Genomic DNA, 54,129 nt, shown 5'->3' on the forward strand with positions numbered 1-54,129 from the left:
TCGATGGGACCTCTTTTGGAAAGAATACTTGGCCCTACAGCACGCCGCTTGAGCGGTAGTATTAAAACTGCACCCTATCTTTTCCCGGTCAACTCACTTCTATGGACCACGGAAAGGCACGGAATTTCACGGAAACGAACTTGTTCCACACCCCGTGGGTCGGTAATTGCTTATCAAAGGCAATCTTAGAGCCATCGTCATTTGCGCCAATTTGCGTAGATTTTCGGTCTAGAATTCCTGTTTTTGCCATGGTGGTGCGAGGCGACGGCCCGCCAAAGGAAGTTGGATAGAATATGATTGTTTTTTCAGTATTGCGGGAAAAATGAATTCATGCTAGGGTAGCGAAATGAGGCAGTAACGCGGCGGGGTACCGCAATAAGGGAGTGGCAGCATGGATCGGCGGCTTTTCGTGGCAAGCGTGGTGTTAACGCAAGCCTTCTTGTTTCACATCAATTCACCCGCAAGGGCTGAGCAGCCATCCGCCGAAGAGGCCACGCTGCTCGAATCCATCATCGCGCAACACGAAGCCACGATTCAGAAGATCGAATCGAGTCCGCTTTTTGTGGAGTACTCGTGGCGTACCACCAGGACCGTGGGCCCTGGTCCGGGGCCAAACGGGGAGGATCTGAGCGGTCCTATGGTCACCGAGGGGCACGCCCGATACTGGAAGGATGGGTCCTCATACTGTGAGGATCGCGACCTGAAAAATACATGGACCGAGACAGGCAAAGTCACTGATGGCGGCAATATATTCTTGCGCAATGAAAGCTACGCGATAGAATACCGCAAGATCAATCCTGTGCTGAACTTCTTTCCCTTCGATGTGCAAGGTAATCCGCCCCAGACCGTCAAAGACCAGAGTGAACTCCACCCGAATCCAGACATCCTTCGCGAGGCCATTCGATACAGCGGCCGCGAGACACTCCGGGAAGCCTGCGAAAAAGAAAGGGGCAAGTATTCCTGGACGCCGTCCGAGGTCGATGTGGATGGTAAGCGCTACTATAAAATAACGGTCGAAAAACCTGGCGCGGATAAAAAGTCGGTGCAGAGAGAGCTTCTGTTCGATCCGCAATGTGGATACCTGATCAAAGAATCCCGCACCTACAACAAGGCTGGTGTCCCGTTTTATGTCGTCCAGGCCACCTTCGAAGCGGCCGGAGATGGGCTGTGGTTTCCCAAAACAGTTACCAGAAACATCTCAGAGGGCCAGCATGTATCCGACTATCAAATAGAGAAAATTTCCCTCGGCGATCCCGAGATTGGGAAAAGCCTCACGCTTGAGGCCCTGGAAATCGACCGTGCGTCGATACTCATGATCGAACACGCCAAAGGGGGAGCAATGAACAGGAAAGGCTACCTGGACGGCAAGTGGGTTCCCTACGATTCGCTACCGCAGGAACGGAAAGACGCCATCGGCGACGCACGCCGCAAGGCGAATGCTCAAAGGGGACATGTGCAACCTGTGACAGGCAAGGCGAGCGAACCATGAGTATCAAAAAGTCGGGTCGCCGCCAATGGCGCGCATAACCGAGTGCGAAGAATGATCGAACGCATTTCAAGCGCGGATTCAATGACATCAGTTAAATAACCCCGCGCCGCGAACTATTCAGTGGGTGTCCCGAATTGAGAATCCGCGATACGCTTTCCGCAGGAATTCGAGCTTTTTCAACATTCATCCCGGCCTTGAGTCCGTGAAGCGCGCCGCCCAGAAATTTATCTTGACAGGTGTACTCGTTTTGTGTAAGGTGAATTTAGCGGCACCGTGTCGCGGCAGTAGTAGCAGTAAAATATGAGTGCATTACACTAAGGAAGAGGGCTTCTGGAATGTGCCTGTTTTCTCACCGAGTTTCGTTTCTCTGTGGATCCTCCCTTCTGCCCACCCTCTTCCACTCCCCCTATAGCGTAACAATTATTTCTGCGGTGTTTGCGGGGGTGGGGGCAGTGCGGGCTCAGTTGAATTGCAGGCCCCGCAGGGTATGGAGTCTTCTCTGCGAATGGCCCCTTCCCCCCGCGTCCCCGATAGCCCGGTCTCCCCGCTCCGCCTGGCCGAAGGCTCGCTGGGGCTGGCCAACCCCCTTTCTTCGACTCCGCCCGTTCCCCTCCGCCCCGACGCGCAGTCGTTGCCTGTGGAGGATTCTGTCATTCCCGCGAAAGTGGGAATCCAGGGACCTGACACAGCGAACTCCGCTATCGCGCTGGATCCCCGCCTTCGCGGGGATGACAGTTCTTCAAGCCCACATTCTGGTCACACCCGACCGCCTGGTAATATAAGCACGCCCGGGCCGGGGGGGGACGTAAATGCGAACCTCGATATCGAACTCACCGAAGGCGAAGGTCAAGAGCGCCGCGCCAGGCGTCAAAACCGGGTTGTAAAGTTAATGTGTGGGAAATTCAATCCCTGGCGGTATGACTACAATAGGAGTAGTGGGATGTTGTGGAAAGTATGCACCCTCAGTTTCAGTGCCGGGTTTCTCCTTGTTGCTCCGGTCCATGCTGATCCCGACTCGGCGATTCAAGCCGATAGCGCGCTCCTAGAGAGTCTCGTCGCTCAAAATGAGGCAACGGTTCGAAAACTCGAGTCAAGCCCGCTCTACGCGGAGTACACCTGGCGGACCACGAAGACTATGAGCCCCATACCCTCGCCGGATGGGGCCGATCTGAGCGGCCCGATGGTCATTGAAGGGCGCGCCCGCTACTGGCGCGATGGTGCTTCGTTTTGTGAGGATAAAGATGTAAGGAATACCTGGACGGCCAGTGGCGAAGTTCGGGATGTCAGCAATATCTTCATGATCAATGATCGCTACGCTGTCAACTATTACAAGGAATTCCATGAACTTCATCTCTACCAATTGGATGACAGGAACAATCTGTACCAGGCGGTCAAGTCCAAGGTAGAGATCAACCCATACCCAGACATACTTCGATTTGGCACCCGCTACAGTACGCGTCGAACGCTCAAGGAAGCCTACGAGGGGGAACTGGGCGGCGGGCAGGCGGATTACCGCTGGACGCCCTCCGAGATTGACCTAGACGGCAAGCCTTACTACAAAATAGTTGTTGAACGGATTGAAGGGGCTAAGATGCTACATCAAAAGGAAATATTGCTCGATCCCCGTAGCGGATTCCTTATTGCCGAATCCAGCACATACAACAAGACTGGCGATCCCTTTTACATTGTCCAGGCGCGCTTCCAGCAACTCGCAGACGGAATGTGTTTTCCAAAATCGGCCTCCCGGAAACTTACTCAGGACAATGAGATAATGAATATTGAAGTCGAGAAAGTGACGTTGGGGGATCCCGAGATCGGAAAAATGATCACACTCGAGGCATTGGATATCGACCGAGAATCCACGATCATGTACGAATACTCAAACAGGGGCACGCAGCGGACACTGAAAGGTTACTGGGGCGATAAGTGGGTTCTATTAGATCTGTTGCCGCCTGAGGTCAGGAAGGCGATCGGTGAAGCACAGCGTAAGGCAAATGTTGCGTCGCAACATTTGCAAGGTCTACCAAACAAGGAGAATGAACGATGAAAGCCAATATTCGGAGATGCGTTGCTATAGTGCTGGGTGGAGTTGCGGTTTTGAGCGGGCTAATTTTGATCACGATCGAAGTGAGGGCGTCTTGTTATGACGAGTGGAGTTGTTCGATATTTACCACTACCGGGACTTGCGAAGAGAGATGTGCATCTGCTCCTCTTCTATGCACTTGGAAAACGGAAGGCGTATCGCAACAACCTGTTGTGCACCCCGTTGCCGAGGGCTACGAAGAACCCGTACCATCCGATGAGCCGCCGTATATGGGCGTCTGCTATTACCAAATTGGATGCAACCTATCGGAAGAGCCTTGCACTTGGCCTACGGGCGATCCGGCTGAAGAGTTTTTTTGTGAGACAGGAGATGTGATAGGAAATCATCAAACGGTTACGTTTATGGATTATCTTGAAGAGTGTTCGTGATATGGTCGAATCCAACTCTTACCGTTGAACGGAATTCTTTTGCGGGGGGGGCTGTCAACCTCCCCGCAAAACACAATTCGTTTGCTAAGGAGTTTGGGGCGTGGCCGGTGGAGATAGCTTCTGCGAGTCCGAGTCGTTCAGAGGCAGGAAACTCGATCTTTTGAAGCTGACTAAAGTAAGTGCGAACAAGCGAGGAGGGTGGGCAGTTGGAAGGGTTGCGTAGACATATGTGGACGTGGCTTGCGGCGGTGCTACCTGGATTCTTCTTTGTTGCGGCTTGCTCAGGCGGATCGAATGACCGAGCACAAAAGAGTTTATTCGAGTTCGGCAATGTAGTGGAAGGGGAGCGAATTAGACATATCTTTGAGCTGAAAAATAATACGGACGTGGAACTGGCCATTAACGAAATGGCAGCATCGTGCGGATGCACCGCCGTAAAACCATCAAGTCGCACGCTTGCGCCTCACTCAACAATTGAATTCGCGGTGGAGTTGGATACGCGGGGCAAATCGGGAAGGACCTCCGCAAAGGTTCTAGTTGCCCTATCGGATAATTCCACACGGGAATTCAATCTTTCTGGATACGTGTACAACAAGGTGCTCCCTCCGCTGGACTTCAAATCCGTGACCAATTCGGAGTCCGTTGTCCGGTCTTTTGATTTAAATTGGCCAGTTAAGTCTGAATTCGCTATTGCGGAAATTATATACGACAGGGAGTTGTTTGATGTCCGTACGGAAGATCATTCCAGAGAGAAGACGAGCACCATCAGCGTATCTCTCGTTCCGGGAGTCCCGTACGGCGTTTTCAATTCGGTCGTGGAGATTCGGACGAACAGCCCGGAGCAGCCAAGCTACACGCTTTCGGTGATGGGTTATGTCGAGCATCCCATCGAGATCATCAGCGACCGATTGGCGGCGGGTATGCTTGATCCGGGAAGGACGACAGTGCTTACTGCGGAATTCAAAGCACCGTACGGAGGCGTTCTTACGGTGAAAAATGCCAAGTACGTGACGGGTATATCGGGCGCGTGGAGGTTTCTGGGAGAGAGGGATGACATTTACTTGCTGGAGTTCGAGCTGATTCCTCCGGAAAGTCCTGAGGAGAAGGTCGCAATAGCGACATTGCAGGTTGAAGCGTCCGTGGGGGAGTACACGCGTACTTTTGAAATCGAGGGGATGGGTATCGTAACCCGAACGACGCCTGTGGCAGAGAAGACTCCGTAGGGCCGCTTTTTTTGCTATACCGAACAGACAAGGAGGGCGTCATGAATCGATGGCTAGTTAGACTGGCGCTGAGTATAACCGTTGTCGCACTAGTCTTCGCTGTGTATGTCTTTACGCGGCTGGATCGGGATAGTATTCAAATCTCATCCAACGAAAGTGCGCTTTCCTCCGCGCCGCCGCCGGTGGGGCTATCCCCCGCAGTCACTGAACCGGTTCGAAGTAAACCAGTGAGCGCGTCCCAGTCCGACGTAATTCACCCAGGTGCCATTGGCGGTCGCCTGTTCAACGAGGACGGTTCTCCGGGCACCGGCATTGAGATCTCGGCACAGCCCCTTCCCATGAATACGTCCGACTTCGGAAACGAAGCCCTCTCCCCGCCCGTGGTCGCCCAGCCGGATGAGCGCGGAGTCTTCCACATCAACAATCTACCTTTCGGCAACTATGCCGTGCAGGCCCAGGCGGAAGGGCGAATCGCCCGAGCCTCCTGCCGACTCAATCGCGAAACACCGGTGGCGGATGTCTTGCTGGTCCTTCAGGAATCCGCCGGGATCGCGGGGCGCGTCGTGGACCCTGCGGGTGCGGGTGTGCCCGGCGCGACGATCTACCCCTTGCTCCTGGATGGCAAGGAGCGACAATCGTCAGCACTGCTGGCGGACGTAACCCTCGCGGATGGCGAGGGAAACTTCGCCCTGCCCTGGCTCGAGGCGGGAGTCTGGACCCTGCAGGCGCGCGCACCAGGATTCGCGCCGACCATGTCTATTCCAATTGCTACGGGTACGCTGGATGCGGTAATACAACTGGAGCCCGGCGTGCCCGTGTCAGGCCGCACGGTGGAGGGGGGGGCGCCTGCGGCGGAGGTGAAGGTGACCCTTGCTACCGTGGGTATCGACGCGCCTGATTTGACGGTGACATCGGATGTGCAGGGTTCCTTCATCTTTGACGCCGTAGGGCCGGGCAATTATGAACTCCGTGGGGCAAAGGTGGGCCAGATCGTCAAGAACGCCCCGATCCAGCTTGCCGTGGCGAATTTGCCCCAGGAGGGCCTCGTGCTCGAATTGGTTCCAGGCGGCGTGGCGCGCGGTCGCGTGACCGACGGGGACACCGGCATCGGAATATCAGGCGTCACGGTGAAGGCCTCATTCGAAGGGAACAATCGGCTCAGTCAGGTTTCTCAACCATCGGATTTGGAAGGCCGCTTTGAAGTTACCGGACTCAATACCGGTGCCCACGAGTTCTTCGCCTCTGAGGCCCCCGGCTACTCCCGATTCGGTCGGGGCCAGAGCACCGTTAAGGCGACCGTTACCTCGGGCGAAACCTTGGAGGACATAGCCATCGTGTTGTCGCGGGGCATCGTGGTGACGGGACACGTCGTTGACACCGAAGGCAAACCGGTTGGGGGTGCGTTCGTAAATGGGCGGGTACAGGGTTGGCAGGATCAGCAGACCACCGGGCAGGACGGGGCTTTTACCCTGAGCCGTCTGAAAGGGGGAGAACTTATCCGCGTGTTGGCCCGCACCTCGAGCGCAATCTCGCCCGAATACGTACTCGACATTCCCCCTGCGGGCCTGAAGGATGTAGACCTGGTCCTGGAGCTTGCCACTGACGGACTGATCGCGGGCGTGGTGGTGGACCGGCGGAGCCAGCCCTTTCACGGTCGTGTTTCCCTCGCCCTGGCGGATGAAGCGGCCCATCGCACCACGAATCGCACGAACACCGATGCCGAAGGGCGCTTTCTCTTTGCCAACGTGGCTGCGGGCAGCTACAAAATCGGTGCGAGTCCGGCGGACGGTGTCGGGCGGGAACTGCTTCGTCTTACGATGAAACCCGGACAGCAGGTGCGCGATCTACGGTTGGTCTTCGATGAAGAGGCCTCCCTGGAAATCTCGGGCAAGGTATCCGACGAATCGGGCGCGCCCGTCGCGGCCAACCTGCGCCTGGAACGGCTGGAGGAGAGAAGTCACATCGCCCAGTCCATGGGAACTGCCGTGGTCGATGGCACGTTCAAATTTCAAGGGCTGTCCGAGGGGATGTTCAGTATCACCGCGTCCGCACCGGACTATTCCAATGCCACGGTCGACGATATCGCCTCGGGGAGCAAGGATGTTTCCATCGTGCTCTCCAGTCGCTTGAGCATTAGCGGAATCGTGGTTTCCGGCGAAAATGTTCCGATCACCGATTTTGAAGTGGCAGCTATCCCCGCGGGCGCACCCGTCGAATCGTCGTACTTCTTCCTCGTACCGTTTAAGCGTGTTTCGGACCCCGAAGGGGCCTACAGCCTCTCTGTGGATGAAGGGCGTTACGACGTGGTCGCGCGGGCGCCCGGCTTTGCCATGGGCCGGGCCAACGCAGGCCCCGTCACCTCCGAAGGCGTCGGGGGTGTGGACATCGTGCTGTGGGCGCAAGCCTCGGTTCAGGGGCGTATAGTCGACCAGGCGGGACAACCCGTCGTCGGCGCCGCGATTTTCCTGGGCACGCTTCCGAATGGCGCGGCAAACCTCACGGATTTCGCGGCCGCCCGATCCGGCCCGGAGGGCCAATTTGAGATCGGTGCGCCCGAGGCCGACCGGGGGCTGCACCTCAGTGCGTTCCACCGCGACGCTGGCGCGGGGGAAGTTGTCGGAGACAGCAACACGTCGGAGCCGATAGAGATCCAGCTACAGCCTGTCGCGTCCGAAACCGAGACGGAGGCCGCCGAAAGGGAGCCCAACTGAGTGGCAGCCGCGTGTGAATCGCCACGCGCAGAAAACACCACGCCAGTAATTGAAACTTACTCCACCCGCGGCACCTGCATCCGGCTGCCGCCGCGCTTGCTCAGCACCTGATCCGCCCGCATCACTTCCGGGCGCTCTTCGAAGATCGCCTCGAAGCTGGGGAAGCGCTCGACGGCCTGGTTCCGCTCCGCATAGCATTTGATCAGGTGCATGGTGAAGAGCAGGCGCGCGATCTGGTACTGGGTCATGTCGCCGCAGAGAATGCCGAAGCCGTGGGTGCAGGCATGGGCCAGCACGTCCGCGCAGGCATCGGGCCGGGCGGAATCCACCACGGACCACGCGAAGAGGTCCAGGCCATCCGCCTCCGCCGGCGTGTCCTGTTGCTGGGATTCAAACACCGAGGTGAGCCGCTCATAGACCGAAACCACCCGGTCAAACCAGAAGAACAGCGCCCGGTAACCCTCCTCCTGCAAATCCACCACCACGCGCGCATCGTCCACCGAGCTGAGCGACTGCGTGGCCAGGTAATGCTCCCGGTCCTCGTTCGCATCCGGCACCATCCGCACGCGCAGCTTCTCCTGCGGATCGCCATAGTTGAAGCTCTCCAGGATCGTCGCCGTGTCCAGCTTGCCCTGGGAGAGGAGGCTGGCGTCCACCAGCATCCGCGACACCAGCTCATGCTGGCTAAGCGCCCGCTCCAGATCCGTGTCCGGTTCGAAGAGGTCGATGCGCCAGTCAAACCACATGTCGTGAAACAGCGTCGAAAGCTGATCGCCCGCCCGATCCGCCTGGCCGCCCCAGCAGGCCCGCGTCAGATCGGAAAAGCGCTTCTGAAAGTGCCCCCGCGTCCTGCGAAATACCTTATGCGCCAGAATATAGCGCACCACAAAAATCCGGTCGATCACCAGATGCGCGCTCGCGGGCGTGCACTGCGTCCGCGTCACGAATTGCTTTACCCAGAACAGGCGCCACTCCCGCAACTGGCGCGACATGACGCTTCGCGGCGGACGGCGCAACTCCGTCAGCGAACCCCGGTCCATCGACTCCTTGCGCAGCGCCACCGCCAACTCCTCGCGAAATTCCTGGGGCGTATCGGCGAAGAGGAGGAGGGTGTCTTCCGTCAGGTCATAGAGGTAGGCGCTGTTCATATCGCTGATGAGCAGATAGCGGATATTCAGCGTGCGGACGCTGTTCACCAGCAGCCGCGTCATCTTGCAGAAGTCCAGGCCCCGATCGGTCAGGCCCGAAGGCGGCTCCAGCTTGCCGGGGCGCAGGAACAGCGTCGCCAGCGTATCGCCCGACTGAGCGCGCAGCAGAAAAGGCACCGCGCCCGTCGAAGCCACGCCGTCCCCCGGCGAAAAAGGCAGGGGAAACTCCCACCCCAGAATCGCCAGAAATCGCCGCGCACAGGCTTGCAGATCCAGGCCCGTCGCCTGCCACGCTTCGCACACGGCTTTCAATTCAAGACCGGTGTCCCTCATGGTATGCCATCTCCCTTCAAAACGCTGTAACCGTTCGCTTCGATTCGCCGCCAGATGACATCGTCACGGCGGCCCAGAAGATCCACCCCTTCCACCAGAAACGGTCGAAGGGTTTCTTTTTTTTCACCCAACCAGCGCAGAAACGTCTCGCTGTCCACCGCCTCCACCGCATAGGGCGCCGCCTCCACCGAAGGTTGCTGTCCCGACTTCGCCACCACCATCACCCGCGACTCCGCCTCATTCAAAAAAGCCAGCCGCACGCCCGGCTCCATCGCCAGGCGACTCCGCAGTACGTCGTAGGCGCTGCTCGCCTTGAGGATAATATTGCGCAAATCCGAAAAAAAAGGGAAGTCCGTGTCCACCTGGTGGTAGGTGCGGTTCCCCTCCGCATGGCGAAACAACAGCCCGATGCTCACCAGCCGGTCCAACTCCCGCTGGACAGCGCGAATCGCCAGGCCGGTGGCCTGTTCCAGTTGCCGCTGATAATATGAGCGGTAGGGGTCCAGCATGAACACGCGCAAGATCGACACCCGGGCCGACGACGCAAAGAGCGTCGCCAGGACCTTATTTGTATCCGGATGACTATAGATTGTAGTCATTAATAGCGCAATCAAGTCAACTAAGCCATCAAATGTTTCTGTAGCTCCACAAGAGAGTGATTTAAAGCATACATTATTTGTTCAAAAAACACAATAGGTTGACGATAAGAATCAAAAAAATATTTTATTGTATACAGATAGTAGTCAAATGGTGGCGATGGGCGTATTCTGCTCGGTGAGCAGAGGAGGGGGGAGTTGGAACCGCAAATTTACGCAGATTTGCGCAAATGAAAACCGACGTGGGAGCGGAAACCCATGCGCACGCAAAAGAATGTGAAATGATCGGTATGGGGGAGCGGTAATTAAAGGGGTATCGACCACGGAAGGGCACGGAACTTCACGGAAGGAGCTTATTCGAGTTCAACATTACCAACGCCCCGAACCCTGCAAACAAAAATCGACCTTTTACAGTCTGAATGAAATTTGCGAAAATTTGCGGTTCAACGCTTTTGGTTGTGTCCCAAGGTTGCCCCCCTTCCGTGGTCCCAATCTCCCCGTCCCGTGAATGCAATATAATGAATCAGAACCTTTGAACCCGTACCCGACCCCATCGGATGCCGCCACTATGAAGTTCCCAATGACCCCCGTGCTCCTTGCCCTCATCCTCACCGGCGCCCTTGGACTCACTGGCTGCTCCAGCCCGAAGCCCTGGCCGGAGAGTCCCCTCTACGACGCCCCGGAAAACGATCCCGCCTGGGTGGCGCCCGCCACCGAGCAGGAGGCCATGGAGGCGATGGTCGGGCACTATGCCCACTACGACGTGGTGGCCTACGAGGGCGACACGCCCAACGGCCCCCTGTCCACCTTCATCATCTCCTACGGATTCACCGACCTCGTCATTGAAGACGGGGAGCTCGTCGAATACGATTCCTTCTGCCACGCCGAGCACAAGGCCAATCAGAATTTCACCACCGAATTCCCCGATGCGGCCACCCAGGCCATCGTGCCCCGCCGGGCCGTCGTCGAGGTCTATCAGGAAAATGGCGCCTGGAAGCTTCACCGGCCCGCCACGCCCACCCTCATCGGCATAGACGGCGACCCCGACCTGCCCCTGTCCATGGACCCCGCCGATCCGCTGATCAATGACGCCGACAACGACGGGAAGCCCGGCGTCACGGTTTTCATCAAGCTCTTCGGTCTTATCGACGGCGAACTCTACATCGCCCGCCGCGAAATCTTTCAGAACGATCTCACGCTCTATTCCGACGGCACCCTCCAGGGCACCGTGACGGATGATTCGGAGCAGCTCGTCGTCGGCGCATCACGCCGCATTCTCAACGTCCCCAACAACCCCGATCAGTCGGAAGATCTTGGATTGAGCCCCCTTATTCTCGTCCCCATTCCGGATGATATCGACACCTGCGAAGAGCTCATGGCCAATCGAGACGCGTACTTCCCCGCCGAGCCGGAATTCTGAAAATGCGGGAGCGCGGGTTTTCTTACCCGCGTATCGTGCGACGAAGCCGCACGAGAAACAAGGACTGGAAAGTCCGTGCTCCCGCAGACTGATGCATTCACCAGCGCTCAGTTCATCCGCCAGATGGTGAAGTTCAGGCAGGCCGCAAAAGAGCTCCACGCCAGGTAAGGCGCCAGCAGCGCGGTCGCCACCTTCGAGTGCCGCCAGAACGCCACCATGGTGGCCACCAGCGCGCACCACAGCAGCAGGATCTCGCCAAAAGCGAGGCCTGGATTCCGCGCCCCGAAGAAGATGATCGACCAGACCGCGTTCAGCGCCAACTGTGCCAGAAACAGCGTCACCGCGCCCCGCGTCTCCGTCCACTTGCCCGACCGCCACACCAGCCAAAGCGCCAGGCCCATCATCGCATACAGCGTCGTCCACACCGGCCCAAACACCCAGGGCGGTGGCGTCCATGTGGGTTTCGCAATCTCCGGATACCACGTGCGAACAGAGGTCGCCGTAAAGGCTCCGCCAATCCCCGCAGCCGAGAAACAAAGCACCTGCGCGAGGATAAATGAGAACGTATTTTTCAGTGCGGTCTTGATCATAGTGTGAAGAGTATAGATCAACGCCGCGCAAGTTGTGCAATACGCAATATGAACCGAAATCCGCCGCGGTGGATTGACCATTTTCGTTGAGGCAAGAAGTTATTGCGGCTCCAGCACTGCAATAAGTTTGTAGAATCACCCGGAGCGCATTCACCACACGAATCTGGAGTGCCTGCATTGCACTTGGTCATGCCCTGCCTCAACCTGAAAGGTTAAGCCACTTTCGGTGCACGTTGATGATGGTAATCGCGCAGTGATAATCGGCGAGCGCCTTGCTATACTCACCACGCAAGGAGACCTAGACCGATGGAAAGTTCTTCTGAAAACGAGGAGCTCAACGAGGTTCCGCATTCGCACTTCCTTCAGCGCGATTCGCCGGTTCAGATTGATCGGCGAAATCTTCCCCACTGGCGCCTCTCTGGAGTATTCAACTACGTCACCTGGCGCCTTTTTGATTCGTTGCCACAGGAAAAGCTCAACGCATGGCGCACTGAAAAGCATGCGTGGCTTATGCAGCACCCGAAACCCTGGAATGCCTCCACTTCCAGCCAATACCGCGATCTGTTTCCAAAGCGACTGGATGGCTGGCTGGATGCGGGCTACGGTGGATGCTATTTGCGCAGAGCGGAGTGCGCTCAAATCGTCTCGAACGCTTTTCACTTCTTCGATGGCGTTCGCTACGACCTGGCATCTTACGTGGTCATGCCGAACCACGTGCATGCGCTATTCCTGCTTCGCGACGGAATGGAACTGGAAAGGGTGACAGGGTCCATCAAGGGATTCACCGCCAGGGAAATCAATAAGGTGCTTGGGCGTAGCGGCACCCTGTGGCAACACGAAGGATTTGATCATCTCCTGCGTGGCGTACAGCAGCTTGAAGGTTGCCTTACTTACATTCGTAGAAATCCGGAGGATGCCGGGCTCAAAGCCGGAGAGTTTATCCACTACGAATCTCCCGGCTTCAAGGATTTTGAAAAGTGGCTTTGACCATCGAGTGAGCCTTTTTGCACACTCAATGTGCACCGAAAGTGGCTTAACCTTTCAGGTTGAGGCAAGAATCGCTTCAATCGCCCAAGGCTCGTTGCTCCTTTGTTCGAGTTTCTGCATGCCGAGAAATATCAGGGCACCGCGGAACCAGCGTTCGCTGTGATATATGAGTTCCCGATAGGCGACACGAAATTTCCCACACCGACCCCGGTCCCCGTCCCTACCCCTTCCGCAGCGGCACGAGGCGCACGGGGCCCAGCAGCCCCGAGTCCATCAGGGGCCAGCCGCCGGCGTCGAAAGTCTTGTACTGGATGTTCACGAAGTTGATCTCCTCGAAGATCTTCCAGTTCACCTTCCTGCGGTCCATATCGGCGATGCGGTTGGCGGCGAGATTGCTCACGTCGATTTCCAGGCAGTTCGCCTTCAGTCTCAGGGGCTGTGTGAAGGTGAGCGTGGCGGGCAGGCTCCAGGCGCAGCCGAGAAACTCCCCGTTCAGCGTGACGCGGGCACTTTCACAAACTTTCCCCAGCTCCAGGCGCCAGGCCTCCGGCTTCGCGCCGGGAGCGTCGAAATTGATGGTGTAGCGCGCGGCGCCGCCGAATCGCTTTGCCTCCTCGTCGGGTGCGTTGGTCCACGATTCCAGCGTGACCGTGCGGTAGGTCTCGGGAAGTTCCGGCCCGCCCTTGAAGAAGGTCACATCCCACTCGCCTTCGACCGCAACCGCCTCGCCCGCGGGCTGCCAATAGGGCCAGGCCGCACCGGCGATCTCGCGTTCGGCGTAGGTCCGCAGGAAGCATGATTCCCCTGGCTCCAGCGCAATGCGCACCGCCGTGGCGCGGTCGCGGGTCTCCGTCTGCGCAAGTCCCCGGCGTTCATTCAAGGCATCGAGCAACACGACGCTCCTCGCGGGTGTTGCGAGGGTCCAGAAATCATCCACCGGCTGCGCGGTCAGGTTGGCGACAAAGTAGAGCCAGCCTTCCGCATGCTTCAGGCGGATCATGGACAGGCCCGAGGTAGCCAATGCTTCCGGCGCAACGCCCGCGCCCGACAAAACTGTCTCCAGCGCCTGCGCTTCAAAGATCTGGCCCGCGCCCGGTCGGCTATCCCGCACCGCCTTCAGCGCGGCGCGGCGCGCCTCCAGATTGCCGAAGCCGGGCACGTCCTCGGGCACCTTGCCGAGGAAGGCCACCGTCGCGCCGGCCTCCGCCAGTTTGAATAATTGCCCCAGGGTCTCGGGCGCCATGCGCGGCGTCTCGGGAATGACCAGCACCGCGTAGGGGTTGCCGCCGAGCAGCACCCGGCCCCGCTCCACCGTCGCGCCCTGCAGGATCGTGTCGGAAACATAGTCGAAAGAGTGGCCCATCGCCGCGAGGGCCTTCGCGGTATCATAAAAAGGCGTGCCGATGAGCCATTGATCGATGTTGTGCACCGTGAGCTGCTTCCGCAATCCCTTCGGGTCGTGCCACACATCGTTAATCGGAAAATAAAGCAGTACATCGTTGGCCGGCGTGCATTCCTGCAGCAGCGCCTGACACCGGGCGACATAAGCATTCAAGAATTTAAAATCATCCCACCAGGGATTCGACGGCGCAAAGTGGACCGACGCATAAAAGAGCCAGCCGGGCCAGGGCGCATCCGCCGGAGAGTAAGGCGTGCCGTGGTAGGCGATGTTATTGATACCCGCCGCCAGAAGCTGGTCAATCTCCGGCTTGCACTGGGACAGCGCCACCTGGAAGTGCTCGCCAAGCCAGGTGCAGGTCTCCGCCGAAATCAGCGGCTTGCCCGTCGTGTGCGCGGCGGAAGACGAGAACTTCAGCATCAACAGGTCGGGTGGTTCGTTGTCGAAGTTCGGATCCTTGCGCAGCCCCGGAATGGGAAAGCCGGAGGGGCCGAAAATCTCCGTCTCTGGAATGTCCGACGCCGCATAAAGATCGAGCAGGTTGCCCGGCGAGCCGTGGGCCTGATTTCGTGAGCGAGAGCCCTGCGCGTGGGTCCACTCGGTCCATTGGGCAATATAATCCTTCAGCAACAGATCGCCCAGCGTCGTGCGGTAGTCCGCCTTGATCCGCGCCACGCGGTCCTCATCTCCTTCCCCCGCGAGTTCGGGCAGATGGCGCCGCAGATCATAGCCGTGCTGCTTTTCGAAAGCAGACCAGAAGCCCGGGGTCCAGTCGCCGCCATATTCAAACGAGTCGTGGGAAAAGGCCCGGAGAGGCGCACCCTCGAAATGATCCCAGCCCGCGCTGAAATGGGCCAGGTAGCGCTGGAGCGCCTCGCCGGAATAAGAATTCAACACCCGCCCCGCGCCCCCCGGACCCGCCCGCTCCACCAGGCTTCCGGAGAATCGATAGTAGGCCGCGTAAAACGCAGGCGCGCCTTCCGGCAGCGTTCCGATGAATTTCCCATCCTCCACCTGATCCGTCAGGTCAAGAACGGCCCCATCCGCGCCATAGGCCATGAAGGCGTGGAGCGTGCCGCCTTCGGGCAGTCCCACGGCGTCGCCGGTTTTTGTGAGTTCCACTTTCGCCACCGTGAGCTTCGCGTCGGCATCCTCCAGCGTCACCGTGGGCCCGCCGAAGGGCCAGCCCGTGCCCGTGGGCATGTCCACCCCCATGCCGAGCCGCGCGGCCTCGTTCGTCGTGTGGGCCATCATCGCGAGCCATTCCGGCGAGAGGTGTTGGAGATTGTTATTTTCATTCCCTTTCACGCCATAAATGGGCACGATTTCCACGCCACCCAGCCCGGCGGCGGAGAGGGACTCCAGCCACGTCGTGAGGTTCGCCTTGTCCACGGCGCTCCCGAGCCACCAGGCCCGGGTCCACGGCTTCGCCATCGTGCCCTGCTTGGGAAAGGTAAAAGGATCCGACTCAGCGGGTGCGGGGAGGCAGGCCCCGACAAGCAACACAGTGGCAAGCAGCAGGCGCATGGGTGTCATAGCCCTTCGGTAAATGGACGGTTTATACAGCGTAATGATCGCCCCACCATCCTATCGCAAATGATTCCACAGGCGGAAGCTAACACAATCCTGCTTTGACATTTTCCGCCGGATGTGCCACGGTATAGCCGTGTATCGGGAAAGGCGAATCATCGCCCACAGATCGGGAACCCCATGAAATACCTTGCGATTGCCCTGCTCCTCTTTGCCGTATTTCAATCCGCCCCGGTGCCTGCCGCCGAGCTGCCCGGCCCCACGGAATCCGGCTATCGCCTGCCCAACGGCTGGCAGATCACGCCCGTCGGCACCGCCGTGCCCGTAAATGATCTCGTGACCAACCTGCTGCCCTCCCCCGATGGAAAATTCATGCTGGCCCTCAGCAGCGGCTACAATCCCCACGAGCTGGTGCTCATCAACATCGCAAGTGGCGAGCGCAGCCAGGTCATTGCTCTCCCTACGTCCTTCATGGGCCTCGCCTGGTCGCCCGACGGCACGACGCTCTATGTCTCCGGCGGAAACAACAAATCGAAGGAGGGTGTTCGCGCGCCCGTCTATGCCTTTGCCTACGACGGCAATCGATTGTCGGACAAGCCCATCCGCGAGCTCGCGGAAAGCGTCGCCCCCGATGACATCTATTGGAGCGGTCTGGCCCACCATCCTTCCCAGCCCCTGCTGTATGCGGCGAATCGCACGGCCGGCAACATCGTCGTTTTCGATACGGCAAAGGGCGAAATCGTCACCCGCGTTGCTACCGGGGTAAATCCCTATGATCTCGTGCTGTCTCCCGACGGCGCCCGGCTCTACTGCTCCAACTGGGCCAGCGACAGCGTTTCCGTCATCGACACCGCGAGCGACACCATCGTGGCCACCATCGAGGTGGGGGACAACCCCAATGACATGATCCTCGCGAAGGACGGACGCCTCTTCGTCTGCTGTGCTAACGACAATTCCGTGGTGGTCATCGACACCGCCCGGGGACGCGCCGTGGGCACCATCATCACCTCCCTTCACGAGCGCGCGCCGGAAGGCTCCACGCCCAATGCTCTCGCCCTCGATCCCGAATCGGAAACGCTCTATGTGGCCAACGCGGACAACAACAATGTCTGCGTGGTGGATGTGGAAGACGCCGCGGAAAGTGCCGTCCTCGGCTTTCTGCCCGCAGGCTGGTATCCCTCCGCCCTGGGCATGAGCCCCGATGGCGCAACACTTTACATCGGCAATGCCAAGGGCCTCGCCTCCTCGGCCAACATCCGCGGTCCCCACAGCCCCCTGCCCGAGGGCGAAGAGGGGAAGGGCACCACCAAGTCCACCGTGAAAGGCTCGGTGAATATTGTCTCCGTGGCCGACTACAAGGCGCGCCTGCGCGAATTGACCAAACAGGCCTATGCAAACTGCCCCTATAACGACGACTTGCTTGCAAAGGCAAAGCCCCGGGGCGCCGAACCCAGCGTCATTCCCGAGACCGTGGGCGCAGGCTCCGCCATCAAGCACGTGATCTACATCATCAAGGAAAACCGCACCTACGACCAGGTCTTCGGCGATCTGCCCCAGGGCAACGGGGACCCGCGCCTCGCCATCTTTGGCCGGGAAATTACGCCCAATCATCACGCTCTCGCCGAGCAGTTTGTCCTCCTCGACAACCTCTACTGCGATGCCGAAGTGAGTGTGGACGGCCACCAATGGTCCAACGCGGCCTATGCCACGGACTTTGCGGAAAAACTGTGGCCCGCGGCCTACAGCGGTCTCGGCGGTGCCCCCATGACCGACGCTTCCATTCCCGCATCGGGCTACATGTGGGACCTGTGCAAGCGCAAGGGCCTGACCTACCGCAGTTACGGCGAGTTCGCCGAGCGTGTGAGCGAGGGCGAAGCCATGGGTAGCCGCGCCCAGGGACTTAATGGCCACGTAGCGCCCCACTACCTCAACTGGGGCGCGCGCGACACGGAGAACGCCAAGGAATTCATCAAAGAGTTCGACGTCTATGAGGCCAACTTCGACAATCCCGATCCCGAGAAGCGGCTGCCGAACTACATCGTCATGGGCCTGCCCGAAGATCATACCGTGGGCAGCAGCCCCGGCAAGCCCACCATCCAGGCCGCGGTCGGCAGCAATGACTACGCCCTGGGCCTCATTGTCGAGCGCCTCACCCACAGCAGGTACTGGCCGGAAATGGCCATCTTCGTCATTGAAGACGACGCCCAGGACGGCCCCGACCACGTGGACGCGCGCCGCACCATCGGTTTCGCCATCAGCCCCTATATCCGCCGCCAGACCGTGGACAGCACCTTCTATACGACCTCATCGCTGCTGCGCACCATGCAGTTGCTCCTCGGCCTGCCGCCCATGAGCCAGTTCGACGCCTCGGCGAATCCCATGTATCGAAGCTTCTCCGACGTGGCCGATCTCGCGCCCTACACCCACCTCGAACCGACCACCGACATCAACGCGCTCAACGAAAAGACCGCCTGGGGTGCGAAGGAATCCATGGAGATGGACTTCTCCGAGTTCGACCGCATGCCCATGGCCCAGTTCAACGAGATCATCTGGAAAAACGCCAAGGGTCCCGACAGCGAGATGCCCCTGCCGGTTCATCGCTTCGTGGCCGCCAGCCTGGTGGAGGAATAAGGGAACGGCGTGTCCTCAGTCCGTCTGCGGACCCGCGATGAGATTAAGCAACTTGTCCAGGCGCGCCACGTTCATCTTGCGGAATTCCACCGCATCCTCGTGGGTGAAGAGGTGCAGATAGCGAAGCGCCAGCAGATAGAGGCCAACAAAGACGACACCGAGGATCACGATGGTCGGCAGGCTCGCGTAGGCACCCAGCCAGGGCGCGAAAATGCGATCGAAGCGCGGCGCAAGCAGGGAAAGGCCCCAGGCGCCGCCAAAGAGCACCGCCGAATGGCGCAGAAAGAAACTCATGGGGAAGTAGATGCCCCCGATGATCCGGCGCGCCACATACAACCGGATGGGAATGGTCAGGGCAAAGGTCAGCACCACGGCGGCCGTCGCGCCCAGGATCTGGTACTTCGGGATCAGCACGTAATCCAGCACCAGATTGACCACAATCGTCATATAAAGCAGGGGGGTCATGGCCAGCACCTTCTCCTTGGCAATGATGGCCATGGACAGGGGGACGGACATGAAACCGAGAAGGTGGATTACAAAGAACCAGCTCGCCACCTGTCCCGCCTGATTGTTCTCGCTGGGGAAGAAGAGTCCAAAGATCTCCGGCGAGAAAAAGGCGCCAAAGGCCGACATGGGCAGCAGGACCAGGATGAGGACTTTGTAATACGTGCGGATCAGGCGTCCCAGGCAATCGGGGTCGCGGGCATAGGACTCGGAAACGGCCGAAGTAAAGAGGCCATGCACCGCGAAGGGGAGGAGGGTGAGGAACATCTGGGTCTGGCCCACGCCGAGATCATAGATGCCCACCACGGCCGCCGGGGCCGACGCGGAAAGGAAAACCACCTCGGAATAGCGCTGCATGATCAACTGGCCCGACTGGTTCAGCAGGCTGGCCCATCCCAGCGAGAAAAGCCGGCGTGAGCCGATGGCCTCGTCGTCTTCGCCGTTCCAGTCCAGCTTCCCGAGGTAGCGAAAGAGCCACCAGGCTCCGTAGACCGAGATGATCGCCAGCGCCACCGTCTGGGCGCTCAGGGCCATGCCCGCGATCCGGTACGCCTCGGGGGAAAGCGCCACAAGGAGCAGCCCCACCAGCAGGAGTCCCTGCACCGCCGACTGCACCGCCGTCGCCGCCACGCAGTACAGCGAGGTCATGACGACGTCGAGGTAGTTGCGAAAGGCGCGCGCCGCCACAAACAGGAGTACCGCCCAGAGCAGCGGCGTGGTGCTGCCGGTGAACTCGCCGGAGCCCACACCGAAAAAATAGCGATCCAGCGCCGGTTTTGCCGCAAAGAGCAGCGCGCCGCAAACCACCAGGGAGGCGGCCTCCCAACCGCAGGTCGTGCGAATCAGGCGGAGGAGGCCGGATTTGTTCTGCTGTACTTGAAGCTCGGGGATAAATCGCGCGAGGGACGTGCTCAGGCCGAGTCCGCAGAAGACGATAAGCACCTCCGCCAGGGTTCGGCATTTCGTGAGCACGCCGTACTCGGACTGCCCCAGGTAGTTCCAGGTGATCCAGGAAACCACGGCATAGACAAACAGGAGCACGATCTTGCTGGCGATCGCCCAGGGAATCCCACGGAGCACCTCCCGCGACACAATGGCGCTTTCCGCCGCGGGGGTGACTTCTTCATCAATACTCATGGGCCAGATACACTTCCTGTTATTACTTCAGGGGAGGCGCTGCCGCCTGCTCGACGGGATTATACGTGCCACGGACCGCCAGAAGCCAACCGGAAGGTGGGATCGGGATATTCAGGCGAGATCGTGACTCCGGGCCGCACCCAGGCTGGGATCGCGCTCCCGGCGCGATACATCGGGCGATCCACACCGCAGGAGATCCGCCAGTGCCGTGTTCAGATCGGCGAATCTGAATGCATAGCCCGATGCCAGAAGCCGTCCCGGCGCCACCCGACGGCTCTTCAGCACCAGTTCGGGCTCGGTGCGGATGAGCAGCGCACCCAGCGCCAGCAGCCACCTCGGCGTGGGCAGGCCAAAGGGCGCGCCCGCGGCCCGGCGCACAGCCTCCATAAAGGCCCGGTTGCTCAGCGGGTTGGGCGCCGTGACATTAACCGCGCCGCCCAGCTCCTCATGGGCGATGATGTGTTCCACGATGCCGGCGAAGTCCGCCTCATGGAGCCAGCTTACGTATTGCCGCCCGCTGCCCTGGCATCCGCCCAGCCCCAGGCGGGCGAGGGTGCGCAGGGGTACCAGCGCTCCGCCGCCGCGTCCCAACACGATGGACGTGCGCAGCGCCACCCGCCGAACCGAGGGGGGAGTCTGTGCCTCGAAGAAGGTCTTCTCCCATTGCCGGCACACATCCACCGAAAAGCCCTCGCCCACGTCGCCCGTCGCTTCGTCCATCGCGCGATCTTCCGCGTGGCGATAGATGGTCGCGGAGGCGGCATTGATCCACAGGCGCGGCGGGCGCGCGGATGCCGCAACGGCCTCGCCCAATACTCGGGTGGAGTCGAGCCGCGACGCGTAAATGGTCCGCCGGTTGGCCGCCGTGTAGCGGCAGTCCACCGAGCGACCGCTGAGGTTGATGAGAACGTCTGCGTCGTCCAGCAAGGCGGTCCAGGGGCCCAGCGTCTTGCCGTCCCACACCTCCGAAGGGCTCCAGATCTCGCGGGAGGCCCGGCCGCGCGTCAGCACCACCACGCTGTGGCCCTAGTTGGAAAAGTGCCGATCCAGTACCTGTCCGAGGAAACCGCCACCGCCCGCGATCAGGATGTTCATGGCTGCGTGTCCTTTCTGGGGTGAGCTGCCTGTTATTTTGAACGCGTTCAAAGTTTACCACGGGCCTGCGAAAAGGTCAAGTATCGGACGGATCGGACGGATCAAGCGAGAAAGCTCCGATCCGTCCGACGCCCGACCACCGTTCGCAGCGGCCACCGCAGACCCAAAAAGTGCAACGCCCGCTCCCTATCTATAGAGGGACTTCCAAATCGCGCAGGAGCAGCAGCATGAAACGTGAAGATTCAAATCCAGGGTCCACGCCACAGGTGGCCCCCACAGTCGCCTGGGAATTCCGCAGGAAGGACATCTTCGCCCGTATCGACGATGGCCCGGAATTCTTCGTTGCCCGGCGCACGACCTACGGTAGCCGCGTGGGTCTGGCCCAGATCGGCCGACTTAGCGGACCGGTCTACGACCCGGCGGCGTACCTGGCCGAGTTCGGGCCCTGGGCCCAGTTGGTCTATGCCATCGGCGCGTCGGAGAGCGCGAACCGCTTCAACCGCATCAATAGCTATGACCGGGCCGCGTTCACCTTCGGCTTCTTTCAGCTTGGGGCCCACACCCCCAAGGACAATCTCGTGCTGCTGCTGCGAGAGGCCACGGCGCTACCCGCCTTCCAGCGCCACTTTCCCGAACTGCGAATGAAGGATGGACGACTTCACCGCGTTACTGAAGGAAGGGTCACCGATCTTGAAGCTGAGGTTTTCAATGCGCGCCACAACGAAATCCAGCTCGCCAACCTCATGGGCTACCTCAACCCCGACGAGACGCAACTGGACGAAGCCGAGATCATCCACGCGGCCCGGCTGGTGGATCTCTGCGAGACCTCGCCGGAATTCTGCGCGCTCCAGGTGCGCACCGCCATCCAGATCACTTCCCGCAAGTTTCGCGAGCGCTATCAGCGATGGTACGACCTGAACGGCCTGTCCGATTCCATTGGCGTGGCCATCGCGGACATCCACCACCAGGGCCGGGCGAAGAAGTCCCAGGTGCGGGCGGCCCTGGCCTCAACCACGCCCCTGGCCAACCTCACCCAACTCGGGGAGGACACGTATCCCGAGCGATGCCAGTCGCTGCGCAGCATGTTAGCCACGATGGAACAAAGGGGCCAGCTCGGACAGTATAGATATGATAGCGCCCAGGGGTTGTTCGTCCCGGTGTGAGAATTCGGCAGTGGGGACCGGTTTGCGCCCCGAAGAAGAATTTGCGCTAATTTGCGTAAATTTGCGGTTCAACTCTCTTCGTCGCGACCCTATCCCACGCCAGGACGGTCGGGTCGCCCCTGAAGCCGGGAATTGACAAGCCCCTTCGGCGCCATGCATCATTTTCAGGTCAGCAAGCCGCAGTACCCGGGGATGTGAGAGCAGATGCCACAGGATCGGAAGACCATTGCCGAGGCGCGCGCGCTTCAGGCATGTATCCAGGTGACCACGGATCCCGTAGAGCAGAACCGGCTCTGGAATCGGTATTACGCCCTTTCCGACGAAGTATTCCCCGAGGCGGCTGTGCTGCACAAGCGCTACAAGACCCTGGAGGGGGCCGAACGCAGCCGTTTCAAGACCGAGTATATGGAATTGGTGCGGCGGCTCTGGGCCGCCACCGATCCCCAGGCGGCCTATCCCGTATCGTTCTCCGAAACGCCCGCTGTCGCGCCCACGCCCCGCTATGCAACGCCAAAGTTGCCACCGCCCTTGCCGCGCCGGCGCCCGACCGTCCTGCCGAAACTTGCGGTGGCGGCGCTGACCTTGCTCGTCATGGCTTCCGGGGCCTATTCCCTCTGGCAATACGGTCAATCCCAGAAAGCGGCCTCGGTGAAGCCTGTGGCTACCCCGCCCCAGTCGACCCCTGAACCGGCGGCGAATCCGTCGGAAGTCGCCACGGTTTCACCGCCACCCGCGGGGAACGCTGACGAAAAGAAGGCCGAAGCGGAACTCGGCCCCGCGCCGGAGTTCAACCCGCCGCTGGAAAAGATTGACGCCGACCTGGCCCGGGACATTCTTCCGGCCTTTGCCCCCGTTCCGGATGAGCTCCGGGGCAAGGGTGATCGTCTGGTTCATCCCGGCGGCGAGTATTCCGATGTGTACGTGATCGAGAGCAACAGTCTCTTTTATGTGCGCATTCCCGAGCGGGGCGTGGTGGAGAGCCTGTCGAAGTCAGGCGCGACCGCCACCCTCAGTGCGGATGCGGCCAGTCGCGAGGCCCTGCTGGCCATCTGGAACCAGAATCGCGAAGAGCTGGACCGGGTGGCTTCGGCGCGCGAGAAAGAAAAGGCCAATCGCCTGGCCTCCTATCGCAAGGCTTTCGACCAGCAGGTGGCGGATCACGACAAGGCGGCGGCGGAAGCGCGCTGGCGCGATCGGGCGGCCGACTGGCTTGCATTGGGCGCGGAGCAGCGCAATGTGCTTCGGGCCCGGGCCTACAGCAACTGGCAGGCGATCCAGCAGGAGGTGGCGTCGATGCAGGAGCTGTACGTCATGATTTCCCGGGCCTACGCGGCCATCGGGATCAATGATGATCGGGCGAACCTGCTCAAATCGGTTTACAGCGCCTCCGCGCGCAATCGCGGACCGGACTACGAGGTGGAGGATGCGCTGGTCCAGTACAGTTGGGAGCGCGAAGACTGGATGCGGATGGTGGTGGAGTGGGAGAAGGAGTATTACCGGCTGAACGAGTATCTGACGAAAAACTATCCCGATATTGAGAAGCGCGTCGACGAAATCAAGCGGCTGGACGAGAGCCTTCCCGCGGAGGTGCGCGTGGCCGAGGCCACGGTGAATTGGGACGCCGCGCTCGATCCGCCGGCGCCCTCGGAAGAGGCCGGCGGCTTCGGCACGGGCTTCGTGGTGGCGCGGGGCATCGTCATGACCTGCGCCCACGTCGTGCGCGGTGCCACGAAGGTCACCGTGCTCTCCGGCGGCGGCGCCCGGCACGATGCGAAGATCAACACGCTGGACATGGGGAACGACTGGGCGCTGCTGGAGGTCAACGGCCTGGAGAGCGAGCCCATCCCCGTTTCGGTGGACAAGCCCAACGTGGGCGCGACGATTTACTGCATCGGCTATCCTCTGGGCGGCATCAAAGACAGCACGGACCCCATCGTGGGCAGCGGCAACATCGCCGCGCTTCAGCGCCTGGATGGCGATCAGCGCTTCATGCAGATTACCGCCCCGGTGAATCCGGGCAATTCCGGCGGCCCCGTGCTGGACCAATACGGTCGCTGGGTGGGCATTGTCTCCCAGAAATTGAACGACATGGAAACGCTCAAGGCCGCCGAGACCGTGACCCAGGGCGTGAACTTCGCTGTGAAGGCGAGCTTCATCCAGCCCCTGGTCCAGCCGAAGGGCGGCGTCCAGCTCACGCCCGCACCCGCTTCCACGGGACAGCCCCTGACCCTCGAAGCCATGACCCAGCGCTACGCCCCCTCAATCGTGAAAATTATGGTGGAATAGGGCACTTTGATAGCGCTCAGCGACATCAGGGACGGCAGGGACGGCAGATCTCCGGACTACTGCCGTCCCTGATGTCCCTGAAATCAGACATGGTTCATTCAGGGCAGAGAATCGGTCGAAATCTGGCGCGGCACCCCGGATCCTTGATACGATCAGCCCCTCGCGCTCCCTTACTCCCTCACCGCGCGCTCAAGGAATCCACCGTGAAAAAAAAGCAGATTGTTTTGTTGCTGGGGCTTATTGCCCTTGGCGTTGTTTTCTATACGCAAGGCGCCCTGGCGGGCGGAGTAGTCTTTGTCCTCTTTATTGCCGGGCTTGGCGTGGTGCAGGTCCGAAAGCTTTTTGCCTCCAGCGCGGGTATTGATGCGTTGAAGGCCCTTTGTCCGAAGTATGGCTTTGAGACCATGATTGCCCGTTCACGGGAACGCATGCCAGCCGGTGAAAACTTCCACTTTGTCGTGCTGGGCGACACGCGCAAGCGTATGAAGACGGCCACAAAGATTTTTGGCGGCGCGAAGGACGAAGACCCCGTGGTGATCTTCCACACGGGCGACATCGTGCGCGGCGGCACCGCCTCGGAATACTACGAGAGCCTCACACCGCTAATCGATCAGGTGGACCCCATCCCCGTGCTGTCCGTGCCGGGCAACCACGAGCGCGGGGCCTGGCGCGACTACGCCGCCTTCAAAGCCCTCCACGGCGGCGAAGAGTTCGCGTTTGAACTGGGCAACTGCCTTTTCGTGGGCATCAACAATAGCACCCAGCGCGGTGTGACCGACGCGGGCCTGGCCTATCTGGAGAAGGCCCTGAGCGGATCGAAGGCGACGCACAAGTACGTCTTCTACCACATTCCGCCTAAGTTCTTCGAAGCAAAATTTGTCACGGATCGTCCCCGGCGCGGCTTTAAGGGCAACGAGCGGGAGAGCCACCAGCTCTTCATCAAGCACGGCGTCACGGAAGTATTCATGGCCCACATCCACGGCTACGCCACGGAGTTAATCGACGGCGTGCGCTACACCCTCACCGCCGGCGGCGGCGCCAAGCTCAGTCCGCGCATTAAGGAAGAAGGCCGCTTCCACCACTACCTCGTGCGCCACGTCAACGGCGGCGAGGTACGGCGGGAGTTGATAAAGCTTTCCGGTGACCGCTTCGAGCGTATCGACGAGGGGTGATGCGCGTTGAGGTTGTGGACAGGTTGGACGGGGTGGACGCGCTCATTGCACTCCGTGTCCATCCAGTTCACTTCGTCCACTCTGTCCAATTCAAATTTCGCACGAAAATGATCCGTACGCCGCATTCGCGATATACTCCCATTACCAGCAACCATCAGGCAGCCTCGGCACCACCAGGAGAATTATACCATGCCCCGTCCGCCCCTTCTTCGTGTTATCGACTGGGAAGATGTACTGCGCTCCGGCGCGGATTTCGACACGTGGATGAAGGGTGCGGAGTCCCCGGAGAATCGTGACCGGATGGCGGCGGCGCTGGATGCGATGACGATTGATCCGGACATCGCGGCCGGCCTCAAAGGCCTGAAACGCACGGTGAATGTGGTGGCGATTGCGGAAGACTGGTGCGGCGACGTGGTACGCCACGTGCCCGCGCTCCAGGCCATGGCGTTGGAGACGAACAAGCTGCGGGTCCGCTTCGTGACGCGGGAACAGTATCTTGACGTGTTCACGCGCTTCCTCACCAACGGCGGTGAGGCCATTCCCAAGTTCATCTTCATCAGCGACTCCTTCGTGGAATGCGGCAACTGGGGCCCCATGCCCGAGGCCTGCCGCAAGCTCATCGCACGGGGCAAGGGTTGCGGCGACGTGGGCGCGGCGCGGAAGAAAGTGGCCGCGGCCTATGAGGCCGATCCGGGATTGAAGATCGTAGTGCGCGAGCTCTTTGAACTGGTGCAGACCGCCAGCGCGGACGCGCCCTGATCCGACGGCGAACGACAGGGCAGACTTGGCATAGCGCGGTCCCTGGCCGCAACCAGGGTCATTGCAGGCGTGGCACGACCGTCGATTTCTTGAATGAACGAGGTTTCTTGGGATCGTGTCGAAGTCTCTGCCAGCGAAAGGCTGATATCGGTTCTGTCTGTTTTACTTCGCGAGCTCTTCCTTCAGCACCTGCTGGTAGCCCGCCAGGTCTTCCAGTCGCAACAGCACCAGCCGGTCGATGCCGAGGGCGCGCATGTTTGCCGTGGTGGTGCGGCTGTGGGGTGAGCGAGCGTCCAATCCCTGAAAGGCCAGGGTATGCTTGCCCGCCTTGAGGTTGTGCAGATCCAGGGGCTGCCACATATAGTCCGCGTTCACGATGGTGAAATCCACGGGCGCGCCGAAGTCCTTGCCGTCGAGCGAGGCCTGGTAGACGCCGCCCATCACCGCTTTGTAGACCACGGCGTTGATCTGGTAGCGGCCGTCCTGCGCCACTTCGAAGTCGATCTCCAGTTTTCCGTTGGCCACTGCAGGAATATAGCTGATGCCGTTGCCATTCGGCACGACGAGCATGGCGGGTGTGGCGCGGTAGGCCAGATCTTTGACGGACAATTCCACATAGGGCGCGATGCGTTTCTCCGCGGGCGGCAGGGATTCAGCGATTAGCTTCGGCGGATACTGGTACCAGAAGGCCACGGAGCTGACCCAGTCGGGCCGTTCGAAAAACTGGCCCAGGTGGCGGGTCTGGTCCGTGAAAACGCTTCCCCGATGCTCGATTTCTACCTTGAGGGATTCCTGGAAGGGAATCGGATCGGGCAGGTGCCACCGGTACGCCGTCACGCGGTCGCCGGGAAACACGCCCTCATACAGGCTCACGCCGTGGTAGGGCGTGGAGAACTCCCGGAAGCCCCAGGCGTCGTTGAAATAATCCTCCGTGCCCGTGCCGCGCAACTGGGGCAATGCCGCGCCATCGATGTAGAAGAAGTCGTCTCCCTCGCCGTACCAGCCGATCTCCACCTGCTGCGCGGAGTGGACCGTGCCCACGTAGTGACCCCGCCCAGTGGTCTCCAGAATGGTGTAGTTCCCCGGCGCGGCGGGCATCGCCTGCCGGTACTCCGCATGAAAATAGGTCGTGTCCTCCGGCAGGGATTCATGCTTCTGCCAGTCGAGGTAATAGTAGAAAGAGTCCACCTTCAGCGTGGGGTGGTCGTTGGTGATGGTGACCTTGATGTGCTGGCGGAATGGGATCCGCCAGTAGCACGCGCGCGAGCGACCATGGGAGGACACCGACGCCACGGCGGAGGTGTAGTCCGCCCCCGCGCCATGGCCCACGCCGAAGAAATCGCCCAGGGGCGCCTGCACGCTGGGTTGCGCCGCGCCGTCATAGTAGATGCGCAGTACCAGCGAACGCCCGTGAAAGAGATCCTCCGCGCCCACCGTATTCCAGAAATGGGTAATGATGCCGGGGCCGTCCTCGTCCATCAGCACCAGCGTCTCCCCCGGGGGAATCGGGCGCGCATCGCCATTCTTCGTCAGGTCCTCATTCGAGCTGCTCGCCCGCCGCGCTTCAAATTGCTGCTGGCGCGTGAGGGCGTCGAGGAGGGGATCGGCGGCATGCGCGGCGGGTCGGCAAAGAAGGGCAAGTGTTACGGCCGTGGCCGCCATGAACCATCTCACGGGTAGGCTTCCTGTTGGGTGCTGGTTGAACATCTCGATTCATACCATAGCATACACGATGGCGTGGGTCGCAGGGGCGAGCAGGTGATTCGCTCTTGGACTTTAGTCGCCCGACGGAGACGGGAAGGTGCACATCCGCAATGGCGCCGAGAGTTTTCGGGGCTTGTAAGGGCCCTATAGTCGCGTACGGCGACCGAAGGTGGGTTAAGCTTTCAGGTTGACACAAGATCCACGATGCTATCGGACGGCCCTGCTGAGATTGAAGAATCTATCTTGGGTAAGCCCCAACTTTCTCGGGCCGTTTTCACGCCAACATGAGCCTTGCGGTCAAGCTGGAAGCTTAACCCACCTTCGGTTGCACGTTTATTTCAGACGGTGTGAACATGTCTGGGAAGCGTCCGCCCGGTCTTAATAGGATTGCCTTGCGGCGGCGATTCGACAAAGAAATCGGAGGCACCCGGCGTCCAGGGACGCCGGGTGCCTCCGAGGGGAGTGAGTCTTAGATTAGGCTGCGGTGTTCTTGCGGCGACGCAGGATACCCACGAGGCCCATGCCCAGGAAGCCGAGACCGGCGGCGGCGGGTACGGGGACGACGGCACCGGTGATTTGGACATTCACGTCACTTGATTTGTCCCAACCGCCTCCCGCGGAATTCCAATCGTAGTCCCAAGTGACCGCGCCATTGCTGTAGAGGAATCCGCTGAACAAACCATTTGCGCCTTGTTGCGTCGAGCCGCTGAGGGGGGCGTTTGAACTGTGCAAGAACAAGGGTGCGATGAGATTACTGCTGGAATCAAGCGCAGCCACCGTGAAGTAGTAGTTGGTGTTGCCGGAAACCGTCAGTCCAAGATTGGTAAAAGTCAACTGGGTAATTGTCAGGAAACTCCCGCTTGTGCCCTGGTAGTCAAGACCGCCTTGATATTGCACCGTACTTGTGGTCCACGACGTGCTTACGTCGGTAAGCGGCGCGGCAGTACTGGAGCCGACGTACAATGAGAAATTCGCAGTGGCTTCATCAACGGGATACGTTGTCGAGTTGATATACCATACAGTGAACTCATCAATTGTATAGGCGCTTGTGCCACTGAGATTGAATGTGTCTCCAACCAGATAAGGATCGACGTCACCCCACGCCACATTGCTTCGATTCGCGCCCGATGCGTTGTTGAGGTTGGCGGTCGGCAGACCGCGGTCAAAGATGATGGGATCCGCACCGGCAGCCCCTGCCAGTACGACGACCAGGCATGTCATGGTCTTTGCGACTAGGTTCTTCATGAGTAAATACTTCCCTTGCGTTGTATTTGTCATTCAGTTGGATTGATAGGAACCGGGAGAATAGGGGGACGAATAGCACGTGGGTAATGCTTGGATGACGGTCTCATAACCGTTGAGAAAGTTGCCATCGTCCGCTTCCATGAACGGCATACCACGGGCCATAGGTCAGGTACGACTTCCGCTCAACAGCGCCAGCAGTCTCTCCAGCGGCCTGTTGCCCGCCGCGTTGGAGACTGTCCAGAACCTACCACTGACAGCACGACACGAAGTGGTAAAGCACTATGCGGACATCCGATGCTCTCCGCCATATTGCCAAATCCTTTCCCCAAGTCTGGCAAGGTAGTGCGAAGACGGTCCACTCGAAGTAGAGCCAAACGTCGAAAACTCTTGGCCTTCGGCGATAGGGCCTTTTCATGGGAAAAGAAGAACGACGCGATTGGTTCCCAATATACCGCCCAATCCAGTCCCGATGTTCCCACCTACATCGATTTTCTTCGCACGACTCCTGAAGCAATGCAAGAATCGCGCCCGAATAGATGCGTTGACCTAAGCACACTAATACAAAACGTTTACGGCCATATGAATCTGCCCGGTATTGCAGGTTTGACACAAAAGCGCCACAGAATTTTGTCTTTTTTGACAAATATCTGCCATCCGGTAACTCGTCGATTCGACTTTCGGGGCGCCAGGCTACACACACCCGTGTGAAACTGGGACCGTACATCGCCGCGGGTGGGGCAGGGAATTCCGTCGTTGGTTTTCTGGTTGTGCTCTCGTATACTCCTCTGAACAATCTCACCTGGAAGGAGTGCAGCACCATGTTGAGGAAATCCGCTAAGTTCCTAATCTACACCGTCGCCTTCGTGACCCTTTGTACCGTCGTCCCGGCCGAAACGGTTTTCCCCGGGGCGCAGTGGGCGCGGAAGAGTCCCGCCGAGGCCGGCATGGAATCGTCGCGGCTGGATGCCATCGCGACGCAGCTCGGTGGACGGGGCTGCGTCATCAAGGATGGCTACGTCGTGAAAGAATGGGGTGATCAGGCCGAATCGAAGGACTGGCTGTCCTCCGTGAAGCCTGTGATCAGCACGTTGCTCTTTTTCGCGATCGAGGAGGGCCGGGTGAAGAGCGTGGACCAGCCGATTGCCGAGTTTGGTTGGGAACTGCAACCGCGTCATCAGGGAATCACCTTTCGCCACCTCGGCGCGATGAACAGCGGCTACGCGCGACCCGAAGGACCGGGCGAGGCCTGGGCCTACAACGACTTCGCCATTCAGCTCTACCAGAAGACCCTCTTCGACAAGGTCTTCCAGGCCCATGGAAACGATGTGGCCTCCGCGCCGGAGCGCCTGGGCCCTCTGGGCTTTGAGGATGGTCTCCGCTTTTCCGACAAGCATCGCATGAAGGCGTCGGTCCGTGATTTTTCACGCATCGTCTGGTTCTGGTGTCAGAAGGGCAACTGGAACGGTGCGCAACTGCTGCCCAGGAAGTATTTTGACGAGTACATGAAACCCCAGACCGCGAAAGACCTGCCCCAGACGCTGGAGGACGGTAAGGACGATGACTACCTCGCCCTGGGCTCTTTCGGCGGTGGCTCGGACCACTTCACCCAGCAGGGGCCGGGCATTTACGGGTTCAACTGGTGGTTCAACGACACGGGTCGCCTCAACCCCGATTCCCTCACCTGGCCCGATGCTCCGGCGGACACGGTCATGTCCCTGGGTGCCGGGGGCAATTGCAGCGCCTTTATTCCCAGTCTGAACGTGGCCGTGATCGCGGCCCAGGCCGATTGGGGCGCGATCAAGGCGGGCGACCCGGAGGCGAAGCAGAATCAGGTGTTGAAACTGCTCACGGAAGCCACAACGTCCACCACGGAGATCGCTGCGGCGCCGGAAGAAACGCCCGCAGTTATTAGTGGCACGCTCCAGAAGTGGCAGCCGGTCACCGTGGACTTTTCGGGACCCCAGGCCAACGCCTCCGACAACGAGCCCAACCCCTTTCTGGACTATCGCCTGACCGTCACGTTTACTTCGCCCTCGGGCAAGAAGCTGGATGTTCCGGGCTTCTTCGCGGGCGATGGCGCGGGCGGGCTCTCGGGCAATGTGTGGCGCGCGATCCTCGCGCCGGACGAGATCGGCGAATGGAAGTTTAAAGCGTCGTTTCGCGAAGGTAAGAATTGTTCCGTGAGTCTCGACAAGGTCACGGGCAAATCGACGGGATTCAACGGAGCTTCCGGCAAGCTTGCTGTCGCCGCCGCGCCGGAGGACGCGCCCGACTTTTATCGCTGGGGCCGCCTCGAATATGTGAAGGCCCACTACCTCAAATTCCGCGATGGTGGCTATTGGCTCAAGGGTGGCACGGACGAGCCGGAAGACCTGCTGGGCTATCTGGGCTTCGCCAACACAGAGCCGGGCAAGTTTGGCGGCCACACCTTTGCCAATCACGCGCAGGACTGGCGCGAGGGCGATCCCGACTGGGACGGCGGCAAGGGTAAGAACATCATCGGCGCGTTGAATTACCTGGCCGATCAGAAGGTCAACAGCATCTACTTCATGCCCATGAACATTGGCGGCGACGGCAAAAACGCGCACCCCTATTTAACACCGATTAACCTCAACGGAAACCCGGAGAACGACAATCTCCACTTTGACCTGACGAAGCTGCACCAGTGGGGCATCATGCTGGGGCACGCCCAGCGGCGCGGGCTCATGCTCCATTTCGTGTTGAACGAAGCGGAGGAGCGCAACAAAATCGAGCTCGACGGCGGTCACCTGGGCCTGGAGCGCAAACTTTACTACCGCGAGCTGGTGGCGCGCTTCGGCCACCACCCCGCGCTGCTGTGGAACCTCTGCGAGGAGTACAACCTGAACTACAACCTCGGGCCCTCCCTGGTCAAGGAATACGCCCGTTACCTCAAGGCTATCGACCCCTACGACAACCCCATTACCGTGCACCACTCCAGCACGCTGGACAAGACCTGGACTGAGTTCCTCGGCGATGACCATTTCCCCGTGGGCTCCTTCCAAATCAACGATGTAAGTCTGGTCGAAGTCTGGCGGGAAAAATCCGTCGCGGCGGGCCTGCCTCTCGTCATCGGCATGGACGAGTACTTTCCCGATACGACCAGCCCGGAAAACACGCCGCGCCAGCGCCGGGAATACCTCTGGCCCATCTACTTTTCCGGCGGCAACGTGGAGTTTATCCTGTCGGACCTGCTCAAGACCGACGACTTCCGTAAGTGGGAAGAACTCTGGAAATCCATGGCCATCGCGCGCGCCTTCATGGAGACCCTGCCCTTCTGGGAGATGACGCCTTCGGACGGTCTCCTGAGTGGATCCTCCGTCTTCGAGGGCGCCAACAACAAACTGCCCGGACAAGTCTTCGTGAAACCGGGCGAGATCTATGCGGTCTATTTACCGCTGGCCGAACAAACGGGTACGCTGGACCTCAGCGGCGCGACAGGAGCGTTCACGATGCAGTGGTTCAACCCGCGCACGGGCGAGTACGTCGGCGAAGCGCGTGAGATTGCGGGCGGCGGCGCTGTGGAATTGGGCCCAGTGCCGAGTGAGCCGGGCGAGGATTGGGTGGCGCTGGTGAAGCGGAAGTAACAGTAACGGGCCAGGAAACAATCGAAGTCAACGCTGGGGCTTACCCCCCCTACCCCCCCGCAAGCGGGGGGGACCTGACTCATGGAGCAGTCTTGTTGGTTCCCCCCGCTTGCGGGGGGGGGCAGGGGGGAGGACCTGTAACGATTTTCATCATCTAGGTTTGAGGGGATGCCTCATGATGGACTGCTCTGAAAACTGGAGAGAGACTCATGAATGCAAGATTTCAGTATTTGTCGGGTGTGCTTTCGCTCCTGTTCACTGGCGCAGGATCCGTCTTCGCCGATCCAGGCTGTCTTCCGACGATTTCAAGCATGAATTTCAACGTTGTCGATGGAGTATCCGCAGAGGCCATCCCAAACGGCCAGTGGCGGCTCTCGGGGACGCTCGACGTCACCTTCAGTGGCCGAATAGCGCCCCATGAAAACACCTCGGTACAGGTCTTCGGGGCCGGTGTCGAGGCCTTGGAAGGCAGATTCGATTCTGTGAAACTTCCCGAGAATTGGCTCTGCGATACGGTCTATGACGACGCAGCCCACACCCTCACACTCGGCAACTTTCACCCCGACCGGGCTCCCGCCTTCCCCACGGCGGAGGGCTTCGGCAAGTATGCCATCGGCGGCCGCGGCGGGCGGGTGATTGAAGTCACCAACCTCAACGACAGCGGGCTGGGCAGCTTTCGTGCGGCCTGCGAGGCGGAGGGACCGCGCACGGTCGTGTTTCGCGTGTCGGGCACCATTGCGCTGGAGTCGGAACTGGAAATCGAGCACCCCTACATCACCATCGCGGGCCAGACCGCGCCGGGCGACGGCATCTGCGTGAAGAACTATCAGGTGAAGGTGGAGGCGGACCATGTGATCATCCGCTACATGCGCTTTCGTCCGGGCGACGAGCGGGGTGTGGAGCAGGACACATTCAGTGGCGAGGGCGATCACATCGTTATTGATCACTGCTCGGTGAGCTGGGGCGTGGACGAGACCCTGTCCTTCAACAAAGCATCCAACCTCAGCGTTCAGTGGTGCCTCGTGAGCGAAAGTCTCTATCGCTCGGTTCATAAGAAGGGCGACCACGGCTACGGCGGACTCTGGGGCGGCCCCGGCGGCTCCTTTCACCACAATGCGCTTGTACATCACAGCAGCCGCAATCCCCGCGCGTCGGGCAACAAGGAATCGGGGCTGCTGGACTTTCGCAACAACGTGGTTTACAACTGGGGTTTTAATAGCGCCTACGGCGGGGAATTGTGGCCGCGCAACTGGGTAAACAACTACTACAAGCCCGGTCCCGCCACGCGCGACAGTGTGAAGCGGCGGATATTCCTGCAAAAGGCCAAAGAGGGAAAAATGTACCTCGCCGGCACCCACATGGATGGCTATCCCGAGGTGACCGCCGACAACTGGGGCAAGGGCGTGGACTATGCGGAAGACGGCGAGGCGACAGAGGCAACCTTGCGCGTGGACAGCGAGTTTATCGTCGCGCCGGTCACGACCGATACGGCGGAGGTGGCTTTCGAGCGCGTGCTGGCCGGCGTGGGTGCGTCGCTCGTGCGCGATTCGGTGGACACCCGGATTATCGAGGAAATACGCACGGGCACCGCGAAGTACGGCAAAAGCTTCGAGGGCGGCGGCAACGGCATCATCGATTCCCAGAAGGATGTGGGCGGCTGGCCGGAACTGAAATCCGAACCTGCGCCTGAAGATGGCGACCACGACGGGATGCCGGATACCTGGGAGAAAGACAAGGGCTTGAATCCGGCGGATGGGGCCGATGGCAACGCCGACCGCGACGGCGACGGCTACACCAATCTGGAAGAGTATTTGAACTCGTTGGCGCCGTGAGATACCTGGCCTTTAGTCGTACACTCGGACTTTCCGAGATTGACCGAAGGTGGGTCAAGCTTCCAGCTTGACGCACAGCCTGCTTCAATCGCCGACGTGTCCATTGATTCGTTCACGCTCCTGGAGTCTCATATACATACAGCCGTGCCTTTTTGGGCGATACGTGTGCCTTTCGTCAAGCTGGAAGCTTAACCCACCTTCCGCGCCGCGCGATTTTTTGGAGGGCTTCACAGGATTCCAGTGACCCGGGCTGAGCGACTTGTTGGTTTGCGCGCGCATCGAGTTTCGAGTCTGAATGGGGCCGTCGAGTTTCCGACGGACTGCGGAGTGAACGCCACCTCGGGCACACGAACCGGCGTTGCCGGATCGCGTGGCACAACGCAAGGAGGCCAATGGGGTGTGAGATGAACGGCCTTCACCAACGTCTCTTCACCCACAAACTCCGTCGCAAGCTCCTCCGTGTGTGGGTCTCGGACGCGCCGTGGCGGGTGTCACCCGTGGAAAACCTTACTGCTCCTCCTGAAATGCAGAAAGCCCCGCGGGCACTGGCCTGCGGGGCTTGTTCATTCAGTGGCCTGTGAAACGCTACACCAGCTTCTCCAGCTCATCCACCAGTGTTGCAAAGCGCGCCATGGCGGCATCCACCGGGGCGGGCGTGGTGAGATCCACGCCGGCATCCTTCAGCAGATCCAGCGGATATTTCGAACCGCCGCTCTGGAGGAAGCGCAGGTAGCGGTCGCGCTCTTTCTCGCCGCCGTTGGTGACCATTTCGGACAGCGCGATGGCCGCCGAGAGGCCCGTGGCGTATTTGTAGACGTAGAAGGAATTGTAAAAGTGGGGGATGCGAAGCCCCTCCAGTTCCAGCGCCGCGTCAATGGTGAAACCGGGGCCGAAGTAGAGATCGAGCAGTCCACGGTACTGGCTGCGGAACGTGTCCAGGGTCAGGGGCTCGCCCGCTTCGGCGATGGCGTGGATGATGCGCTCGTACTCGGCAAACATCGTCTGGCGGATGATCGTGCCGCGGATCTCTTCGATCTCCTTGTTAATCAGCCGCGCCTTTTCCGCCTTCGTTTTCGCGAGGCGGGAGAGGTGCTTGCCGAGCAACTGTTCATTGAAGGTGGAGGCCACCTCCGCCACGAAAATCGTGTAGTGGCTGTAGTGGTAAGGCTGATGCTTCGCGCTGTAGTGGGTGTGCATGGAGTGGCCCGCTTCGTGGGCCAGCGTGTACATGCTGTCGATGACGTCCGGCTTGTAGTTCATCATGATGTAGGGCGGCGTTCCGTAGGCGCCATAGGAGAAAGCACCGCTCCGCTTGCCCTGGTTTTCGTAGCGGTCCACCCAGCGTCCGTCCAGCAGGCCCTTGCGCATGAACTCCACATAGCCTTCACCCAGGGGCGCGAGCGCATCGCAGATATGACCCACGGCTTCGCCATAGGGAATCTCCACCTTCGGCGATTTCACGATGGGCACATAGGTGTCGTAGGCGCGCAGGTCTTTGATCTTCAGTACGCGCTTACGCAGGTCCATATAGCGATAGACGGTGGGCAGATTCGCATGGACCGTGTCCAGGAGGCGATCGTAAACCGCAAGGGGCACCTTGTCTGAGAAAAGCTCGGACTCCACGACCGACGGGTAGTTGCGCACCTTGGACTGGTACACGTCCTGCTTCACACTCGCGCTCAGGGTCGCGGCCAGGGTGTGGCCGTGGTCTTCATATTCCTTGTAGAACTTGGTGAAGGCTTCCTTGCGCACGGAGCGCTTGGGCGATTCCAGCAGGCTGCGAAAGGAACCCTGCGTCAACTCCACTTCCACGCCTGATTCATCCAACACCGTGCCGAACTTCATATCCGCGTCATTGAGCTGCTCAAAGATGTTCGAGGCCGAGCCTGCGACTTCGCCCTGCATCGCCAGGAGCCGCTCTTCCTTTTCAGAGAGGATGTGGGGCCGGTAGCGGGTCAATTTTTCGAGCTGGAATTTATAGTCCTTCAACAGGGGGCTCTTGATGAACTCGTTCATCTTCGCCTTGGGGATAGCCTGCATCTCCGGCGCGATAAAGCTGGATGCCTCTCCCGCTTGCGTGGCGAGGTACATGTAGCGCCCCACCATGCCCTGGTAGGCGCTGTTGGCCACATCTTCCGTGCTTTTCAAGAAGGCGTAGACGCCGAGGCGCTCCGCCAGCTTGCCGAACTCGGCCTCAAACTCGCAGCAGGCCAGGATGTTCTTCGCCGACTTGCCCAGCTTCCCGCGAAAGGTCGCGAAGGTGGGTATCATCTTTTCGAGCTTCTTGTAGCTCTTATCCCACGCCGCATCGTTCGGAAAGATCAGGGTCAGGTCCCAGGTGTCTTCCAGTTTCACGTCACTGCGGGGCGGTATCATTTTCTTTTTAGCCATGAGGGGTCCCTTAGGTTGGAGCCGCAATTGGGAAGGGCATAGTATAGCAATTGACAGTTGACAATGGACAATTGATAACGGGGGGACACCTTCCATTTCCCAATGGCGCCGGTAAGTCCTATTCGACGGATAGGACTGATAGGACGGATCGGGTCAGCCAATTTCGTCGTATCAGACGAATCCGTCGGATGGCCCACTTCTTTGTTCATTGTCCATTGTTCATTGTCAATTGCCCGACGCTTGCGCTACAATTCCACGCTCTGCCCCTTCCCCACAAATCACCACAGGACTTGAATTCAGCATGGAAAACACCGACTACCGGGCGCTGATGGCCCGCTTCGACGATATCAATGTATTGGCCGTGGGCGACATTTACCTGGACGAAAACGTCTCTGGTCGGGTGGTGGAGGTCAGTCTTGAAGCGCCCATTCCGGTGTTCGAGGTGCTGAAGCGCAAATACAACCCCGGCGCGGCGGGCAATGCGGCGTGCAACGCCTCCACGTTGGGCGGCAAGGTCACCATGCTGGGCGTCATTGGCGATGACGTGAACGCGGGCATTGTGAAGCGTGAATTTGAAGTGCGCGGGGTAAACACGGATCACATCGTGGTGGATCCGACCCGCGCCACGAGCACCTACGGCAAGCTCCGCGCCGGCGGCCACAACACGCCGACCCAGGAAATTCTTCGCACCGATACCCCCAAGCCCACGCTTATCACGGGCGATGTGGAGGCGCAGGTGGTGGCGAAGATCTACGAGCTGGCCCCGAAAATGAACGCCATCCTTCTCGGCGATCAAGCCGTTTCCACCATTACCGACAAGGTGCTGGCCGCCATCGTCGAGTGCGCGAAGAAATACAACCTGGTGACCGTGGCCGACTCCCGCGCCCGGGCCGGGTTCTTTAATGGTATCGATATTGTCGTGCCGAACGACGCGGAGGCCGGGCGCGCGGCGGGCATCGAAGTGACGGACGCCGACAGCCTCATGAAGGCGGGCAAGTTCCTGCTGAACTCCGCCACAAATGCCTTCGTAACCCGCGGGCCCCACGGCATCGAAATTTTCGCGGCCGACGGCACCGTGGAGAATGTGGCCATCCGCCCGGTGAAGGCGGTGGACGTGACCGGCGCGGGCGACACCGTGGCCGCCATGGTGGTGCTGGCCCGTGCGGCGGGCGCGAGCCTGCGCGACGCGGCCTTCCTGGGCAATATCGCGGCGGGCATCGCCGTGGAGCAGGAGGGGGTAGTCACCGTCAGCCGCGCGGAAGTGGACGACGTACTCTATGGCCAGCAGGGTCCGGCCAAGCTGAAGACCGTGCAGCAGCTCCGTCCGATCATGGACAAGCTCAAGGCCGAAGGAAAGAAGGTCGTCTGGACCAACGGCTGCTTTGATATTCTCCACGTGGGCCATATCACCTACCTCATCGCCGCGCGCCGCGAGGGCGACGCTCTTGTCGTTGGACTCAACACCGACAAGTCGGTGCAGGAAAACAAGGGGCCGGGTCGGCCCGTGGTGAACGAGCGTGATCGCGCGACCGTGCTGTCTGCCCTGGAATGCGTGGACTACATTGTGCTCTTCGACGACAAGACGCCCATGCCCCTGCTCGAAGCACTGGAGCCGGATGTTTACGCCAAGGGCGGTGACTACACCATCGATACGATCGTGCAGGAAGAGCGCCGGCTCGTGGAAGGGTATGGCGGAAGTATCGCGATCATCCCCGGCGTTGAAGGACAGAGCACGACGAGTATAATTGAGCGAATTGCGGAGGAGAATAAGTAGGAAAAACGGAACTGAACCGCAAATTTACGCAAATTTACGCAAATTATTTCTGCGACGTCGAATTATTCGCGTCAGAGCGTGGTCACGATCTAAAGTTGATGCCTGTAATACATCCTTCCGTTCGACATGAGTGTTTCTGACAGGGCCTGCGCACAGGCGATACGAAACAGACTTGAAGCGAGGGTTTGATATGGGAGAGGAGCGGAACGGGGCGAACGACTGGGTCGAGAACGACCTCGTTTACCAGATCATTGGTGCTGCCATGGCCGTGAGTACGGGCGTCAAGCATGGCCTGCGAGAAAAAACATACGAGCGGGCCCTTATAGTGGAGTTGCAGCACCGGGGATTGAGGTGCGCAACTCAGCAACCTTATCCAGTCTACTACCGGGGTGAAAAGATCGACGACTACATTCCAGACCTTGTAGTCGAAGGGCGGGTAATCGTTGAGACTAAGGTCGCCGAGAAGATAATTGACGATCACATAGGGCAGGTTCTCAACTACCTCAAAATCAGCGGGTTGGAAGTGGGCATAATACTTAATTTTCGCTACGCCAGCCTACAGCACAAGAAGGTAGTCTATCAGCCCAACCGGCAACGTTGACTAATGCGAAGTGCAGAGCGCCCGAGTTTCATGCTATTCAAATTTGCGTTAATTTGCGAAAATTTGCGGTTCCTCCCTCTTTCCCCTTCCCCTCCCCATTGGCACGGGCGTCTTTCGCGTGTTAAGCTGTTCTCACCGAAGCAGTTCACCGCGTCCCCATTTGCTATTCCGAATTCACTATTCACCATTCCCCGGAGGGGCTGATGCATCCGCACAACGGCGCCGAGACGACCCAGGGCGATCTTGCTCCGCCGGTGGTGCTGGAGGGCGTGGTGAAGCGCATTGTGTTTGAAAGCCCGGAGTCGGGCTTTCTGGTGGGGCGACTTGATGTGGCGACCGAACCGGATCCCGTCACGTTTGTGGGGAATCTCCTGGCGGTTTCGGAGGGGGAGACCGTTCGGCTCACGGGGCGCTGGATCAACGATAAGAAGTTCGGACCCCAGTTAAAAGTCGAGAAGTTCGAGGGCGTCGTGCCCTCCACCATCGATGGCATTGAGAAGTATCTCGCCTCGGGCCTGATCGAGGGCATCGGTCCCACCTATGCGAAACGGCTGGTCGCGGCCTTTGGCGTGGAGACCCTGCGCATTATCGACGAAGAGCCCCACCGCCTTCAGAAGGTGCCGGGCATCGGGAAGAAGCGGGCCGCGCAGATCCGCGAGGGCTGGGCCTCCCAGCGGGCCGTCCAATCCATCATGATTTTCCTTCAGGGCCACGGCATCACGCCGTCGCAGGCGGTGAAGATCTATCAGGTCTATGGCGACGGCGCCATGGCCATTCTCCGGAGCAATCCCTACCGCCTCGCGGAGGACATCTCGGGTATTTCTTTCAAAGGCGCGGACAAGATCGCGGTCTCCCTGGGCATTGCGAAAGATTCCGAGGCGCGGCTGGAAGCGGGCGTGGCCCACGTGCTCCAGCAGGCCACGGTCTTTGGACACCTGTATCTGCCCGCCGACCAGCTCGTGGAGGATAGTGTGGCGCTGCTGGATATTGCGCGCGAACCCGTGGGGGCAGCCTTGGCGCGCGTCGTGGCGTCGGGCAAAATCGTGCGCGATCAGGAGGCCTGCTACACGCCGAAGAATTACGAAGCGGAATCCGGTGCGACGGAATACCTCAAGCGACTCATCAGCACGCCCTCCGAGAGTATTGAAATCCTGAATATGGACAATGCCCTGAAGTGGGCGCAGAAGAAATTGAAGATCGAACTGGCCGAGGAGCAGCAGGAGGCCATCCGCACTGGACTCGCGTCCAAAGTCATGGTGATCACCGGTGGCCCCGGGACCGGCAAGACGACGGTGATCAACAGTCTGCTGGCGATACTCGATAAGAAGAACGTTTCCTATCAGCTCGCCGCGCCCACGGGCCGCGCGGCCAAGCGCGTGGAAGAGGCAACCGGTCGCGAGGCCCGCACCATCCACCGCCTGCTGGAATTCAGTCCGAAATTCGGCGGCTTCACGCGCTGCGAGACGGACCCGATCCTCACCGACCTGATTATCATCGACGAAGCGTCCATGCTGGACATGCAGTTGATGTATTCGCTGGTAAAGGCCATTCCGCCCTTCTCGCGTCTGATTCTCGTGGGCGATATCGACCAGCTCCCCTCCGTGGGTGCGGGAAACGTGCTGATGGATATCATCGCAAGCCAGGTGGTGCCGGTGGTCACGCTGAAGACCATCTTTCGCCAGGCGGAGCAGAGCGGCATCGTGGTCAACGCCCACCGGATTAATACGGGCCAGCATCCCCAGTTCAACACGGAGGATTTCTTCATCATCGACCGTCCCCAGCCCGAGCGCGCGCTGGAGACTATCGTGGAGATCGTCACCGAGCGCCTGCCGAAGAAGTTCGGGCTCGATCCCATTCGAGATATTCAGGTACTCAGCCCCATGCGGCGCGGCGAGACGGGCATGGTCCGGGTGAACGAAGCCCTTCAGGCGGCCTTGAACCCCAACGGCAAGCCCATCGCCAAGCGGGACCTTCGCGATGGCGACAAAGTTATGCAACTGCGGAACAACTACGAGCTGGACGTGTACAACGGCGACGTAGGGGTGATATCGCGTGTGGATGAGGTGGCACTGGAGGTGGAGGTGGCGTATGACGAGCAGCGCCGGGTGCTCTATGGCTTCGACGAACTCGACGATCTCGGCCTGGCCTACGCCATGACGGTGCACAAATCGCAGGGCAGCGAATACCCCGCCGTGGTGATTCCCATGCTCGGCCAGCACTACATGATGCTCCAGCGCAATGTGCTCTACACGGCGATCACGCGGGGGAAGAAGATTGTGGTGATTGTAGGCGAGGAGAAGGCGATCGCCATGGCCGTGCGGAACAGCCAGATCACGCGGCGGAACACGCTGCTGGCGGAAAGGTTGAGGAATCGAAGGTAGGGCAGTAGAAATGTCGGCCGCCGCCGCGCGAGATGGCTGTAGCCTTTGGTGGTGCTGAGGGCTAGTTGTTAAACCGGCGATCACTATATAGAATAGGCCAGATTCAATTGAGGAAGAACGACATGAATGATTTTGAATGTTTTCGTCAATCTTGGCTCGAAGAAGTGCAAGCGGGCACTCCGTCGACGGTAGAATTAGGGCGACGCTTTGCCCTTAAACTTGTGACCCAGTGGCTGGACACCTCCGATGTCACCGCCGACTTTACTTATTGCGATGGGTCATCTGATGGCGGGATTGATATAGCCCTTCTTGACACCGGGCCGGAGGTCGTCTCCGATGATGATGGCGTTTCCGGTCATACATGGTACCTTGTTCAAAGTAAGTACGGCGCTGCGTTTGCCGGTGCCAACACTCTTTTGACTGAGGGCCAGAAAGTCATCGATACGCTCGACGGGAATCGTCCTAAGCTGAATTCGCTGGCTGAAGGACTACTTGAACGTATAAACAATTTCCGTTTGGGCGCATCCGTGGCCGACAAGATAGTTCTCGTTTTCGCAACGGAGGTTGGTCTTACGGTTCAAGAGAAGCAAGTGCTCGCTGATATACGTGCTATGGGCGCGGCACGGATTGGTGCCTTGTTTGATGTCGAATCTGTTTCAATAGAGACTATTTATGCCAGACTGCAAGAGGCGGAGGCGGCAGTAAACGACAATAGGTTGATTGTCGAGCTAGATGCTCAGCTTGTACATTCTGGTTCGGATCTGCTTGTTGGGTCAATTGGGCTTGTGAATCTATACCAGTTCCTCAAGCGCTATCGTGACCAGACGGGTGACTTGGACCGGATTTACGAGAAGAATGTCCGTCGATTTCTCGGCGGGCGCGGCAAGGTCAACAAGGCGATGCAAAGTACTTTGCGCGATGCGCCGGAGCGGTTCGGCCTATACAATAACGGGATTACGATTGTTGTTCACAGCTTCAGTAAAGAGGATGGCCATGTGGCGCTTGCGGAGCCCTATATCGTAAACGGTTGTCAGACCACTCGTACGATTTGGGAGGTTTTTCACAATCGGCTAAACTCTGGCGGAACTGGCGTAAACCCTGAGACCGAAGCATGGAAAGAGAAGGCAGCACATGGCGTGGTTGTGGCCAAGATTGTAAAAGTTGGAGATAGCGGTGAGACGTTACTTCAGGCCATCACCCGCTTCACGAACAGTCAGAATGCTATTCGCGAAAAAGACTTCCTTGCGCTGACGAACGATTTCAAGACTTGGCAATCGCAAATGGCGTCGCGCTACGATCTTTATCTGGAAATACAGCGTGGTGGTTGGGATTCTCAGAAAGCGCTTCAGAATACAAACTCATCGACCAAGCAGTTTACGAAGCACGCGAATGCTGCAGACTTGGTGAAATTGTATGGTGCGGGTTGGCTAGGCGAGGCTGGGATGGCGTTCGGCAAGAATCCACCATTTCTACCCGATGGGTCTGTTTTCAAGAGGATTGTAAACGAAACTGAATCTGATGGTGGGCCATTTGGGGCGGTGGATCTTTATGCGGCGTACCTATTACAAGAATCTATCGGGGCTATGGGCTTCGGGCGAGGTGCAGTTAAGCAGTCGCGTCGGCAAACGCGGTTTCTCTTTCTGATGGTAGTGATAGACTTGTTTCGCGATGTGCTATCACGTTCTAACAAGTCGTTGGACCATCGCACAATCTCTTCCGCGTTGGTGAAGGTAATGGAGGATGGCGATGCTCGAGTTGCCTTGCTTGAAAGGGCTGCCGAGGTTATCGATGGGTACTTTACACAAGGCTCGGATGACAGCGTTTTTGGCGAGCCAGCCTATTTAAACTCTTTCAACGCCGACCTAAACGCGTTCCTTAAATGGGAGAAGTTAGGCAAATCAGAGAACGATACGCCCCGGTTGAAGAGTGCTCTAGCGATCAATAAGGCGGTGATGGGAAAGCAGATCAATGGTGTTTCAGAGCGACAGACGATCGAAGCTGCTTTTATGGGGATATAGTGGCTGAATGACCATACGCCCCAATTCAAGAAGTTAGGAACTACCGCGAGTTTTGAAATCCGGTTTATTTTGCGCCACCCCGTCTCGCCAGAGTAGAATCTTCAATTGGCGTGCACCTTCGCAGACCTCAAGTAGCAGAGAGCCGGGAAAACGTTACCCATGACCACCTCGAAGTTCCGTTTGACGCCCCTCACGTGCAGTTTTCTTGCGGGCCTTTCCCTTGCCGTCCCGTCTTTCGCCGACCCGGTGCAGTTTTTTGAGAACGAAGTCCGGCCCATTCTGGCCGAGAACTGCTTTGCCTGTCATGGCGCGGAGAAGCAGAAGGGCGACCTTCGCCTGGATTCCGCCGCCGCCATGCTTCAGGGCGCGTCGCGCGGCCCCGTGGTGAAGGCGGGCGATCCGGCCAGCCTGCTTTTTACGGTGCTCGGCTATACCGGCGACGTCAAGATGCCGCCGGACGGCAAGTTGCCCGACGAGAAGATCGCCGTGCTCCAAAAGTGGGTGGCTGATGGGGCGGTATGGCCGGACTACGGCGATGCCGCGAAGACAGCGGCCAAGCCCGCCGGAATCGACGTGGAAGCCGGGCGCAAGCATTGGGCCTACCAACCCATCTCGAAGCCCGCATCGCCCTCGGTGGCCAATGCAACCTGGGCGAAGACGGGGATCGATGATTTCATTCTCCAGCGCATCGAAGGCGCGGGGCTTCAGCCATCGGCTGCGGCCGATAAGCGTACGCTGATTCGTCGCGCCACGTATGATCTTACCGGCCTTCCGCCCACACCGGAGGAAGTACGCGCTTTTCTGGACGACGAATCACCCGAGGCCTACGACAGGCTCATCGAGCGCCTCCTCGCTTCGCCTCAATACGGAGAGCGCTGGGGACGGCACTGGCTCGATGTCGTGCGCTACACGGATTCCTTCGATTCCCGGGCCAGCGCCGCCACGGATCCGGTCGAGGTCTGGCGCTATCGCGACTGGGTGGTGAATTCGGTCAATGCCGATATGCCCTACGATCAGTTTCTCCGTTACCAGATCGCCGGGGATCTCATTCCCGGGCCGGACGGCGGATTTAATCGTGATGGTCTCGTGGCCACGGCGATGCTGGCCATCGGCAACTGGCCCCAGGGCGATGCCGACAAGGAAAAAATGGTCTCGGATATCGTGGACGATCAGATCGATGTGGTCTCCCGCGGATTGCTGGGGACCACGCTGGCCTGCGCCCGCTGCCACGACCACAAGTTTGATCCTTTTACGACTCAGGACTATTACGCCCTGGCGGGTATCTTTTACAGCACCAGCATTCTGCCGGGGCCGGGCGCCAAGACCGAAGGATCGCCGATTCTGCATATCCCGATGGCGTCCAAGGAAGAGATCGCCCAGCGCGCGGCGGACCAGCAGCAGGCCGAGGCCCTCCGTGCCGAGCGGGCGACGCTGGTGCGCGAGGCCCAGGTGCAATGGGTGAAACAGGAATCGACTCGCGCCGCCGACTACCTCCTCGCCGCGTCGGGCGCGCCGGGGGTGGACCCCGCCAATTTGAATTCTCAGGTGGTCGAGCGCTGGACACGTTTCCTGAATCAGACGGGTTTCTCGCTGATGAATCGCGTCACTCCCGGCATCCATGGCAAGGCCGGGCTCCTTGGTCGCGTCGGCATGGAGGACATGCCCGCCGCCGCCGCCAATACCAGCGACGAGGAAATGAAGTACCTCTCTATCACGCAGCCGGCGAAGTCGCTCATTGTTCATCCCGCGCCGGTTACGCCGGTTGAAGTGGCGTGGCGCAGTCCCGAGGCCATCAGCGGCACGGTTACGGCGCGCGTGGCCGATGCCGATGCTTCCTGCGGCGATGGTGTTGCCTGGAAGCTCATCAGCCGCCGGAGCGGTCAGGACACGATCCTGCGCGAGGGCATGGTGGCAAATGGCGGAACGGCCAATGTGGCGCTGGATGCACCCTATGATTTCAACATCGGCGATTTCCTTATTCTCCGCGTCGAACCGGCCATGGGGCATGCCTGCGACAGCACGGTGGTGGATTTGACCATCGCCCCCGCCAATGGCCCGGCGTGGAATCTGTCCAGCGAGGTCGTTCCCCAGTTTGCCCTGGGCAATCCCTGGCCTGACGGGGCGGGGCGTCCCGATGTATGGTGGCTTGCCGAGACCCGCGCAGGGTTGACACCCGATTCGATCTTGTTCGCCCCGTGGAACACGGCGAAGGCCGAAGTCGCGACCGGCGCCCGGCCGGCGGAGGCGCTGCGCGACGCGGCCCGCCTGGTGCAGGCGGCGGCATTGCAACCCGCCGAGGGCGCCATGGCGGAGTACCTGGCGAAATTCCTGGGTGAAGCCGGGCCCTTCTGGATCGAGGCGCCTCCCCAACCACAGCATCCCCGACTGGCGGAGATTGACCAGACCCTGGGCCCTATCGAAGCGCGCCTGGCAAAGCCCATCGAACTCGCCGTGGGTATTCAGGAGGGCGGCGTGCCCGGCACGCCCTATGAGGGTATCCGCGATGTAAAGGTTCACAAGCGCGGCAGCTATGCCAATCTGGGCGACGTCGTACCCCGGCGCATGCCGGTGGTGCTCGCGGGCGAATCCCAGCCGCCCGTGGGCGCAGGCAGTGGTCGCCTGGAGCTGGCCGACTGGGTGGCCAGCAAGAGCAATCCCCTCGCCGCTCGGGTGATGGCCAATCGCGTCTGGATGCTTCATTTCGGCCAGGGACTGGTGCGCACGCCGGGCGACTTCGGCAAGCAGGGCCAGCCCCCGACACACCCCGAACTGCTGGACTATCTCGCCAGCGAGTTCATCGAATCCGGCTGGAGTCTGAAGCACCTTCACCGCGTGATGATGGGATCGGCCACCTATCAGCAGGCCTCAGGCGGCAACGCCCTCTCGGCGACACAAGATCCCGACAATCAGTTCCTTGCCCGCATGAACCGGCGCAAGATTGAGGCGGAGGCAGTGCGCGACAGCCTCCTCGCGGCTTCTGGACGTCTGGACCTGACCATGGGCGGCATGGCGGTTACCGACATTGCCACCCCGCGGCGCACCCTCTATTTGCGGACCGTTCGTTCGAACCTGAATACTTTTACAACCCTCTTCGACGGTGCCGACCCAACGTCGGTCGTGCCCCGTCGCAACGAATCGCTGGTGTCGCCCCAGGCGCTGTTCATGCTCAACAATCCCTTTGTCCTGGGGGAAGCCGAGACCCTGGCCGCGAAGTACGCGGGGGCGGCGGAGGCCCGCGCCGTCATTGCGGAGTTGTACGAGAAGATATATGGTCGGCCCGTGACGGAGCAGGAACTTGAGGAGGGGCTGGCATTGCTGAGCGAGTTGGGCTATCCCGAGGGCGGGGCGCTGGCGGCGTATGTGCATGTGTTGTTCAGCAGCAATGAGTTCATGTTTGTGGATTGAGTGGACGTGGTGGCCGTGGTGGACCGCCGGCGGGATGAGCCAGGTTGGCCGGTTATTGATTGTTTCGCCTTCGCTCCGAACGCACGCGGTAAAGTCGCTCGGTGAAGCCGCCTTGTTCTTCAAAAGCTCGCGCTTGTGCTGCGATCTGGCGATTGAGCAGGCCGCACGCGACATTGATCAAAACCAGCGCGGCGTTGGCCGAGATTTCCGCGTTGGCCCGCGGGGGCTCCAGCGAAGTATAGAGCGCGGCGTGTTCTTTGCGATGGTCCACGACCCAAAGCGCGACATCATCGGCGGTGGTGCAGCGTCGCGCGACGAGCTCAGCGCGACGTGGGTCGTCCCCAGGCCAGAGTGCGAGGCTTCGGTGACGCAAAAAGTCCTCGTAGTCTTTCCGCAGCTCTTCCAGGCTTGACCGCGCCACGTTGGTCAGTTTCAGTTCGGTTTTCTTCGATGTACCGGAGGCCTGACTGCCCTCGACGATGTTTTGGACCCCGCTACGCGCCGCTTGAACCATCTGATCATGGGTGCGGCTCCGGCGATCAATATAGCGGTCGCAAAACCGCACCGTAACATCGTATGCGAGTTGAGCGACCTGAAAACTCTTGAGCTTTCGGTACCCGCCGTGTTTAGGGAGTAGGGGTTCGTGCTCGGACATGGATTGCCCCCGTGTTGGTGGAGTTGACTGGAGATCAGGCTACACCCGTCGGAAGAATTTGGCAAGGAATATTTTGGACGAAATGGACAGGGTGGACAGGGTGGACAGGGTGGACAGGGTGGACAGGGTGGACTTGGTCCACTTGGTCCACTTGGTCCACTTGGTCCACTTGCCGAATGAGCCCGATTTCGCTATAATCCAGACCTACCGTTCGATAGGACGGCAGCCCCGCGTCCACTCCAACCCACGAGGCCACCATGAAACGACTCACCCACCGCATCTTTTTCTCCTTCGCCCTGGCCCTCTTTGCGGCCACTGTTCGGGCCACGCCGCTGGACGACTATGTCAGCAAGCCCGATCCCGCGTTCAAGTATTCGTTGGATGAGGCGGCGAGCACGTCGAGCGCGATGCACGACGCGAAGGTCTATCATCTGGTTTCTCAGGAGTGGCTTACGAGTAAGGACGTGGACCGTACGCTTTGGGAACACTGGGTGACGGTGGTGGTTCCGAAAGAGCGCAAGTTCAAGCCGGCCATGGTGGTGATCAGCGGCGGCGGCAATGGCGGGGAAGCCCCGAAAGTGAATCCGGCGCTGGTGCAGATCGCGCTGACCACGGGTTCCATCGTGATGGAGGTCAAGCAAATCCCCAACCAGCCCTTGAACTTTACGGAAGAGACGATGGAGCAATACAAGGATGGCCGCAAGGAAGATGCGCTCATCACCTATGGCTGGGACAAGTTTTTGAAGGGGGGAAGGGCCGAGTGGCTGGCGCGCCTTCCCATGACCAAGGCGGTGGTGCGCGCGATGGATATGGTTCAGGCCGAGATGCCCGATGTGGAGAAGTTTTTCGTGCTGGGCGCATCCAAGCGGGGTTGGACCACGTGGACCACGGCGGCGGTGGACAAGCGGGTGATCGGTATTGCGCCGGCGGTGATCGACGTGCTCAATTTTGTGCCCTCGGTGGAGAACCACTTTAACGCCTACGGATTCTACGCGCCGGCGGTGAGCGAGTATGTGGAGATGGAAATCATGAGCCGGGTGCGCACGCCGGAGATGAAGGCGCTGCTGGATATTGTGGAGCCCTACAGCTATCGTGATCGCCTGACCATGCCGAAGTACATCATCAATTCGGCGGGCGATCAGTTTTTCACGCCGGACTCGTGGAAGTTTTACTTCAATGACCTGGTGGGCGAGAAGCACCTGCGCTACATGCCCAATACGGATCATGGCCTGAGCATTGAGGCCTATATGAACGCGGCCTCGTTCTACAACGCGCTGCTGGCCGATACGCCCCGCCCGGAATATACGTGGAAGATGGAGGCCGACGGCGCGCTGGAGATGACCTGCACGACCGCACCGGAGAAGGTGCTGCTGTGGCAGGCCCACAACCCGAAAGCCCGGGACTTCCGCCTGGAAGAAATCGGCAAGGCGTGGACGAGCACGCCCCTGGAGGGCAAAGACGGCGTGTACCGCGCGCTGCCGGAGATTAAGGACGGCTACACGGCCTTTCTGATTGAAGCCACTTTCAAGAATCCCGGATTTCCCATGCCGTTTGTGTTCACCACGGGCGTGAGCATTCTGCCGGACACCTACCCCGGGAAGAAATAGACTGTCAGACCGATTGGACCGATCAGACTGATCTGATCGGTCCGATCTGTCTGATCGGTCTGATGCCCTGCGCGAAAACTGGAAATGATTTTTCACCCGCGCTTCGGTGTACAATAGCGGCGACTACCAAGGAGCCGCAGACGATGTACCCAGAGAGCCCGAATCGCCTTTCCCGCCGCCAGGTCCTTTCCCGCTTTGCCAGCGGCTTTGGCATGCTGGGCCTGGCCACGATGCTGCCCAATCAGGCTGGGGCCGGCTCGGCGCTGAATCCCCTGGCGGTGCAGCCCGCCCACATCCCCGCCCGGGCGAAAAACGTCATTTTCCTGTTCATGTCCGGTGGGCCGTCCCACGTGGACCTTTTCGATCCCAAGCCCCGGTTGCTGGAGGAGATGGGAAAGCCCCTGCCCTTCGAGAAGCCCAAGCTGGAGCGGACGAAGACCGGCAATCTGCTGGGCTCGCCGTGGACCTTCAAGCGCCACGGTCAGAGCGGCATGGAATTCAGCGAACTCCTGCCCAATCTGGCCACGTGCGCCGACGATATGTGCGTCATTCGCTCCATGGTGGCGGACAATATCAACCATAACGGCGCCTGCCTTCAGATGAACACGGGCGAGCAGACCTTCAGCCGTCCCAGTCTGGGATCGTGGCTTCTGTACGGCCTGGGCAGCGAAAACCAGAACCTGCCGGGCTTTGTGGTACTCAGTCCCGCGCAGCCGGCCCAGGGCGCGCCCCTGTGGGGTTCCAGCTTCCTGCCCGCCGCCTACCAGGGTACGCTGGTGGCCGATATGGATAACCCCATCGCCAATCTGGCCAACCAGCGCTTCGACGGCGGCGTCCAGCGGAAGCAACTCGACATGCTGGCAAAATTGAATACCCAGCATCAGGCCCAGCGCGAAGAGGACAGCCGGTTGAGCGCGCGTATCGCCTCCTTCGAGTTGGCGTATCGCATGCAGACGGAGGCCCCGGAGGCTTTTGACATCAAAGGTGAAACCGAGGCCACCCGGCGCCTGTACGGCATGGACGAGCCCGTGACCGAGATTTTTGGCAAGCAGTGCCTGCTCGCCCGACGCCTGGTGGAGCGGGGGGTGCGCTGTGTACAGGTCTATCACACCCAGACGGCCAAGCGATCCAGTTGCCAGCTTTGGGACCAGCACGGCGGACTCAAGGAAGAGCTTCCCGCCAACTGCGCCGCCACGGACAAGCCCATGGCGGGGCTGCTGAAGGATTTGAAGTCGCGGGGCCTGCTGGATGAGACCCTGGTGCTCTGGGGCGGCGAGTTTGGTCGTACGCCGACGGCCGAGGGCACCAATGGCCGCGAGCACCATCCCTTCGGCTTTACCATGTGGATGGCTGGCGGGGGCATTCGGGGCGGTCTGACCCACGGCGCGACCGATGAGTACGGCTGGCACGCGGTCGAGGACCGGGTCCATGTCCACGATCTGCACGCGACGATCCTGCATCAGATGGGCATACACCATGAGCAACTCACCTACCGCTATTCGGGCCGGGACTACCGTTTGACGGACGTACACGGTAACGTAGTTAAGTCCATACTCGTCTGAGTTTTGTTCATTTGGGGCGCGCCTCCTGTGCCTGGGACCGCAGGGGGCGTATGGGGGCGGGAGTTTTTCTTGATTTGGGGCGCAAGTGTATCGTTTTCTGGTACACCCATCCGCCATTCGCTTTCATCTGGGATGTCCGCGTGCATCGCCGGGAGGGCGCTTCCGGGCCCAGTGCCTTTGTGAGAATCTCATGCGAAATACATGTGAGGTTCTCGCAATGCCTTTAAATGGGCCGAAATACCTGTTGACTTTTACGGGTATTCGTGCAATTATAGTTCCGAGGCTGTTAAGAATTTGTTGTTACAGCCGCCAATTCGCATTCTGGAGAGAGCGCGGTCCAGGTACGTAGCGGGTCCGCGTGGTACAGTGCGTCTGTGCCACTCCAATGCTGAGGAGCTGCGGGAGAAATGCCTATGGATTGATTGCAGTACGAAAGACGGTCTATGGCGCCGCACGCTGGCGAGATTCCTCATTAAATCCAACATCATATACGCTGCGTCTCGTCTCCCCGCGCGGGCTTGCCATCCATTCCATTCCACCATTCAGTGTTATTGAACTTATTTTAGACGAACAACAAGGATTCAGGGCTATGAAATCTATTGGCCAAAATAAGAAGCGTTCGGGCTTCACGCTCATCGAGCTGCTGGTGGTTATCGCCATCATCGGTATCCTTGCCGCGATTCTGCTTCCGGCGCTGGCGCGCGCCCGCGAAGCGGCCCGCCGCGCTAGCTGCCAGAACAACCTCAAGCAGTGGGGTCTGGTGTGCAAAATGTTTGCAAACGAGTCAAAAGGTGAGCGCTGGCCGTATTCCGGCATCGACGTTGGTGGTAATGTAAGTGAAGCCAGTATCGGTCTAAAGCGCATGAACCAGTACATAGGGTGGTGGCAAGTTTATCCTGAGTATCTTACGGACATGAGTCTCCTTTGCCCGTCGGCTGGGCGCTACACCCTGTTTCAGCAGACCGACTTGGCCGACGCGAACAACGTGATGACCGCTTGCGATGATAGTTTCGTTACCAAAGGTGGTGGCGTCGACAGTGAAAGCCCCTGCTTTGGTATCACCTCCCCTGTGGCGGACGGTCGCAACTACGACCAGTGCGATGTGACCCCGGATCTGTGTGCTGTACAGCCCCACGTTGACAGGGCTATAACCGGCGGTGCTTACACCGATGTGCGCGCTTACCGGTACTACAACTATCTGATTCCCCCGTCGGTTATGAACGGATCGCTGGATGACTTTTACGCGGTAGCCAGTACGTTCCGGACTGGTGTGATCGCGGCGAATCACATGAATGGGTTGAATGTCGGTGCGGAAACAGCGACACTTTGGAAGAATAAGGCTGGCGGTCAAACCTTTACTCTTCCTTCTGGCAAGACTTACACACAACTCTTGGTGCGCGAAGGTATTGAGAGGTTTCTGATCACCGACATTAACAATTCGGGTGCTTCGGCCGGTGCACAGTCGAGCACCGTTGTTATGCTCGACGAGTCTCGCGCCTACTCTGGAGTGAGCGGTGGCGGGCTTGACAGTTCGAATCGTTTCAACCACGTTCCGGGCGGAATGAATATTCTGTTCATGGATGGGCACGTAGAGTTTGGCAAATTGCGGACGAGCGGCTTGTGGCCGGTGAATGAGTTCGCGTTCCGGATCCCCACATGGGGCAGTGGTTTGGACTTCCCTTGAGCCGCTATCGGTTGAGGTCACCGCACGGGTGTCCTTGGAAATCGGGTGACTTGAATATCAAATTATGAACCACCGGGGTGCCGGAGCTTGAGGCTCCGGCACCCTGATGATCAGATTGGAATTCGTAGTACGGTGTGAGCACAGGTACTCCCACACGAGGTCAGTAAGTTGGCTGACGAGGTCTTTGGTGCGAGAGTGCTTCTAGGTTCCAAGTGGCCACGCTAGAGCATTACGCGAACTTTCCGAGTAAGAAGCCCGAAGTCAGCCGGGCTTGTACTCGGCTTTCGCGGTCGAAGGTATTTTGTGGAGATTTTTTGAGATGTTGTTTCTGTTTGGTTCGCGCGGGGTAGGGAGGTTTGTGCTTGTAGCGTTGACGCTATATTTGGCAAGTTCGTGTTCAAGCTCGGTGGACAGTGTTGACCCACCTGTTGATGAGTCCACACTCCTTCCGGAGCAATTGGTCTTTCGCTACATTATCCAGGGGGAAGACTCGAAGCTCGATTCGTTGCTCAAATCTAGTCCAGAATTAGTGAGTATACGCGAAGACAATACCAACTACAATACCCCCTTACATGTTGCAGCAATTATCGGTGACTGGAGTGTGGTAAAGGTCTTGATCGAGAATGGCGCTGATCCATACTTGGAAAACATTAACGGTGAAATACCGGCGGAATCTGCCTTGCAGTCATCCGGAGATTTGGAGTTGAGTCGCTATCTACGAGCGCTCCCATCCCCTTCCCAGTAGAGTTACTGAGACGGTGCTGAGGCCTGTAGAGTTTTTTTCAGGGGTGGTGTTAAATGGTTTCTGCAAGTATTGTCCACTTGGGCAGGAGTTGACATTTTTTGTTTTTGTTTGCGGCAGGCTCCCAATGCGGCAGAGTTTTCTGTACTAGTGTGGTGTGTTTATTTTACTCCCTGCCGTCCAGATCAAGATACCGCTTGCTCTCGCACAGCCAGGTCTCCTGACGCTCCATCAAGTGCGCGCCTATCAGACGGTCGCAGGACGCTTCGTTGGGAAAG

General features: G+C 59.6%; 31 protein-coding genes and 1 pseudogene. 22 read left to right on the plus strand and 10 right to left on the minus strand.

Features of this window, described 5'->3' with window-relative positions:
- Nucleotides 1–391 precede the first annotated feature (391 nt).
- The 4 genes from JNK74_21880 to JNK74_21895 all read left to right on the plus strand — a co-directional run bounded on the left by JNK74_21880 (nt 392) and on the right by JNK74_21895 (nt 7,895).
- Nucleotides 392–1,489: a hypothetical protein gene (locus JNK74_21880; protein ID MBL7648836.1), complete on the plus strand. Its 1,098-nt coding sequence runs from the start codon at nt 392–394 to the stop codon at nt 1,487–1,489.
- A 940-nt stretch (nt 1,490–2,429) separates the two neighbouring features.
- Complete coding sequence (locus JNK74_21885) at nt 2,430–3,536, plus strand: hypothetical protein (GenBank protein MBL7648837.1); 1,107 nt, start codon at nt 2,430–2,432, stop codon at nt 3,534–3,536.
- Nucleotides 3,537–4,188: 652 nt separating this feature from the next.
- A complete protein-coding gene (locus tag JNK74_21890; protein MBL7648838.1) occupies nt 4,189–5,184 on the plus strand; it encodes a DUF1573 domain-containing protein in 996 nt (331 codons plus the stop codon).
- 227 nt (nt 5,185–5,411) lie between these two features.
- Nucleotides 5,412–7,895: a carboxypeptidase regulatory-like domain-containing protein gene (locus JNK74_21895; protein ID MBL7648839.1), complete on the plus strand. Its 2,484-nt coding sequence runs from the start codon at nt 5,412–5,414 to the stop codon at nt 7,893–7,895.
- Nucleotides 7,896–7,951: 56 nt separating this feature from the next.
- Here JNK74_21895 and JNK74_21900 read toward each other — a convergent pair whose 3' ends face one another.
- Together JNK74_21900 and JNK74_21905 are read right to left on the minus strand one after the other, a co-directional pair.
- Nucleotides 7,952–9,376, minus strand: a complete 1,425-nt coding sequence (locus JNK74_21900) for a hypothetical protein (GenBank protein ID MBL7648840.1) — start codon at nt 9,374–9,376, stop codon at nt 7,952–7,954.
- On the minus strand, nt 9,373–9,975 hold the full coding sequence (locus JNK74_21905) for a hypothetical protein (protein ID MBL7648841.1): 603 nt from the start codon (nt 9,973–9,975) through the stop codon (nt 9,373–9,375). Before JNK74_21905 ends, JNK74_21900 begins: the two co-directional genes overlap by 4 nt.
- 565 nt (nt 9,976–10,540) lie before the next feature.
- Here JNK74_21905 and JNK74_21910 point away from each other — a divergent pair.
- Complete coding sequence (locus tag JNK74_21910; protein MBL7648842.1) at nt 10,541–11,392, plus strand: hypothetical protein; 852 nt, start codon at nt 10,541–10,543, stop codon at nt 11,390–11,392.
- Between the two features lie 107 nt (nt 11,393–11,499).
- Here the strand turns inward: JNK74_21910 and JNK74_21915 are convergent, their stop codons facing one another.
- Entirely contained in the window at nt 11,500–11,982 is a 483-nt protein-coding gene (locus JNK74_21915) for a tryptophan-rich sensory protein (GenBank protein MBL7648843.1), read from the minus strand.
- Nucleotides 11,983–12,288: 306 nt separating this feature from the next.
- Between JNK74_21915 and JNK74_21920 the strand changes: the two genes are divergently transcribed.
- The gene (locus JNK74_21920; GenBank protein ID MBL7648844.1) at nt 12,289–12,969 is read left to right on the plus strand and encodes a transposase; all 681 of its coding nucleotides are present in this window, start codon (nt 12,289–12,291) and stop codon (nt 12,967–12,969) included.
- 220 nt (nt 12,970–13,189) lie between these two features.
- Here JNK74_21920 and JNK74_21925 read toward each other — a convergent pair whose 3' ends face one another.
- Nucleotides 13,190–15,895: a hypothetical protein gene (locus JNK74_21925; protein MBL7648845.1), complete on the minus strand. Its 2,706-nt coding sequence runs from the start codon at nt 15,893–15,895 to the stop codon at nt 13,190–13,192.
- A gap of 183 nt (nt 15,896–16,078) precedes the next feature.
- On the opposite strand from JNK74_21925, the gene JNK74_21930 reads away from it, so the two are divergent.
- Complete coding sequence (locus JNK74_21930) at nt 16,079–18,529, plus strand: bifunctional YncE family protein/alkaline phosphatase family protein (protein MBL7648846.1); 2,451 nt, start codon at nt 16,079–16,081, stop codon at nt 18,527–18,529.
- Between the two features lie 15 nt (nt 18,530–18,544).
- Here JNK74_21930 and JNK74_21935 read toward each other — a convergent pair whose 3' ends face one another.
- Nucleotides 18,545–20,170: an oligosaccharide flippase family protein gene (locus tag JNK74_21935; protein ID MBL7648847.1), complete on the minus strand. Its 1,626-nt coding sequence runs from the start codon at nt 20,168–20,170 to the stop codon at nt 18,545–18,547.
- 111 nt (nt 20,171–20,281) lie between these two features.
- Nucleotides 20,282–21,265: pseudogene (locus tag JNK74_21940) on the minus strand (TIGR01777 family oxidoreductase).
- Between the two features lie 227 nt (nt 21,266–21,492).
- Between JNK74_21940 and JNK74_21945 the strand changes: the two are divergent.
- The 4 genes from JNK74_21945 to JNK74_21960 all read left to right on the plus strand — a co-directional run bounded on the left by JNK74_21945 (nt 21,493) and on the right by JNK74_21960 (nt 26,645).
- Entirely contained in the window at nt 21,493–22,428 is a 936-nt protein-coding gene (locus tag JNK74_21945; GenBank protein MBL7648848.1) for a hypothetical protein, read from the plus strand.
- Between the two features lie 204 nt (nt 22,429–22,632).
- Complete coding sequence (locus JNK74_21950) at nt 22,633–24,714, plus strand: trypsin-like peptidase domain-containing protein (GenBank protein MBL7648849.1); 2,082 nt, start codon at nt 22,633–22,635, stop codon at nt 24,712–24,714.
- A 203-nt stretch (nt 24,715–24,917) separates the two neighbouring features.
- Nucleotides 24,918–25,886, plus strand: a complete 969-nt coding sequence (locus tag JNK74_21955) for a metallophosphoesterase (GenBank protein MBL7648850.1) — start codon at nt 24,918–24,920, stop codon at nt 25,884–25,886.
- A gap of 189 nt (nt 25,887–26,075) precedes the next feature.
- Entirely contained in the window at nt 26,076–26,645 is a 570-nt protein-coding gene (locus tag JNK74_21960) for a thioredoxin family protein (GenBank protein ID MBL7648851.1), read from the plus strand.
- A 162-nt stretch (nt 26,646–26,807) separates the two neighbouring features.
- On the opposite strand, the gene JNK74_21965 is transcribed toward JNK74_21960, so the two are convergent.
- The gene (locus tag JNK74_21965) at nt 26,808–28,319 is read right to left on the minus strand and encodes a DUF2961 domain-containing protein (GenBank protein ID MBL7648852.1); all 1,512 of its coding nucleotides are present in this window, start codon (nt 28,317–28,319) and stop codon (nt 26,808–26,810) included.
- Nucleotides 28,320–28,823: 504 nt separating this feature from the next.
- The gene (locus tag JNK74_21970; GenBank protein MBL7648853.1) at nt 28,824–29,594 is read right to left on the minus strand and encodes a hypothetical protein; all 771 of its coding nucleotides are present in this window, start codon (nt 29,592–29,594) and stop codon (nt 28,824–28,826) included.
- A gap of 818 nt (nt 29,595–30,412) precedes the next feature.
- Here JNK74_21970 and JNK74_21975 point away from each other — a divergent pair.
- Both JNK74_21975 and JNK74_21980 read left to right on the plus strand, forming a co-directional pair.
- Nucleotides 30,413–33,199, plus strand: coding sequence for a DUF5060 domain-containing protein (locus tag JNK74_21975; protein ID MBL7648854.1), 2,787 nt, complete (start codon nt 30,413–30,415; stop codon nt 33,197–33,199).
- Between the two features lie 611 nt (nt 33,200–33,810).
- Nucleotides 33,811–35,031, plus strand: a complete 1,221-nt coding sequence (locus tag JNK74_21980; protein ID MBL7648855.1) for a pectate lyase — start codon at nt 33,811–33,813, stop codon at nt 35,029–35,031.
- 585 nt (nt 35,032–35,616) lie between these two features.
- Here the strand turns inward: JNK74_21980 and pepF are convergent.
- Complete coding sequence (pepF, locus tag JNK74_21985; GenBank protein MBL7648856.1) at nt 35,617–37,422, minus strand: oligoendopeptidase F; 1,806 nt, start codon at nt 37,420–37,422, stop codon at nt 35,617–35,619.
- Nucleotides 37,423–37,723: 301 nt separating this feature from the next.
- Here pepF and rfaE2 point away from each other — a divergent pair, with 301 nt between their 5' ends.
- From rfaE2 to JNK74_22010, 5 genes are all read left to right on the plus strand, one after another.
- The gene (gene rfaE2, locus JNK74_21990) at nt 37,724–39,196 is read left to right on the plus strand and encodes a D-glycero-beta-D-manno-heptose 1-phosphate adenylyltransferase (protein ID MBL7648857.1); all 1,473 of its coding nucleotides are present in this window, start codon (nt 37,724–37,726) and stop codon (nt 39,194–39,196) included.
- A gap of 190 nt (nt 39,197–39,386) precedes the next feature.
- Nucleotides 39,387–39,797: a GxxExxY protein gene (locus JNK74_21995; protein ID MBL7648858.1), complete on the plus strand. Its 411-nt coding sequence runs from the start codon at nt 39,387–39,389 to the stop codon at nt 39,795–39,797.
- A 203-nt stretch (nt 39,798–40,000) separates the two neighbouring features.
- Nucleotides 40,001–42,178 (plus strand): ATP-dependent RecD-like DNA helicase, encoded by a 2,178-nt coding sequence (locus JNK74_22000; GenBank protein ID MBL7648859.1) that lies wholly within the window; start codon nt 40,001–40,003, stop codon nt 42,176–42,178.
- 122 nt (nt 42,179–42,300) lie between these two features.
- Nucleotides 42,301–44,196 (plus strand): AIPR family protein, encoded by a 1,896-nt coding sequence (locus JNK74_22005; protein MBL7648860.1) that lies wholly within the window; start codon nt 42,301–42,303, stop codon nt 44,194–44,196.
- Between the two features lie 159 nt (nt 44,197–44,355).
- A complete protein-coding gene (locus tag JNK74_22010) occupies nt 44,356–47,601 on the plus strand; it encodes a PSD1 domain-containing protein (GenBank protein MBL7648861.1) in 3,246 nt (1,081 codons plus the stop codon).
- 52 nt (nt 47,602–47,653) lie between these two features.
- Here the strand turns inward: JNK74_22010 and JNK74_22015 are convergent, their stop codons facing one another.
- Complete coding sequence (locus JNK74_22015; protein ID MBL7648862.1) at nt 47,654–48,256, minus strand: four helix bundle protein; 603 nt, start codon at nt 48,254–48,256, stop codon at nt 47,654–47,656.
- Between the two features lie 257 nt (nt 48,257–48,513).
- Between JNK74_22015 and JNK74_22020 the strand changes: the two genes are divergently transcribed.
- The 4 genes from JNK74_22020 to JNK74_22035 all read left to right on the plus strand — a co-directional run bounded on the left by JNK74_22020 (nt 48,514) and on the right by JNK74_22035 (nt 53,854).
- Nucleotides 48,514–49,863, plus strand: coding sequence for a PhoPQ-activated pathogenicity-related family protein (locus JNK74_22020; GenBank protein MBL7648863.1), 1,350 nt, complete (start codon nt 48,514–48,516; stop codon nt 49,861–49,863).
- A gap of 143 nt (nt 49,864–50,006) precedes the next feature.
- A complete protein-coding gene (locus JNK74_22025) occupies nt 50,007–51,425 on the plus strand; it encodes a DUF1501 domain-containing protein (protein ID MBL7648864.1) in 1,419 nt (472 codons plus the stop codon).
- 589 nt (nt 51,426–52,014) lie between these two features.
- The gene (locus tag JNK74_22030; GenBank protein ID MBL7648865.1) at nt 52,015–53,109 is read left to right on the plus strand and encodes a DUF1559 domain-containing protein; all 1,095 of its coding nucleotides are present in this window, start codon (nt 52,015–52,017) and stop codon (nt 53,107–53,109) included.
- Nucleotides 53,110–53,428: 319 nt separating this feature from the next.
- Nucleotides 53,429–53,854 (plus strand): hypothetical protein, encoded by a 426-nt coding sequence (locus JNK74_22035; GenBank protein ID MBL7648866.1) that lies wholly within the window; start codon nt 53,429–53,431, stop codon nt 53,852–53,854.
- Nucleotides 53,855–54,129 lie beyond the last annotated feature (275 nt).

The organism is Candidatus Hydrogenedentota bacterium (assembly GCA_016791475.1).
GTDB lineage: Bacteria > Hydrogenedentota > Hydrogenedentia > Hydrogenedentales > JAEUWI01 > JAEUWI01.

Bases quoted from the DNA above. Each gene is read 5' to 3' on its own strand.
- JNK74_21880 (MBL7648836.1), top strand. From the start codon at position 392: ATGGATCGGCGGCTTTTCGTGGCAAGCGTGGTGTTAACGCAAGCCTTC.
- JNK74_21885 (MBL7648837.1), top strand. From the start codon at position 2,430: ATGTTGTGGAAAGTATGCACCCTCAGTTTCAGTGCCGGGTTTCTCCTT.
- JNK74_21890 (MBL7648838.1), top strand. From the start codon at position 4,189: ATGTGGACGTGGCTTGCGGCGGTGCTACCTGGATTCTTCTTTGTTGCG.
- JNK74_21900 (MBL7648840.1), bottom strand. From the start codon at position 9,376: ATGAGGGACACCGGTCTTGAATTGAAAGCCGTGTGCGAAGCGTGGCAG.
- JNK74_21905 (MBL7648841.1), bottom strand. From the start codon at position 9,975: ATGACTACAATCTATAGTCATCCGGATACAAATAAGGTCCTGGCGACG.
- JNK74_21910 (MBL7648842.1), top strand. From the start codon at position 10,541: ATGAAGTTCCCAATGACCCCCGTGCTCCTTGCCCTCATCCTCACCGGC.
- JNK74_21915 (MBL7648843.1), bottom strand. From the start codon at position 11,982: ATGATCAAGACCGCACTGAAAAATACGTTCTCATTTATCCTCGCGCAG.
- JNK74_21920 (MBL7648844.1), top strand. From the start codon at position 12,289: ATGGAAAGTTCTTCTGAAAACGAGGAGCTCAACGAGGTTCCGCATTCG.
- JNK74_21925 (MBL7648845.1), bottom strand. From the start codon at position 15,895: ATGCGCCTGCTGCTTGCCACTGTGTTGCTTGTCGGGGCCTGCCTCCCC.
- JNK74_21930 (MBL7648846.1), top strand. From the start codon at position 16,079: ATGAAATACCTTGCGATTGCCCTGCTCCTCTTTGCCGTATTTCAATCC.
- JNK74_21935 (MBL7648847.1), bottom strand. From the start codon at position 20,170: ATGAGTATTGATGAAGAAGTCACCCCCGCGGCGGAAAGCGCCATTGTG.
- JNK74_21945 (MBL7648848.1), top strand. From the start codon at position 21,493: ATGAAACGTGAAGATTCAAATCCAGGGTCCACGCCACAGGTGGCCCCC.
- JNK74_21950 (MBL7648849.1), top strand. From the start codon at position 22,633: ATGCCACAGGATCGGAAGACCATTGCCGAGGCGCGCGCGCTTCAGGCA.
- JNK74_21960 (MBL7648851.1), top strand. From the start codon at position 26,076: ATGCCCCGTCCGCCCCTTCTTCGTGTTATCGACTGGGAAGATGTACTG.
- JNK74_21970 (MBL7648853.1), bottom strand. From the start codon at position 29,594: ATGAAGAACCTAGTCGCAAAGACCATGACATGCCTGGTCGTCGTACTG.
- JNK74_21975 (MBL7648854.1), top strand. From the start codon at position 30,413: ATGTTGAGGAAATCCGCTAAGTTCCTAATCTACACCGTCGCCTTCGTG.
- pepF (MBL7648856.1), bottom strand. From the start codon at position 37,422: ATGGCTAAAAAGAAAATGATACCGCCCCGCAGTGACGTGAAACTGGAA.
- rfaE2 (MBL7648857.1), top strand. From the start codon at position 37,724: ATGGAAAACACCGACTACCGGGCGCTGATGGCCCGCTTCGACGATATC.
- JNK74_21995 (MBL7648858.1), top strand. From the start codon at position 39,387: ATGGGAGAGGAGCGGAACGGGGCGAACGACTGGGTCGAGAACGACCTC.
- JNK74_22000 (MBL7648859.1), top strand. From the start codon at position 40,001: ATGCATCCGCACAACGGCGCCGAGACGACCCAGGGCGATCTTGCTCCG.
- JNK74_22005 (MBL7648860.1), top strand. From the start codon at position 42,301: ATGAATGATTTTGAATGTTTTCGTCAATCTTGGCTCGAAGAAGTGCAA.
- JNK74_22010 (MBL7648861.1), top strand. From the start codon at position 44,356: ATGACCACCTCGAAGTTCCGTTTGACGCCCCTCACGTGCAGTTTTCTT.
- JNK74_22015 (MBL7648862.1), bottom strand. From the start codon at position 48,256: ATGTCCGAGCACGAACCCCTACTCCCTAAACACGGCGGGTACCGAAAG.
- JNK74_22020 (MBL7648863.1), top strand. From the start codon at position 48,514: ATGAAACGACTCACCCACCGCATCTTTTTCTCCTTCGCCCTGGCCCTC.
- JNK74_22025 (MBL7648864.1), top strand. From the start codon at position 50,007: ATGTACCCAGAGAGCCCGAATCGCCTTTCCCGCCGCCAGGTCCTTTCC.
- JNK74_22030 (MBL7648865.1), top strand. From the start codon at position 52,015: ATGAAATCTATTGGCCAAAATAAGAAGCGTTCGGGCTTCACGCTCATC.
- JNK74_22035 (MBL7648866.1), top strand. From the start codon at position 53,429: ATGTTGTTTCTGTTTGGTTCGCGCGGGGTAGGGAGGTTTGTGCTTGTA.